Here is a 56,339-nt window from a genome sequence, read left to right as displayed (position 1 = left end):
CGGCGACCCCACGCCGTCCGGTGTGGTCGGGGACGTCCGGGAGGCACTGCTGCGGCACGCCGGCGGCCGGCTCACCGACGATGTGGCGCTGCTGATGTTGAGCAACGAGCGGGTACGGGTACCGGCACCGGCCACCGGGGGCGGACGGGCGGAGTCCCCCACTGGACGGGGCTCTTCACACCCCGTGTGAAGGGGAGTTCACTACGCTCAACTGGCGGAGTAGCCCTGTCGATAAAAGGCCGTGACACGGCCATGAGCCGGCCGCCCGGGGCGGGTTCCGGCTCACCGGGAGGCCGGTATGGAGCCCAACACCCTGCTCGATGCGATGCTCGACGAGGCCGGTATCTCCCATGCGGGGCTGGCCGCGCGGATCAACCACCTGGGGCGCCGGCGCGGGTTGGCGCTGCGCTACGAACACACCGCGGTGGCCCGGTGGCTCAAGGGCCAGCGGCCGCGCGGGCAGGTGCCGGACCTGATCTGCGAGGTGCTCACCGAGCGGCTGCACCGGCCGGTCGGGCTCGACGACATCGGGCTGAGCGGCCCGGGCCTGGCCCGGACCCGCGACACCCCGCTCTCCGGCTTCGTCGAACGGGCCACCGCGCTGTGGCGGTCCGACGAGCAGCAGCGGCCGCACATCGTCGACGCCCCGGCGCTCACCGGCACCTCGGCGGTCATCCCCGTATGGGAGTGGGAGAACCCGCCCGAGGACCAGGACGTCTCGCGCGACGGGCTGACCCGGGTCGGCATGGCCGACATCGAGATGCTGCGCGCCGCGCGGGCCCACTACGAGCAGATGTACCGGAAGGCGGGTGGTATCGCGACCAGAGCGCGCATCGTGGGATTCCTCAACACCGAGGCGGCGCCGCTGCTGCGGGGCAGCTACAGCGACGCGACGGGACGTCAGCTCCACCGGGCGACCGGCGGGCTGGTCGCGGTCGCCGGCATCTGCGCGTACGACTCGGACGCTCTCGGGCTGGCCCAGCGCTACTTCCATCAGGCGCTGCGGCTGGCCAAGGCCAGCGGGGACCGCGGCCTCGGCGCGTATGTCATCGCGCTGCTGGTCAACCAGTCCCTCTTCGTACGGGAGTACCGCCAGGCGGTCGCCTTCGCGGAGGCGGCGCTGCGGGCCGCCGGCCCGCAGCTCACCGCGGCGCTCGCCGCGGACCTCTATGCGATGCAGGCCAAGGCCTACGCACGGCTCGGCGACGGGTCCGGGGCACTGGCGTGCATCCGGCGCGCGGAGACGGCCGCGGAGCGCATCCGCCCCGGACTGGAGCCGGCCGAGACCGGCTATGTCCAGCCCGGCCTGGTGAACGTACAGGTGGCGGAGGCGCTGCTCAGCCTCGGGGACCTGCGGGCCGCCCGGGAACAGGCGGACGCGGCCGTCGACACCCCCGCACACGACCGCGGCCGGGTCCACCGGCTGGCCATGCTCACCCACATCGAGCTGCGCCAAGGTGATGCGGACCGGGCTGTGGCCAACGCCGCGCAGATGACCGAGCACGCTCGGGGCATGGAGTCGCAACGGCTGCGGGACCGGCTGCGGGCGGTGCGCGAGCACCTCGCGGCGACCGGGAGCTCCGCGACGGACGAGGCTGCCGATCTCATCGACGAGGTGTTGCGCGTTCCGCTGTGACCGGGCTCGTGTCACCTTGCCGGTTCACAAGCGGAAGGTGGCAGTTACGTGCGTTGGAACAACCTCAGCGAGAAGCCCGTCTATGCGAACCCGTGGTTCCGGGTCAATCTGGCCGATGTGGAGCTGCCCGACGGCCGCCGGCTGGAGCACTTCCTGATCCGGATGCGGCCGGTCGCGGTGGCCACCGTGGTCAACGAGGCCCAGGAGGTGCTGCTGCTGTGGCGGCACCGCTTCATCACCGACACCTGGGGGTGGGAGCTGGCCGCCGGGGTCGTCGAGGACGGTGAGGACCTCGCGGCCGCGGCCGCGCGCGAGATGGAGGAGGAGACCGGGTGGCGGCCCGGCCCGCTCCGGCACCTGATGACGGTGGAGCCGTCCAACGGCCTCACCGACGCCCGGCACCACATCTACTGGTCCGACGAGGCGGAGTACCTCGGCCTCCCGCAGGACGACTTCGAGTCGGACCGGCGGGAGTGGGTGCCGCTGAAGCTGGTGCCCGACATGGTGGCCCGGGGGGAGGTGCCGGCCGCCAACATGGCCGCCGCGCTGCTGATGCTGCATCACCTCCGGCTCGGCTGAACGGCTCCCGGGCCGTACCCGCCGCCCGGCGGGCACGGCCCGGGTCATCGGCCCAACGTCTGCCACACCCCCACCACCAGCGCGGCGAGCCCGGTCAGCGCGGCCAGCGAGGGCAGAGGCCAGCGGGTGCTCTCGATCCGTGTGACGCGGGCCTGCAACTCGTCCGCGTCCCGCTCGTTCTGCTCGGAACGCTGGGCCAGCAGCGCGAGTTGGCCGTCGACCCGGGCGGTGCGCACATCGAGCTGACGGCGCAGCTCGGCTAAGTCGGCGGTCACCGGGTCGGTTTGGGGGTGGGCGGTCACGTTCCGCTCCTCATTCCTTCGCTCATCGACGGGGTAAGGCGTACCTGTTCCAGTCAACTGCGCTGCGGCGACGGGCGGGAGCGTGTGCGGTGCGGAGAAAGGGGCCCGCACTTCACACCCCGTGTGAAGTGACGGGGGGTGACGAACGCCCGGGCCGCACACGGGGTGTGAACCGCGCGCCGGTGGCCGGGCGTCGCACACCCTTCCGCCGGGCCGCGCGGGGGAGTTGACTCAGTGGCCTCCCCCCCCCAGGGAACCGGCCGGCGGCGGGCGCCCGGCCCGGAGTCCGCCCGCCGGATCAACTCCCCCCGAGCGGCGGGCGGACGGACCCGGCCCGGCTCGCCCGGATGACGGATCCGCAGCTGTGGTCCGCGTTCGACTCCTGCGCCGTCACGCGAGCGGAGAGCGCCATCAACCAGTCGAGCTGGCAGCCCGCTTCGTCTGCGGAAACGCAGGGGAGCGGGGTCCGTATGCGCAAGGCGCGAGCGTATACGGACCCCGCTTGAGGAGCCGGGCCGCGGGGGCGGTCAGACGGTGGTCTTCACCGGCTCCTGGTCTTCGTTCTCGCCGCTTTCTCCGGCTTCGCGGGCACGGACGAACTCCAGGAAGGAGTGCAGCTCGCGCTTGACGATCGGGGCGAGGAGGTAGAGGCCGATGATGTTGATGACGGCCAGCATGAAGAGCACGGCGTCGGCCATGTCGATCAGGGTCTGCAGCGTGAGCAGGGAGCCCGCGACGGCGAACAGCGTGTAGAGGACCTTGAAGGTCAGCTCGCTGGTCCCGCTGCGGCCGAAGAGGTGCGTCCATGCCTTGAGGCAGTAGTAGCCCCAGGTCAGCATCGTGGAGACGGCGAACAGCAGCACCGCGAGGGTGAGGAGGTACGGGAACCAGGGCAGCACCGTGCCGAAGGCGTCGGAGGTGATGGTGACACCGCCGATGTCCCCGCCCTTGCGGGCCTCGTCCCAGCTGGCGGGGTTGGCGATGACGATGGTCAGCGCGGTCATCGTGCAGACGAAGACGGTGTCGATGAACGGCTCCAGCAGGGCGACCAGGCCCTCGCTGGCGGGGTGCTTGGTCTTGACCGCGGAGTGGGCGATCGGGGCGGAGCCGAGCCCCGCCTCGTTGGAGAACGCGGCTCGTTTGAAGCCGATGATCAGGGCGCCCAGGACACCGCCGGCGACGCCTTCGGGGTTGAAGGCGCCCTCGATGATCGTGGCGACGGCGTCGGGAACGGCGGTGACGTTCACCAGGATGACGGCCAGGCACGCGGCGATGTAGAGGGCGGCCATGGCCGGCACCAGCCTGCTGGTGACGTTGGCGATGGAGCGGATACCGCCGAGCAGGACGACGCCGACCAGCGCGGCGATGAGGAGGCCGAAGAACAGGGCACCGGCGGAGGAGCCCATGATCCCGGTCTCGCCGCCGGTGACGGAGACGAGCTGGGCATAGCTCTGGTTGACCTGGAACAGGTTGCCGCCGAAGAGGCCGAAGAAGAGCACCATGGCCGAGGCGAGAAGGGCGAGGATCTTGCCGAGTTTCTTGCCGTTGCTACCGAAGCGGTCGGCGAGGCCCTTGGGCAGGTAGTGCATCGGGCCGCCGGAGACGGTGCCGTCGGCGTGTACCTCGCGGTACTTCACACCGAGGGTGACCTCGACGAACTTGGTGGCCATGCCGAGCAGACCGCAGAGGATCATCCAGAACGTCGCGCCGGGGCCACCGATGGAGACCGCGACGGCGACACCCGCGATGTTGCCGAGTCCGACCGTGCCGGAGACGGCCGCTGTCAGCGCCTGGAAGTGGTTGACCTCACCGGCCGACCCCTTCTCGTCGTACTTGCCTCGCACCACGTCGACGGCGAGCCGGAACTTGCGGATCTGCACGAATCCGAACCAGCCAGTGAAGACGAGACCGGCGACCACGAGCCAGGCGACGATCAGGGGCAGTTCCGTCCCGGCGACGGGAACGGCGTAGAAGACGACTTCGCCGAGCCAGGTGGCTATGGGTTCGAAGAACGAGCTGACTGCTTTGTCGACAGAACTGGTGAATGCATCGAGAGACACGTTGGCTACCTCGGTGGCGCAGGACCGGCGCACGGAAGGCTGCGCCGGTCGATGTGCGGTCTTTGAGCGAACGCCGTTGTCCGATCGGCGACCCGCGGTGGCACGGTCCGCGGACCCGGACCGTGATCACTGGTCGTACTGCCGGTGCGTGCCGGCACTCCGCAAGGCGGCGAGGTGGGGGACCGCTTGCGGTATTGCGTAGTTTTAGCACGCCCTTTACCAATTCTTGGGTGACGCGCGTCACATAGCGGCGAGTGACTTTCGAAAAGCGTCAGCGCGCGGGACCGATCCGTTGTCCGGGTGTGTGACTCGGAAGACCGAAACCGCACTCGCAGGCACTCGTCCTCGATGCCGCGGATTCCTTGCCGGGGCCCGGCAGGTGGACGCTGTCTCGGGTCACGACCGTGATCGGCGAGTGAAGGAGGTGTGGCCTTGCGCGGAAGCCTCGCGGCGGCCCGGGCCGGGAAGGCTGGGAGGGGCCGCGGCTTCAGAGAGCGCCCTCTGTTCACCCTGTGGGCTCGATGACCTCCACCGGTACCCCGAGGTCGCGGATGGCCGCGATCTCACTCTCGGAAGTGGCGGAATCCGTGAGGACAGCCTCGTAGGCGCTGATCGTTCCGAACGCGTGGGTAGCGGTCTTGCCGAATTTGGAGTGGTCGGCGAGTAGGAGGGCGCGGTCGGAACAGGCGATCATGGATTCCTTGACGTCCGCGTACTCCCGCAAGGGGTGGAAGAGCCGCCCTCCGAGAATGGCGGTGGCGGACATCAGGGCGATGTCGGCCTGGATCCGGGACAGGGCGCGGGCCACCTCGGGGCCGGTGCACGAGTTGAACTCACCGCGGTACTCGCCGCCCAGCAAGGTGACTGTCGTGTCCGGTGCGGTCCCCAGGAGTTGGGCGATGCCGACGGAGTTGGTGATCACGGTGAGCTGCGCAATGCCCGTGAGGGAAGCAGCCAGGGGGTACAGGGTGGTGGAGTCGTCCATCACCACCGTGTTGCCGGGCTGGATCCATGCCGCCGCGAACTCGCAGATGGCGCGCTTGGCCGGGAGGTTCTCGCCCTCGCGGAAGCGGGTGGCGGTCTCCATGGTCAGGGCGGGAAAGGCGACGGCCCGGCCGCGCTTCTTGCGGAGCAGATGGCGGCCGGCCAGGTCGTCGAGGTCGCGGTGCATCGTCATCAGACTCACGTCGAAGTGGTCCGCCAGCTCGTCGATCCGGGTTTCGCCGTGTTCAACGACGTAGCGCAGGATGGTCTGGCGTCGCTGTTCGACGGTGGCCTGCGACGACCGTGCCTTGTTGGGCACGTGTGTCTCCCTTCCCGGCCCTGCCGACAGGGCGGTCAGTTCTCCTGCGGACGCACGACGGACTTGATCGCGGTCCGGTCGAGAGCACCCGCGGTGAGTGCTCGTTCGGTGTCCTCCAACCGGTGGCGGTGGGTCACCAACCGGTCGAGTTCGACCTCGGCGGAGGCAGCCAGCGAGACCGCCGTCGGCCAGGTGTTGGCGTAGCGGAATGTGCCGGTGACCTCGATCTCGAAGTTTTGCACATGCGCCAAAGGGAGCGGGATCGTGTCGCCGCCCATGCCGATCAGGACGACCTGCCCGGCGCGGCCCACCGCACGTATCGCCTCGTCCGCGGCTGCTGGGGATCCGGAGCATTCCAGAAGCACGTCGGGCTCGAATCCGGTCCCGGCGATTCGGGTGGTGCGAGCGTCCACGGTGTGTGTGGCGCCCAGTTCGCGGGCCAGGCCGAGGCGGTGCGGCGCGATGTCGGTGACCATGACCTCAGCGGCGCCGAAGGCGCGGGCGGTCTGTGCGGCAATCAGGCCGATGGGGCCGGCACCCGTGACCAGCACCCGCGATCCTGGGGAGATGCGGGCCTTGCGGCAGGCCGATATGCCGACGGACAACGGCTCCAGCAGAGCGGCGGCATCCGCGCTCAGACTGTCCGGGACGGGGTGGGCGAAGTCCTCGTCCACGGCCACGTATTCGCACAGCGCGCCGTCGACGGGCGGGGTGGCGTAGAAGGAGACCTTGGGGCAGAGGTTGTAGCGGCCCGTACGGCACTGGGGGCAGCGTGCGCACGGGATGCCGGGTTCGATGGACACGCGCCGGCCGACGGTGTGAAAGCCGGCGCCCGGTCCGCGGGCGACGACCGTGCCGCTGGGCTCGTGACCGAGCACCATGGGGCTGCGGACGACGAAGTCTCCGATCCGGCCGTGCTCGTAGTAATGGACGTCGGAGCCGCAGATGCCGACCGCTTCGACGCGGACGAGTACCTGGCCGGGTCCCGGAACCGGTACCGGCCGCTCCTCGATGACGAGGTCCTTGGGCGCGCGGAGCACAGCGACGCGCATGGTGGCTGGGATGTGCGAGGGCAGAGGATTCACAGTCGTCCTTCGGGCGCGGTCGGCAGGGGCGGTCGGAGCTGGAGGGTGGGGCAAGGTCTTGCGGGCTGGACGGCCCGGTCCGGGTTTCGGCCGCTCACTTGACGGCGCCCAGGGACAGCCCCTGGACGAGCTTGTCCTGGGCCGCGAAGCCGGCGGCGAGCACGGGGAGGGAGATCAGGGTGGCTGCGGCACAGACCTGGGCGAGGAACAGTCCTTCGCCGGTGACGAAGCCGGTGAGGAAGACGGGCGAGGTCACTGCCGCCACGCCCGTGAGGACACGGGCGAACAGCATCTCGTTCCAGCTGAAGATGAAACAGATGAGCGCGGTCGCGGCGATGCCCGGGGCCGCTACAGGCGCCACGATGCGGCGCAGGGTGGTGAGCAGACCAGCGCCGTCGATCTGGGCGGCCTCCAGGATCGAGATCGGCACTTCGGCGAGGAACGACCGCATCATCCACACGGCGATCGGCAGGTTCATGGACGTGTAGAGGATGACGAGCAGGCAGATGTTGTCCAGCAGACCGGTGTTCTTGGCGAACAGGTAGATGGGCAGCAGACCCGCCACCAGCGGCAGCATTTTGGTGGACAGGAAGAAGAACAGCACATCCCGCCACTTGCGTACCGGCTTGATTGCCAGGGCGTAGGCCGCCGGAACCGCCAGCAGGAGCACCAGCGTGGTGGAGCCGATGCTGGCGGTTGCCGAGTTGATCAGCGCGGGCAGCGGACTTTGCCCGGTGGCGCTGCCGAAGAACTCCCGGTACCCGGACAGCGTCAGGTGGGCCGCGATCGACGGGGGATTGGTCGCGGCGTCCGTCTCGGAGTGGAAGGAGGTGAGCACCATCCACGCCACCGGGAGGAAGAAGAAGAGCCCGGCGCCCCAGGCGGTCAGCCCCCAGGCTGCGTTCCCTCCCTTCCTCCGTCGCACCGACGAGGTCTGCGGCAGGCGGTGGCGCGGGCTCCCGGTGGGCGGCGGCGCGCTGGCGACGGTGTGGAGGTCGGCGGTCATCGTTGGGTCTCCTCGCGGAACAGCGACGACACCACGCGCAGGGCGAAGGTCGCGATGACGATCGTGGCGACGAGGACGACGACGGCATTGGCTGACGCCTGGCCGTACTCGTGCGCCTGGTAGAAGGTCTCGTAAATCGAATAGGGCAGGTTGGCGGTGCCGAGCCCACCGGACGTCAGGGTGAAGACGGCGTCGAAGTTCTGCACGATGTAGATGGACCCGAGCAGCGTGCCCAGCTCCAGGTAGCGGCGCAGGTGCGGCAGGGTGAGGTAGCGGAAGATCTGCCAGGGGCTCGCGCCGTCGACCCGGGCGGCCTCGATCGCGTCGGTGGGCTGGCTCTGCAGGCCGGCCAACAGGATCAGCATCATGAACGGCGTCCACTGCCAGATCAGGGACGCCTCCACCGCGATCTTGGGCATGGTGGAGATCCAGTCCGGCTGCGCCGGGTGGTCGGCCCCGAAGAGCTGGCCGACCCAGGTGAGAAGCCCGTTGAGCAGGCCGTAGTCGGGGTTGTAGAGGGCGTCCTTCCACAGCAGCGCCGCCGCCACCGGCACGAGCAGGAACGGGGCGATGAACAGCGTCCGCACGATGCCGCGGCCGAGGAACGTCCGGTTGAGCAGCAGCGCGACGGCCAGGCCGAGCACGAGGGACACCGCGACGATGGACGCGGTCATGACGACGGTTGCGCCGACTGCGGAGCGCAACTCGCTGTCGGTGAACACCCGCGCGTAGTTGGACAGCCCGGTGAAGTCACGGGACGTGGGATCGAGGGAGTTCCAGCTGAACGAGGAGATCACCAGCGTCACGACGAAAGGCAGCTGCGTGACGACGACCAGAAAGATCATTGCGGGAAGCAGTGGAGCGCGCCGCGCCCAGGCGCCCGCTCTGGCCAGTGGGGTGATCGGTTCGGGGCCGGGTGACCGGCTGCTTGCGGCCACCCGCGCGGTCGTGCTGGTGGCGCGGCTCATAAGACTCATGTCCGTCTCTCATTTGGGCTGAGGGGGGATCCGCAGGCTGTCCGGCCCGGTCGGGGGTCGGGCCGGACGTGCTGGGGTCAGCGGTACTTCTTGGCGACCTGTTCAGCGAGCTTCTGGCCCTTGTCGAGCGCAGCCGGGACCGTCGTGTGACCGGCCATGGCCGAGCTGACGCTCTGTGAGACCTGAGTGCCCAGGCTGGTGAACTCCGGGATGTCGACGAACTGGATGCCGGCGGTCGGCCGGGGCTGCACGCCCGGGGTGCGCGGGTCGGCCGTGTTGATGGCGTTCAGGGTCGGTTCGGCGAACGCGGACGCTGCTTTGAGGTAGTTGGCGTTCAGATACGTCGAGGTGCGCTTGCCCGCGGGGATACGGGACCAGCCGAGCTTGTCCCCGACCAGCTTCTCGTAGCCCTTGCTGGACGCCCAGGAGATGAACTTCCAGGCGTCGTCCTGATGCTTGCTCGCCTTCTCGATGCCCCAGGCCCAAGTGGCCAGCCAGCCCGAACTCTTGGTCTTCTGCACCGGCGCGGAAACATATCCGATCTTTCCGGCCACCTTGGACTGCTTGGGGTCTTCCAGGGCGCCGGCGCCGGAGGTGGCGTCGTACCACATGGCGACCTTGCTCTGACTCATGTCGTTGAGGCACTCGGTGAAGCCGGCGTGCGACGCGCCGGCCTCGCCGTGCTTGCGCACCAGGTCGACATAGAACTGCGTTGCCTCCTGGAACGGCTTCGCGTTCACCTGGGCCTGCCAGTCCTTGGTGAACCAGGTGCCGCCGAAGGTGTTGACGACCGTGGTCAGCGGCGCGAAGAGCTCGCCCCAGCCCGGCTGCCCGCGCAGGCAGATGCCACGCATCCCGGGCTTGGCACCGTCTGCCTTGGCAGCCAGGTCGGCCACCTGCTGCCAGGTCGGGTGGGCGGGCATGGTGAGGTGCTTGGCCGCGAAGACGTCCTTGCGGTACATGAGGAACGACGACTCGCCGTAGAACGGCTCGGCGTAGAGCTTGCCGTCGGCCGCGGTGAGCGACTCGGCCATGGGCTTGAGGACGTCTCCCTGGTCGAAGGCCCGGTCCTGGTCCGCGTGGGAGTCGAGCGGGGTGAGCCAGCCGTTCTTGGCGTAGAAGGGCACCTCGTAGTTGGTGAGCGTGGCCACGTCGTACTGGCCGGCCTGGTTGGAGAACTCCTGGCTGGCTTTGTCACGCAGGTCGTTCTCCGGGAGAACGGTGAAATTGACGTGGATGCCGGTCTGCCGGGTGAAGTTCTGCGCGGTGAGCTGCCGCAGGTCCTCCATCTGCGGGTTGTTCACCATCAGCACGCTGATCGAACGGCCACCGCCGCCGGCCGCGGTGCCGCCGGCACCCGCGCAACCGGTTGCCACCAACGCCATGCCGGTGAGAACGGCAACCGCGCACAGCGGCTTTGATCTGAATCTGATCACTGCTCCTCCTTGAGAGGTGGGACTGAGTGACGCGTGAACCGCGGGCCTGCCCGAGCAGTCGGGGCGGCCCGGGACCGCGGTGGACTCGCACGGCCCCGTTCAGGCGGGGCGCGGCGAGCAGTCAGCAGACACGGGGCCGGTTCGCGTGACGCTGTCCCGTTGCTGCGGCGGGGGCGGGTCCAGTGGCGCCTTCCAGGTCGGGGAGGGAAGGCGCCACTGGACTTCACCCCTCCAGGAACGGTCCGGAACAGCGGTTGCCGACCGAAGGGAGGACACGGGCCTGGAAGGGGCCGGGAGAACCCGTGTGCTCCAGGGGTGGTAGAGCGCCATGGGCTGTCGACGGCATTCTTACCAGAAGAGATGTGGATTGTTAACACATCTTGCGAGAATGAATGGCCGGATCTATCGTCGTGCCAACCCGATCGGGGCCCTCAGCACACCGGCGCCGACGGAGAACCCCCACTGCCGGTCACTGTTCCTGAGCGCAGAAGATCACTGCTGTCGGCGAGGCCCTGATGGAGCTCCTTGCCTTCCGACCCAGGGACAGCTCGCGACCGCCTGACCCGTACCGCGGGATGTGCCCGTAGCGCCCGCACCACCTTCCACTCGGATCGTCCGGCACGTTCCTGCCGGTGAAGGGACCCACCACCATGGCCACTGTCACGTTCGACAAGGCGACCCGGCGCTACCCCGGCTCCGACCGGGCAGCCGTCGACGCACTGGAGATCGACATCGCCGACGGCGAATTCCTCGTACTCGTCGGGCCCTCTGGCTGCGGCAAGTCCACCTCCCTGCGGATGCTCGCCGGGCTCGAAGACGTCAACGACGGGGCGATCCGCATCGGGGACCGCGAGGTGACGCATCTGCCGCCGAAGGACCGGGACATCGCCATGGTGTTCCAGAACTACGCGCTGTACCCGCACATGACCGTGGCCGACAACATGGGCTTCGCGCTCAAGATCGCCGGGGTGGACAAGGCAGAGATCCGCACCCGTGTCGAGGAGGCAGCCAAGATCCTCGACCTCACCGAGTACCTGAGCCGCAAGCCGAAGGCGCTCTCGGGAGGCCAGCGCCAGCGTGTGGCCATGGGCCGCGCCATCGTCCGGGAACCCCAGGTCTTCCTCATGGACGAACCGCTGTCGAACCTCGACGCCAAGCTGCGCGTCCAGACGCGCACGCAGATCGCGAGTCTGCAGCGGCGGCTCGGCACGACCACGGTGTACGTCACACACGATCAGGTCGAGGCGATGACGATGGGGGACCGGGTCGCCGTGCTCAAGGACGGTGTGCTCCAACAGGTGGACTCGCCGCGCCGCATGTACGACCGGCCCGCCAATCTCTTCGTGGCGGGGTTCATCGGGTCGCCGGCCATGAACCTGGTCGAGGTCCCGGTCACTGACGGCGGTGTGAAGTTCGGTAACAGCGTCGTGCCGGTCAACCGCGAGGCCCTCGCCGCCGGCAACGGCGACCGCACGGTGACCGTCGGGGTACGCCCCGAGCACTTCGACATCACGGACGGCGCCGCCGGCCCGCTCGCGGGGAACGCACCGGCCGGCGTCGCGGTCACCGCCAATGTGGTGGAGGAGCTCGGTGCGGACGGGTACGTCTACGGCACCGCTGAGATCGGCGGCGAGCAGCAGGACATCGTGGTCCGCGTCGGTGGCCGCCGGGTACCGCGCAAGGGCGACGTCCTGCACGTCGTCCCCCGGGCCGGCGAGACCCACGTCTTCTCCACGTCCACCGGTGAACGTCTCAGCGATTGACACCGTGCCGGCCGCCCGCCGCGGGCCCGGCGCAGGGGACGATCGCGCGATCGTGGACCGCGTGTCCGTCCCCTGCGCCGACCGGGGGCATGCGACGATCGCGCCACGAGCGGATCCACGAGCCGAGGCAGACCTGACCGCGGCCTTCGGACCAGCCGCTGCACGGCCGGCCGGTGCGTGTGCCCGTCGGCGGGCAACGCGCCCGGGTACGGCCGGAGTCCCGGGTCCCGGTGTGCTGCCGCAGTCCTGACGCCGGTCCCCTCGGCGCGGCCCACGGGGAAGGAACCGTCATGTGCCAGCTGATCCGAGCGCGGTGGCCGCACGCACTCGCGGCCGCCGTTGCGGTGCTGAGTCTCTTGGCGTCCGGCTGCACCGGGAGCGGCGCGATCGGTGGCACGCCCGGCGCGACGACCCTCACCGTGGCCATCGTCGCCAATCCGCAGATGCGGGATGTGGAAACCCTCACGCCGGCATTCGAGCGATCCCACCCGGGCGTCCGTGTGCACTACGTGACGCTGCCGGAGAACGAGGCGCGGCAGAAGATCACCGAGTCGGTTGCCACCGGTAGCCGTGAGTTCGATGTGGTCATGATCAGCAATTACGAGACGCCCATGTGGGCTCGGAACGGCTGGCTGACCGACCTGCAGCCGCTGGCCGACCGAACCCCTGGTTACGATCCTTCCGACTTCATCGGCCCGATCCGCAGGGCCCTCTCCTACCGCGGTCGCCTCTACTCGGTCCCGTTCTACGGCGAGTCGTCGTTCCTGATGTACCGCAAGGACCTCTTCGCCGCCCACCACCTGACCATGCCGCCGCACCCCACCTGGCGGCAGGTGGCGGCCTTCGCCAGCAGGCTCCACGACCCCCGGCACGGCAGGGCGGGGATCTGCCTGCGCGGCGCCCCCGGCTGGGGCCAGGTGCTCGCCCCTCTGAACACGGTGATCAACACCTTCGGCGGCCGCTGGTACGACATGCGGTGGAACGCCCAGCTCACATCACCCGCCGTACAACGGGCAGTCGGCTTCTACGTCGGCCTGGTGCGCCGCGACGGAGAGCCGGCGGCGGCCACCGCGGGCTTCACCGAATGCGCCACCCACTTCGCGCAGGGCAACGCCGCCATGTGGTACGACGCGACCTCGGCGGCCGGACTGCTGGAGGACCCGGCGAGCAGCAAAGTGGTCGGCAGGGTCGGCTACGCGGCCGCGCCGGTCGAGGTGACGGCGTCGTCGGGCTGGCTCTACTCCTGGTCGTTCGGTATCCCCACCGCCACCGTGCACAAGGACGCGGCCTGGCAGTTCATCGCCTGGGCCACCTCGCGGGACTACATCAAGCTGGTCGGGCGCAAGCTGGGCTGGTCCCGGCTGCTGCCCGGTAGCCGGGAGTCCACCTACACCATCCCGCAGTACCGCAAGGTCTCCCGCCCGTTCGGCGGACCGACTCTGGCAGCCATCCGCCGGGCCGACCCGGAGCACCCCACCGTGCAGCCCGTGCCGTACACCGGCGTGCAGTTCCTGGACATCCCCGAGTTCCAGGATTTGGGCACCAGGGTGAGCCAGCAGATCAACGCCGCGATCGCCGGGCAGCAGTCCGTACGGTCCGCGCTGGACCAGTCCCAGCAGTACGCGCAGACCGTCGGCCGTGGCTACCGGCAGCCGAGCCACCAGGAGGGACCCCATGGCCGGTAGCGCCACCCTGCCCGGCGGCACCGTAGCGGCGGCTGCGCCGACGGCCCCGGTGGCCTGGCGGCGCGGTTGGCCGCTCCTCCCCGCACTGCTCTACATGGTCATCGTCACGCAGGTGCCGTTCGTCTTCACGGTGCTCTACTCGTTCCAGGCCTGGAACCTGGTGAGGCCCGGGTCGCAGCGCTGGGTCGGCCTGGCCAACTACGCGAACGTCCTCACCGACAACGCCTTCCGCAGCGCCTTGCTCACCGAGATCGAAATGACCTTGCTCGCGGTGGCCGCCGCCATGGCGCTCGGTGTGCCTCTGGCGGTGCTGCTCGACCGCCGGTTCCCGGGCCGTGGCATCGCGCGCACCCTGCTGATCTCGCCGTTCCTGATCATGCCGACGGTGTCGGGACTGCTGTGGAAGACCACAATGCTCGACCCGGTCTACGGCATCGTCAGCTATGTCCTGTCGTGGTTCGGCGTGCCGGCCACCGACTTCGTCAGCCGGTTCCCGATGGCGTCGGTGGTGACCGTGCTGGTGTGGCAGTGGACGCCGTTCATGATGCTGATCGTGCTCGCCGGGCTGCAGAGCCAGTCGGACGACGTCCTGGAGGCCGCTCGGGTGGACGGCGCCGGCCCGTGGACGACGTTCCGGTGGATCACCCTGCCGCATCTACGCCGCTACCTCGAACTGGGCGTGCTGCTGGGGGCGATCTACCTGGTCAACACCTTCGACGTGATCTACATGATGACGCAGGGCGGGCCAGGCACGCGCACCACCAACCTGCCCTACTACGTCTATCAGCGGGCCTTCCTCGGCTTCGACGTCGGCCAGGCGTCCGCGTTGGGCGTGGTCACCGTCGCCGGCACGATCGTGGTTGCCGCGGTGGCCTTGCGCATGCTGTTCACCGTGTTCTCCGGCACGGAGAGGAGCGCCGGATGACCCCTCCCACACCTCGCCCGTCGCGCCGCCGTCGGCTCGGGCGCAGTGCCTGGGCCACCGGCGCGTGGCTGGCCGCGGTCGTGTTCTTCTTCCCGGTGCTGTGGATGGCACTCACGGCGTTCAAGCCGGAGTCCGCCGCCTACACCCGCACGCCCCAGCTCGTCTTCTCCCCGACATGGGCCCAGTTCCGCGCGGTGTTCGCCGGCGGCATCGGCCCGTACCTGGCCAACTCCGCGCTGGCCTCGGTCATGTCCACGGTTCTCGCGCTGATCCTGGCGGCCCCGGCGGCCTACGCCCTGTCCGTCCGGCCCGTGAAGAAGTGGCGCAACGCGCTGTTCTTCTTCATCTCCACCAAGATGCTCCCGGTCGTCGCCGCGATCATCCCCATCTACCTGGCCGTGCGCGACCTCGGTGCGCTGGACGGCATTGGCACACTGATCGTCTTGTACGCGGCCATGAACCTGCCCATCGCAGTGTGGATGCTGCGCTCCTTCTTCCTCGAAGTCCCCCGCGAGGTGCTGGAAGCCGCCCGGGTGGACGGTGCCACCACCCGCCAGGAACTGACCGCAGTGCTGCTCCCGATGGTCCTGCCGGGGATCACCGCGACCGCCCTGATCTGCCTGATCTTCTCGTGGAACGAATTCTTCCTCGCCCTCAACCTGACCTCGTTCCGAGCCGCGACCATCCCGGTGTTCCTCGTCGGCTTCATCACCAGCGAGGGCCTGTACTGGGCGAAGCTGTCCGCCGCCGCCACGCTGGCCTGCTTTCCGGTCCTGCTCGCAGGCTGGATCGCCCAGCGGCAACTCGTGCGCGGCCTGTCCATGGGGGCCGTCAAGTGAGGGCGCCGCCCGGCACCCTCGCGCAAGGGACGGCCCCGCCGCGCCGGCCGCCGTCATCGTGATCCGCCGCAGTCCCACAGCCCGGCGACGCCGCGCACCGGATGTCCCCCGGACCTCGCCGCCGCCCGCACCTTCAGGAGGCTCCCCATGCACACCCTCGTGGTCGGTGACCAATTCGTCCCCGCCGCCCTCTACCTCGACGCGTTGCGCGAGGTGTGCGGCGCGCGCTTCGGCCCGGTGCGGACCGTCGACTGGTCCGGTACCAAGGCCGACCAGCACTCGGCCCAGCAGACCATGGAACGGGAGGGCCCTGCAGCAGTGCCAGTGCCGGCCGAGATCGTGGCGGCGCTCGGCGACGCGGAAGTGCTCGCCGTGCACTTCGCTCCGGTCTCCCGGGCGGTACTGGAGGCCGCACCGAAGCTGCGGGCGGTGTGCGTGGCACGCACCGGGCTGGAGAACGTCGACCTGGCCGCCGCCACCGAGCGCGGCGTTGCCGTGGTACCGGTGTTCGGCCGCAACGCCTCGGCCGTCGCAGAACTGGCGCTGGGACTCATGCTCACCGAAGCCCGCGACATCGCCCGCGCGGACGCGTCGATCAAGGCTGGTGGGTGGCGCAAGGACTTCGGCGGTCCGGGGCACGAGGTCGGCGGCAGCACCGTCGGACTGGTCGGCATGGGACACGTAGGGCGTGAACTGGCCCGTCTCCTGCGGGGTTTCGGCGCACGCATCCTGGTGCACGACCCGTACCTACCCGACGCGGTGATCGCCGAGCACGGTGCGCTCCGGGCCGACCTGGACACCATCTTCCTGGAGTCCGACTTCGTGCACGTCCTCGCGCGGCTGACACCCGAGACCGAAAGGTTCATCGGACGCCGGCAGTTCGCGCTGATGAAACATACGGCCTTCTTCATCAACACGGCCCGCAGCCGGCTGGTCGACACCGACGCCCTGTACGAGGCGCTGGCCACGGGCAGCATCGCCGGAGCGGGCCTGGACGTGCACGACCAGGAACCGCTGCCCGCCGACAGCCCCTGGCGCGCACTGGACAATGTCACGCTCACCACCCACTACGCGGGCGACACCATGACCACGAACCTGCGCTCGGCGCACCTGGTCGCGCAAGCCATCGACGAGTTGGCACGCACCGGTCGATGCCTCGAAGCGGTCAACGCGCGCGCGTTGGAATGGGGGTAATCGGAGGTGCGGAAGCTGTTGCTCGGTCTGGACGCCGGCCAGACCGTGACCAAGGCGGTGCTGTTCGACGCCGCCGGACGGCAGGTGGCGAAGGGCAGCATCAAGGTTCCGCTGCACACCCCCCGTCCATGCTGGGTGGAACGCGACATGAACGAGGTGTGGCTGGCCGCGCAGCAGGCCATCCGGAGGTGCCTGGCCGACGGCGGGGTCACGACCGGCCGGGAGGTTGCGGCGGTCGGCCTTTCGGGCCACAACGACGGGTTGTACGCGGTCGACGAGCGGCATGAACCCGTACGGGCGGCCATCAGCGCCATGGACACCCGCGCCCACACGGTGCTCGACCGCTGGCGGGATACCCCCGTCTGGCCGCAGGCGCTGGCACGGTCCGGCCAGGTGCCGTTCGCCGCGTCTCCGGCGGCCGTGCTCGCCTGGTTGAAAGGCCACGAACCGACCGTGCTGGAGCGGTCCCGATGGCTGATGTTCTGCAAGGACTGGCTACGTCTCAAGCTGACCGGCGAGGTCGCCACCGACCCCACGGAGGCGAGTGCCTCATTCACCGATGTGCATACCCATGCCTACTCCCGGCAGCTGCTCGATCTGTACGGACTCGGTGAACTGGCCCGGAAGTTGCCGCCCGTTCTGCCCTGCGAAGCCGTGGCCGGGCGGGTCACCGCCGAGGCTGCCGCGGCGACCGGTCTCAGCTTCGGTACGCCGGTCGTCACAGGTGCGCATGACGTCGACGCGGCGGCGATCGGCATCGGCGGCATCACTCCCGGCGATCTTTGCTTGATCGCCGGGACGTTCAGCGTCAACCAGGTGGTCAGCGACCGCGTGGTGATCGATCCCCGCTGGCAGGTGCGCAACTTCGTCCGTCCGCAACAGTGGATGAGCATGTCCACGTCGCCTGCCTCGGTGGCCAACCTTGAGTGGTTCCTGCGCGTGGTCGGCGTGCCCACGGCGCCCGGCGAGAGCGTGCACGACGTGATTGCCGGAGAGGTCGGCGCCCACCTTGCCGGACGGTCGGAGGTGCTGTTCCACCCCTTCATCTACGGCTCCCCGCACAGCTGGCCCGCCTCCGGGACGTTCCTGGGCCTGCGCGGCTGGCATACCCGAGGCCACCTGCTGAGAGCGCTTCTGGAGGGCGTCGTACTGAACCACCGATGGCACGTCGACGCCCTGTCCTCGGCCCTTCCCGTCACCGGGGCGACGCGGCTGACCGGCGGCGCGGCACGCAGCGAGACCTGGGCGCAGATGTTCTCCGACGCCCTGAACCGCCCGATCGAGGTGCCCCATGTCGACGAGAGCGCGGCCCGTGGTGCCGCTCTGCTCGCCGGAACCGCCATCGGAATGTTCACCGGAATCGATGACGCCCGCGCCCTCCCCACGGGCGGCCGCTCCTACCAACCCGAGGCCGGCCGGGTCGCGGTACTGGGCGAGACCTACCAGGCATATCTGGCGGCCGTTGAGGCCCTTGGTCCTGTCTGGAGCCGGCTCGCCGGCGACTGAGCCCCGTGACGATCCGGTGCCCCTTCACTTTCGGAGGGTGAGCAAGGACCTGACATTCGCGGGCGAGCCCGGCTGCGGCCGGATGTCGATCCGGGGCCTCCGCGCCTACGGTCCCCGTGCACGCAACCGGGAAATTTAACAGAGTTTCCAGGCTCACATCACGCAATTTATGAAATATATTGCCCGAATGTCTTGCTTCTCCCCGCCCTCAGGCGTAAACCGGAGCTAATGAGCCTCTCACGGCGGTGAAACAACATGTATGCGGAAGAGCGTCAACAACTCATCGTGGAGCGGGCCCGGCACGACGGCCGGGTCGAGGTCACCACGCTGGCGGCTGAGCTCGACGTCACCGCCGAAACGATCCGGCGCGACCTGGCCGTGCTGGAGCGTCACGGTCAGCTCCGCCGGGTACACGGCGGAGCCATCCCGGTCGAGCGCTTCGGATTCGAGCCCGCACTCGCCCATCGCACGACCATGCTGGCCGAGGAGAAGGCACGCATCGCCACAGCGGCGCTCGCCGAGGTCCCCGAGACGGGCGCCATCCTGCTCGATGCCGGCACCACCACCGGACACCTGGCCGACCTGCTGCCCACCGACCACGAGCTGACCGTCGTCACCAACGGCCTGGCCATCGCAGTCCAACTGGCGCTCCGCCCCCACATCAACCTCTTCCTCGTCGGTGGCCACGTGCGCACGCGCACACAGGCGACGGTCGGCGACTGGACCCGTGCCCCCCTCGCCGCCACCTACGTAGACGTCGCTTTCATGGGCACCAACGGCATCTCGGTGGAACGGGGACTGACGACCCCCGACACCACGGAGGCAGCCGTCAAGCGGTGCATGATGGCCAGCGCCCGGCGCGTTGCCGTCCTCGCCGACCACACGAAGTTCTCCATCGACCACTTCGCCTGCTTCGGCCATCTGGACGAGGTTGACGTGGTCATCAGCGACTCGGGTCTGGATTCCACCCTCGCCGACGACCTGGCCGCTGCCGGCCCCCGGGTGGTGCGCGCATGAACATCGCACCGCTCACCGGCCAAGCTCGACGGTATACGGCAGTTCCCGAAGTGCGTTCGGGCCCCGCCGTAGTCCCTGACCATGGAAGTGACATCATGTCCGACACCGTGCCCGGCCCCAGGGTCACCAGCACGCAAGGCGTCACGCCACACGGCACGCTGCTGCCCGCCCTCACGTCGCGGTCCGCGCAGCACGCCGTACTGGTCCTGCCCGCGCAGGATGCCTGCGTTCGCAGTGCCCGACGCTTCGCCGCCGCCCTGCTCGCCTGGTGGGCCCTGTCTGCCGACGATCAGGACACCGCAGTGCTCATCGTGAGCGAACTGACGACCAACGCGGCGCAGCACGGTCACAGCGACATGACGATCCGCCTGACCCTCGACCCGGACATGCTGCACATTGCGGTGGCCGACCACGGGGATGTCGACCCGTCGACGTTGTCGCACCCTGACGACGACCCTGACGAGCACGGCCGCGGACTGCACATAGTGCACGCCCTCACGGCCCGGCTCGACATCCACCAGGGCAGCGCCGGACGGCAGGTCCACGCCAGCCTGCGGATCACCCCTCCGCAACTGGCCGCCGCAGGCGACACGAATCCCCGTCAGACTCTCGACGGAAGCGACCCGGTCAGGAATCCGCCGACCCGGCCGCGACGCCACACGTGCCAGAGCGGCACGGTCGCTCCCTGGACGCTGACCGCTCAGCCGGAGGCGGCCCTGGCTCACCGGCCGAAGGGCCGGCAACTTCCTGACGGACCTCGGGTACCTGTCTCCGCACTGCAAGAGCGCTCCCTGAAGAAGGGCTGAACGCCGACTGGGCGCAGCGCACCCGGCAGGACTCGCACCCGGCAGGACTCGAACCCGGCCAAGTGGTCGACGCTGCGGACTCCTCCCGTGCGCAGTTACGAGGGCGTTGGGCCAGGACGGCAAGAGCTCGACGAGGAGGGCCTCGGTGCGGGGCGGGAGGCTACGGGCGCCGCCGCTGTGCTCGTGATCGCGGGCAATGAGCGATGCTGCTGTTGATGCGAGCTTGGCCGCATTGCCTGTGGCGGGTGCGGAGCACGTCGAGGTCGGAGACGGCGGACGGCGCGAGGGTGAGCCGACCGGTGGGGTCGGTGCCGAGCCGCGGGGTTCCGTCGGGGGCGTTCCCCCCGCCAGGTTCGCAGGCGTTCGATGAGGGCGTCACGGACATCCCCGGTTACGCCGCGAGGCCATAGCCCGGAGGTCAGAACGCGCGGGTGCACTCCTTCACGATGGAGCCGGAGCATGACCAGCGCCTCGTGGATTCCCGGCCTCGCCCGGGATGGTCAGGCTGATGCGGTGGCCGGGGTTGAGGCGGATCGGGAGGCCGGTGGCGGCGAGGTGATGGCCGGTGGTTTGTTGCCACTGGTGCCAGGTGTTGGGGGTGTGGGTGGGGTGGGTGAAGGCCGGGATGTAGCGGCTGCCGTCGTCCTCGACGACGGTGTAGAGGCCGGTCTGCCCCTCCTGGGCGAACAGGATGAGCGTGGCGTCGCGGAAGGCCGCGAGGAGTTCCTGCTCGCTGCCGTAACCGGTGACGGCGCGCTGCAGGGCTTGGTCCAGGGCGGTGACAGGGGGCGGGAACTCCAACGCCCTCGGCGACGGGCGGTAGTTCGGGTTGTGCGTGAAGGAAACGAGCTGGCCGGAGCTGCCGACGGACCAGCCGCCGACGATGCCGTACGGGGGGACGGCGCCGTTGGGGTCGAAGTACGGGTCGATCGCGTACACGTAGCCGCCGCGCTGCTGCGCGGCCTGGGCGCGCAGAGCCTCGGTGACCGGGGGAACGGCGGGGGCGGGGTGGGACGGGGTGGTCACAGTGACTGGCTCCACTGCTCTTCGAAGACGATCTGCTCGGCGACAGTGGCCAGCGTCTCGCGGGGTGCGGGTTGGAATGTCTGGATGCGATCGGCGCCGGTGGGGCGAAGCTCGGGCCTGAGTCGGTTTTCCGCCGAGGAAGAGGGAAGACCCCGACAGCTCTGAAGGCCGCCCGGGTGCAGCGCCGATGCCAGCGCTGTACCCGTGAACTCGGCCTTGAACAGGTCCAGTTGGCGGCGTCGGTGTACTTCCTAGTACGGGTAGAACCCCGACCCGCTCTTCCGGCCCAGTCGGCCCGCGTCGACCATCCGTTGGAGCAGCGGGGGAGCGGCGTACAGGGGCTCCTTGTACTCCTCGTACATCGAGGCGGCGACCGAGGCCACGGTGTCCAGGCCGATCAGGTCGGACAGCTTCAACGGGCCCATCGGGTGGGCGCAGCCGAGCTCCATGCCGTTGTCGATGTCCTCGCGGCTGGCGATGCCCGACTCGAACATCCGGATCGCGGAGAGCAGGTACGGGATGAGCAGCGCGTTGACCACGAAGCCGGAGCGGTCCTGGGCGCGGATGGCGTGCTTGCCCAGGACGTCCTGGACGAGCTTCTCGGCGCGCTTGAGGGTCTCCTCGGCGGTGGTGAGGGCCGGGATCAGCTCCACCAGCTTCTGCACCGGGGCCGGGTTGAAGAAGTGGATGCCGATGACCTGGTCCGGGCGGGAGGTGGCGACCGCCAGCTTGACCAGGGGGATCGACGAGGTGTTGGAGGCCAGGATGGCGTCCGGCCGGGTGACCACCTGGTCCAGGACCTGGAAGATCTCGGTCTTGACCTGCTCGTTCTCCACGACGGCCTCGATCACCAGGTCGCGGTCGGCGAACTCACCCAGGTCGGTGGTGAAGCTGAGCCGGCCGAGCGTGGTATCGCGCTCCGCGGTGGTGATCTTGCCGCGTTCGGCGGCCTTGCCCAGGGAGTTGGTCAGGCGGGTGCGGCCCAGCTCCAGAGCCTCGCCGGTGGTCTCGGCGACCATGACGTCCAGCCCGGCGCGCGCGCACACCTCGGCGATCCCCGCGCCCATCTGGCCGCAGCCGACCACTCCGACGCGTGCAATGTCGGCGAATGAGTCCGTCACCTCGTGCCTTTCGCTGTTCTTCAGGACCGGCGGTACGCCGTAAGGGTCCGACGCCCGCCTCGGCCCCGACGTTACTCCGCGCGGTGCTCGGTTATGGCCGCCGGGGCGGGCATTCTGAGCCCTCAGGACGGGATGAAACAGACGATCTGGGGACTTTCCATGCGTCGGATCACACGAAGAGGGTTTGCGGTGGCCGCGCTCGGCGCAGCCACCTCACTGCTGGCCGCGGGCTCCGCGGCGCCCGCGGCACGTGCGCCGCGCCGCGAGATGCGCGGCATGTGGCTGGCGACGGTCGCCAACCTCGACTGGCCCTCCCGCGCGAAGCTCACCGCCGAGGAGCAGCAGCGCGAGCTGCGCGCCCACTTCGACACGGCCGTCAAGCGCCGACTCAATGCGGTCTTCTTCCAGGTGCGCCCCACCGCGGACGCCCTGTGGCCCTCCCCGTACGAGCCCTGGGCGCAGTACCTGACCGGGCAGCAGGGCCGCGACCCCGGCTGGGACCCGCTGGACTTCGCGGTCCGCGAGGCCCACCGGCGGGACCTGGAACTGCACGCCTGGTTCAACCCCTACCGGATCGCCAACCACACCGACCCGCAGCGGCTGGTCGCCGGCCACCCCGCCCGTCGGCACCCCGAGTGGGTGGTCGCCTACGGCGGCAAGCTCTACTACAACCCCGGGCTGCCGCAGGTCCGCGGCTTCGTCCAGGACGCGATGCTGGACGCGGTGGCGCGTTACCCCGTCGACGGGGTGCACTTCGACGACTACTTCTATCCGTATCCGGTTGCCGGCCGGCAGTTCGACGACGACGCGGCGTACGAGGAGTACGGCGGCGACTTCGCCACCCGGGCCGCCTGGCGTCGGAACAACATCGACCGGCTGGTCCACGAGATGGCGCAGCGGCTCGCCTCGGGCGGTCAGCAGGACGGGCGCACGGTGCGGTTCGGCGTCAGCCCGTTCGCGGTCTGGCGCAACCAGGCCACCGACCCGAAGGGCTCCCGCACCCGGGCCGGGGTGCAGACCTACGACGACCTGTACGCCGACACCCGCCGCTGGGTGCGCGAGGGCTGGATCGACTACATCGTGCCGCAGGTCTACTGGCCGATCGGCACGCAGGCCGCCGACTACGCCGAGCTGGTGCCCTGGTGGGCGCGGACGGTCGACGGCACCGGCGTCGACCTCTACATCGGCGAGGCGCTCTACAAGGAGGGCGACAGCACTCCCGCCGGCTGGAAGGACCCGGCCGAGCTCTCCCGCCACCTCACCCTCGCCCACCGCTACCCGCAGGTCGGCGGCCATGTCTACTTCTCGGCCAAGGAGGTGGCCAGGGACCGGGTGGGCGCCCTGGCCAGGGTGGTGCGCGACCACTACGGCCCCGCGGCGCGGCCGTAGCGGTCGCCGCGCGGCCGGCGTACGGGTCCGGTGCGGACGTGTTAGCGGCCGGGGTCGATATCGGCGGTCCTGGCGTGCCGCACGACCGAGTCGGGGCCGGGCGACATGATCGCCTCGTGCCCGTCCTCACCGCGGACGCGGTAGGGAGGGTCGCCGTTCGTCCCCAGTACTTCGATGATCTCGACTACCCGGTCGTGATGCCCGACGGTCCTGCCGTGCACCACCAGCCGGTCGCCCTTGGTCGCGTGCATCAGGGTCCTCCCCGCTTCGAGCGGCCATGCGACCCGTACGGCCGACTGCGCGGCGGCCGAGCGGTTGAACGGCCTACGGTTCCAACGGTGTGTGGGCCCGGCGCGGCCCGGCGGGCCGTACCTGCCATCGCGGCAAGTTTACGTCCGGAGGCGGGCGGCGCACCTCGGGCGGACCGGCCCGCACCGCCGGCGGTCCCGCCGTCCGGCCCGGTCCCGCCGGTCCCGCCGCTCCCGCCCGGTGCTCACCCCCGGGCCCGCTGGGTGACCGCGATGCAGGCCAGGACCGCCAGCGCCGCGGCGGGTGCGGCCGGGGGCAGCCGCTCGCCGAGCAGCAGGACCGACCACACCAGGGTCAGCAGCGGCTGGGCGAGCTGGAGCTGGCTCGCCCTGGAGACGCCGATGGCGGCCATCCCGCGGTACCAGACGACCAGCCCCAGGAACTGCGAGCCGAACGCCAGCCACAGCAGCCCGCCGACCGCGTGCCCGTTCAGGTGCAGCGGCTCGACGGAGAGCGCGACCGCCGCGCCCGCCACCGTCACCGGGAGCGCCAGCACCAGCGCCCAGCCGATCACTTGCCAGCCGGGCAGGTGGCGGGCCAGCCGGCCGCCCTCGGTGTAGCCCGCCGCGCACACCAGCAGCGCCGCGAACAGGAACAGGTCGCCACGCGAGGGCGCCCCGCCGCTCTGCTGCACCGCGAAGCCGATCACGACGGCGGCGCCGACCAGCGAGGCGGTCCAGAACGTACGGGAGGGCCGTGCGCCGGTCCGCAGTGCCGAGCAGGCGGCGGTGGTCAGCGGCAACAGCCCCACCACCACGGCCGCGTGCGAGGTGGTGGAGGTCTCCAGCGCGAGGGTGGTCAGCAGCGGAAAGCCCAGGACCACCCCGCCCGCGACGACCGCGAGGCCCGCCCAGTGGCGGCGCTCGGGGACCCGTACCCGGAAGACCGCGAGGGCGCCGCCGGCCAGCACGGTGGCCAGCACGCTGCGCAGCATCACCACGGTCCACGGCCCCATGCCCTCCAACGCCCAGGCCGTGGCGGGGAAGGTGAGCGAGAAGGCGGCGACACCGAGGGCGGCGAGCAGGACCCCACGGGCGGCCGGGGTGCCCCGGGCCCCGGCGGCGCTCGCGGGGCCGTTGGTGGCTGGGGACGGGGACGGGGCTGAGGACGTGGCCGGGATCGGTGCTGGGGCGGTGGAGGTGCCCTGACTGCCGGCGGCCGGGGTGCTGACCGCTACCGGGGCGGACGCGATAGCGCTATCGTTGGCTCTCATGCAAGAGCGTAGCAGTGTGGCCGAACTGGCCGCGATCCTCCGTCGTGAGCTGGACCGCTACTCTTCCGGTGAGAAGCTCCCGTCGAGTCGTGCCCTGGTGGAGCAGCACCGCGTCAGCCCGGTGACCGTCTCCCGAGCGCTCGCCGAGCTCGTCGCGGAGGGGCTGGTCGTCACCCGGCCCGGCGCCGGTGCCTTCCGGGCGGAGCCCCGCAGTGAGGCGGCCCGTCCGGTCGACACCTCCTGGCAGGAGATCGCGCTGAGCGCGGAGCCGGCCGGCGACCAGGTGCCGCGCAGTGTCGACGCCTCGGGCGTGGTGGCCACCCTCGCCACCCCCGCGCCCGGGGTCATCGAGCTCAACGGCGGCTATCTGCACGCCGATCTGCAGCCCGAGCGCGCCCTGGCTGCCGCGCTGGCGCGGGCCGGGCGCCGGCCGGGGGCCTGGGGACGGCCGGCGGTCGAGGGCGTCACGGAGCTGCGGGCCTGGTTCGCCCGCGAGATCGGCGGCCCCGGCGGTGCGCTCGCCGCCAGCGACGTCCTGGTCACCGCGGGCGGCCAGAACGCGCTGACCGCCGCGCTGCGCGCGCTGGCCGCCCCCGGTGCGCCGGTGCTCGTGGAGTCCCCGACCTATCCGGGCATGCTCGCGGTCGCCCGCGCCTCCGGGCTGCGGCCGGTGCCGGTCCCGATGGACGCCGAAGGAGTCCGTACCGATCTGCTCGCCGACGCGTTCCGGGCCACCGGGGCGCGGCTCTTCGTCTGCCAGCCGCTGTTCCAGAACCCCACCGGCGCGGTGCTCGCCGCCGAGCGGCGGCGCGAGGTGCTCCGGGTGGCCCGGGCGGCCGGGGCGTTCGTCATCGAGGACGACTTCGCCCGGCAGCTGGTGCACGCCGACGCCCCCGCGCCCCCGCCGACCCTGATGGCGGAAGACCGCCACGGCACGGTCGTCCACATCCGCTCGCTCACCAAGGCCACCTCGCCCAACCTGCGGGTGGGGGCGCTGGCCGCCCGCGGCCCGGTGCTCGACCGGCTGCGCGCCATCCAGGTCGTCGACACCTTCTTCGTGCCCGGGCCGCTCCAGGAGGCCGCCCTGGAGCTCGTCGGCTCGCCCGCGTGGGCCCGCCATCTACGGCTGATCGCGGGCGAGTTGACGGCCCGTCGGAACGCGTTGGCCGCCGCCCTGCACGGGCAGCTGCCCGCCCTCGTCGAGCGGGGGTACGGGGCCGGTCCGGGCAGCGGCCCGATCGTGCCGCCGGGCGGCTTCCACCTGTGGGTGCGGCTGCCGGACGGCACCGACGAGGCGGCGCTGACCGGGGCGGCGCTGCGGGCGGGCGTCGCGGTCGCGGCCGGTCGGCCGTACTTCTCCGCCGAGCCGCCGGCGGCGCACCTGCGGCTGAGCTTCGCCGCGGCGGCCGGCACCGCGGAGCTCACCGAGGGCGTCCGCAGGCTGCGTACGGCGTGTGCGCAGGCGGGGGTGTCGACGGGCTGAGCGGGGACCGAACGGCCGCGCGCCCGCTCCCGGTCGGGCCGAGTGCCCGTCCGGCCGGTGCCTGTCCGGCCGGTGTCCGTCCAGTCGGTGCCCGTCCGGCCGGTGCCTGTCCGGTCACTGCCCGTCTGCCCCGTGGTGCCGACGTCCCGTGGTTCCGGCGTCCGGTGGTTCCGGCGTCCGGTGGTTCCGGCGTCCGGTGGTTCCCACGGCCGTTCGACGTGGGCGCCGTCGGTCTGCGAACCTCCCGGCATGACCGCACACGCCCTCGACGGCTACCAGCTCTCCACCGACCCGGCCCGGCTGGACGCCGACCAGGTCCACCACTGGTTGTCCACCGACGCCTACTGGGCCCTGGACCGCCCCCGGGAGCTGCACGACCGTGCCGTCGCGGGCTCGCTCAACTTCGGCCTGTACGAGGCGGGTTCGGGCCGCCAGGTGGCCTACGCCCGGGTCGTCACCGACCACGCCACCTTCGCCTGGCTCTGCGATGTCTACGTCTGCCGGGACGACCGGGGCAAGGGCCTGGGCACCGCCCTGGTCTCGGCCGTCGCCGACCACATGGCGCCCTGCGGGCTGAACCGCCTCACCCTCGCCACCCAGGACGCCCACGGCGTCTACGCGAAGATCGGCTTCCGCCCGCTGGTGGCGCCGGAGCAGTGGATGACCCTCGGGCTGGTCGACCCCGGCCCGATCGGGATCTGACGGGGCTCCGGTGCGGGGCCGACCGGGTCCAGGCGCGGGCGTCGACCGGGTTCTGGCGCGATCGACCGCGCGGTGGGGATCAGATCGCGCGGTGGGGATCCGTCCGCGCGGTGGGAATCCGACCGTGGCCCCTGCCGTGCTCCGGCCTCGGCCCGTCTCGGTCCGCCTCGGTCCGCCTCGGCCCGTGTCGGTCCGGCCTCGGTCGACCGGGATTCCGGCCGGGCCCGGCCTTCCGCCGTACGGGCTCCGTGCGGGATTTGATCAAGATCTGATCCGAATGCGCACAATCCGGTCCGTCGGGGGCGGTACTGCTCTTACGATCGGCGAATGAGCGTTCGCCTGAAGCTGCTCGCCGCGGGCCGCAGCTCCGCGCTGCTGGAGACGCGGTTCGACGACGACCGCCCGCTCGATGCCGCCGGGTGGTACGAGGCCGAGCGGGCCGCCCCCGTGCTGTGCCGGCTGGCCGCCGCCGAGCTGCGCTACTGCTCGCCGTCCGCGCGCTGCCGGGAGACCGGGGAGGCGCTCGGGCTGCGGCCGTTGGCCCAGCCGGCGCTGCGGGACTGCGACATGGGGCGCTGGCGCGGGCGGACGCTGGGCGAGGTGACCGCCGCGGAACCGCGCGCGGTGGAGACCTGGCTCGCCGACCCGCGCTCCGCCCCGCACGGCGGGGAGTCCCTGCTCGCCTTCATCAGCCGCGTCGGCGGCTGGCTGGACACCCGGCCGGTCGAGGACGCCGACGGTCTGCTCGCGGTCGCCGAGCCCGGTGTGGTGCGGGCGGCCCTGGTCTACGCGCTCCAGGCGCCGCCGCACTCGTACTGGCGCATCGACGTCCGGCCGCTGTCGGTGAGCACGCTCAGGCGGCGCTCGGGCAGCTGGGACCTCCAGCTGGAGGCCTGAGCCCGGGCCCGGCCCGGCAGCGGTGCCGGACGCCGGCCGGAAGGCGGGACCACCCACCGCGCACCACCCGGAAAGCCCATTCCGCCCGCTCGGCTGTCCGGGGCATGCGCACCCTTCTGACCTGCGGGAACCGCGCGCAGGTCGACGTGGTTCGCGGGAGCCGGCCCGGGGAGGCGCGCCCCATCGAGGTGCGCGCCGCCGGGCCGGGCGGTTCTCTCGGGATATGCACATACGGCACATTCCTCTGTACGCGCTGGGCGCCGGAGCCCTCGCGGTCTCCGCCCTGCTCCTCGGCGACGGCAACGGTGCGGACGCCGCCACCGGGGCCGTGACCGATGCGGTGACCGACGCGGCCACCGGGGCGGCCGCCCCCACGGACGGCGCGCCCGCGGTGGCCGTCACGCCGGGCACGGTGGCACCGGGCGCGACCGTCACCGTCCAGGACGGGGGGCACTGCGGCGGCGGATCGGCCCGGGCGCGCTTCGGCGGCACGGACATCCCCGCACTGCGGCTGTCCCCGTCCGGTGGCGGTCTCGGCGGCACCGCGGTGGTGCCGCAGGGCACCGCGCCCGGCGTCTACGCGGTCACCGTCACCTGCGGCGGAGGAACGGCCACCGGGCAGAGCCGGGGGGCGTACGAGGGGTCGGCCGGCCGTCCGGCCACGACGGCGCGGACCGGCACGGTCCTCACCGGCACCCTGACCGTCTCCGGCGGCGCCACGGACGGTGCGGACCCGGCAGGCACCGACCCCGCGCTCTACCAGGGCGCCCCGGATCCGGCCGGCTCCTCGGGCGGTGCGGACGACGGGGAGTTCTCCGCGGGCAGCGCGGACGGGGCCCTCGCCGCGCCGGACGGCCCCGACGGGGCCCTCCCACAGAGCGGCTCCGACCCGGCCGGCGGCCCGGACGACGCCGACGGGGTCCTGCCCCAAGGCGGTTCCCGTACCGGACTCGGTGGGTCGGCCGGCGGCGGCCCGGCCACCACGGCGCTCGGCGCGGCGCTGCTGCTGGGCGCGGCCGGATCCGGTGTCCTCGCCCACCGTCGGCGTGCCCGCGGCGCTTCGGGCCCCCGGCGGTGAGCGCGTCCCCGCCACCCCGCCCGCGCACCGTCGCCCTGGCCGTCGGCCTGGTCACCGCCCTCATGGTCGCCGGGCTGCTCGCCCTGATAGCGGCCAGGCTGGAGCAGCGCGACGCCACCAGCGAGGTCGACGACGGCACCCACACCGTGCGGCGTACCGAGATCGCCCGGACCCTCAGCGGCCAGCTGACCCTCCCGTTCCGCAACGGGCCCGATGTGGTGCGCTGCTCCGGCGACCTCCGGCCGGTTCCGGCTGCCGAGGTGCGCTGCACGGCGCACTTCCCCTCCGGCCGGGACCGCCGGCTGACCGTCGAGGTCACCCGCGTCCAGCACAACAAGGTGACCTACCGCCGGCGCCCCGCCCCGCACTGACCCCCGGGCCCGCCGACGGGCTCCGGAGTCACGGGGTGAGGTCGAGTGCGGCCCGGCCCGACCCGTCCATCAGGAACGGCACCGAGCCGTGCGTGTGCGTGATCCGCCACTCGCCGTCGAGCCTGCGCAGCCCCACGGTCGAGCGGTACCACAGCTCCACCTCGAAGCCGTCGGTCTTCGTGCCGCGCATCCGGTCGATGCTGTGCGCGAAGGCGGCATCGCCGCCGACGGTGATCTCCAGCTCGGTCAGTGTCACCTCGATCGGTCCGTCCCAGGTCGCGTACCAGCCCTCCACGGCGCCGCGGTCCAGCACCTGCGGCCCGCGGTACTGCAGCGGGGGAGCGAGGCTGAAGTCCACGACGTCCGGTGCGCAGTGCGAGAGGAAGCGCGCGGCGTCCCGGTCCCGGGTCGCCGCCGCCCGGTCCTGGAGCACCTCCCGGATCCGCTGCTCGTCCGTCGTCCGCCCGGTGTCGGTGGTGGTCATGTCCGTTCCTCTCCTCGGCCGGCGCCGTGGCGGCGCTCGGAAGATCCGTGTCAAGGGGTGGACTGCGCCGGGCGCCGGAACTCATCGGCGGCCCCGGATCCCGCCCTGGCGCCCCCGCGCGCCCGGCTCGAATCCAGGTCTCCGGCAGCGCTTCCGGGGCGGCTGCGGCGGTTCGGTGCGCCGCATGCACGGGCCCGGCGGGGTCTGCGGAGCCTGGGGGGCCAGGGAGTCCGGGGAGTCCGGGAAGTCCGGGGAGTCCGGGGAGTCGCCTGGACCGCTGGTCCAGGCAGCCGCCCGCCCGTCCGACTGCCCGACCGTCCGACCGTCCGACCACCCGTCCGACCGGCCGAGCCGCCTGGACCGCCGGCCCGTCCCCGTGGCGACCACCGCACCGCCGTTGCCCGTCAACTCCCCTGGGAACGCCAGGCGTTGGCCGCCGCCACCCGGCTTCCCACCTGGAGCTTGGCGTAGGCGTGCTCCAGGTGCTTGTCGACCGTGCGCGGGCTGATCGCCAGCCGGTGCGCGATCTGTTGGTTCGTCAGGCCGCTGGTCAGCAGGGCGAGTACGGCCGACTCCCGGCGGGTGACGTGGACCTCGGCGGGAGTCGGCGGGGCGAGCCGGCCCAGGGCGTGGCTGAGCCGGGTGCGCAGCAGTGCGGCGGCCGCCACGTCGTCGTCGGAGAAGTCGCCGGCGCTGCGGCTGATGGCCAGGCAGACCCGGCGCGGGGTGCCCCCGGCGCAGCCGGCCGGGACCGACATCGCCAGCTGGTGCTCGGCGCCGAACGGCCGGTAGACCTCGGTGTAGGCGGCCAGTGCATGGAACTCGCTGCGGGTCTGCAGCGTCGAGCGCCGCATCGGGGTGCCGGGGCCGGTGGTGGTGTGCCGTACGAGGGAGTCGTGCACCGACTCGCGGGCGAAGGCGTCCCGGACCTCCTGGCTCAGCAGGTCTGCGGGCACCGTTAGCGGGCGGTCGGTGCTGCCGGCACGGGGCGCCCAGATGATGCTGTCGCCGGGCACGGCGGACAGCAGCAGCGGAAGCAGCGCCGGAACAAGGGTCTCCTCGTCGACGGCATCGATCAGAAGGTCCACGACGGCGAGAATGCGTCGCAGGCCGGCCTCCCCGGCCGCACTCATAGTCCCAGCGTACGAAGGGGGAGGGGGCAGTCAAGCGCGGGCGGTGGGCGAGGGACGGCGGGGGTGGGCGGGGGCGGGGGCCCGGGCCCGGGGTGACACCCGGCCGGCCGGGGGAAGACCGGCCGGGCGCGTCAGGCGGCTCAGCGCCCGACGGCATAGACGCGGTTGACGGGGCTCTCGGCGGCGAGCCGCCAGTGGTGGAGTCCGGCGTCGTCCGCGATCTCCCGCAGTGCCTCCTCACCCGCGTGGTTCCCCAGGGCCTGCGGACCGTGCTGGGCGAGCGCGGACGGCAGGCAGACGGCGACCGAGGAGGCGGTCAGCGCCCGGCCGACGGGGTTGACGTTCTCCTGGGCGTTCGCCGAGGCATTCGGCTCCACGATCATGCAGGTGCCGCCGTCGGCGAGGGCCTGCTCGGCGTGGTGCAGCGCACCGCCCGGGTCACCGATGTCGTGCAGGCAGTCAAAGAACGTGATCAGGTCGAAGTCCCCGCCGGGGAAGTCCTGGGCGGTGGCGACCTCGAAGCTCACCCGGTCCTCGAGTCCCTGCTCGGTCACCAGGTCGCGGGCCGCCTCGACGGACGGGCGGTGGAAGTCGAAGCCGTGGAAGTGTGACCGGGGGAAGGCCTGGGCCATCAGCGTCGTGGAGTAGCCGTATCCGCACCCGACGTCCGCGACCTCCGCGCCCCGTTCCAGCTTCTCCACCACACCGTCCAGCGCGGTCAGCCACTCCGGGACGAGCGCGGCCGCGTAGCCGGGGCGGAAGAACTTCGCGGTGCCGGCGAAGAGCGCCGGGCTGTGCTCCTCCCAGCCGACGCCCTCGCCGGTGCGGAAGGCGTCCATCAGGCTGTCCTCGGTGGCGAAGACCGCCTGCAGTATGCCGAAGAAGCCGGCGGCGTAGGTCGGGGACTCCGGGTCGGCCAGGACGGCGGCGTGCTCGTCGGGCAGCTCGTAGGTGTCGGTGTCCGGTGCGTAGGTGAGGTACTCCCCGGCCACCTGGGCGGCGAGCCACTCGCGCACATAGCGCTCCACCAGGCCGGTGCGGGCGGCGAGTTGGGCGGAGGTGAGCGGACCGGCTCCGGCCATGGCGGTGTAGAGCCCCAGCCGGTCGCCGAGCGAGGTGCACAGGCCGGCGACCGCCGCACCGCCGTCGGTGATCACCCGCTCCAGGAACTCCTGCACCCGGGCCTCGTCCACGGCGGCCCCGTGCGGGGCGCCGGCGGCTGTGGCCATGGCTTCCACCTCCTGGTCCTCCTCCAGTGCAGCAGGCCGGCCGCGTCGTCGCCATACGGGATTCGCCGTATGCGCAGGGGCGGGCGCGGGCCGACACTGGGGTGAGGAGGAGGTGCACCATGCGCAAGAAGATGGACTGCCGGGACTACCCGAGCGAGACGAAGTGCAGCCTCGTCATCTCCGGCGAGGAGGAGGAAGTGGTCCGCGCCGCTAGTGAGCACGCGGTGGCGGTACACGGCCACACGGACAGCCCGGAGCTGCGGGAGCAGATCAGGTCGTCGCTGAAGAACGAGATGCCGCAGCACGCCTGAGGCCTGAGGCCTGGCGCCTGAGGCCTGGCGCCTGATGTCTGACGTCTGACGCCCGCCGCCCGACGTCGTCGGCCGGCGCCGTGACGCGCGCTGCCCCGTTGCGGCCGCCGCGACCCGGCCCCCGGCCGTCGCGCGGCGCCCGGCCCCGCGCTCGCGCTCCACGAGGCGCCACCAGGATCCACGAGGAGCCACCAGAAGCCACCAGGAGCCCGCCACGAGAAGTCACCAGGCGTCACCAGGAGCCACCAGGAGTCAACGAGGAGCCACGAGGAGGACAGTCATGTACGCAGTGGTCCGGCGGTACGAGGGGGTCACCGACCCGGCCGAGGCCGGACGCCGGGTGAACGAGGGGTTCGTACCGCTCGTGCGCGGGGTCCCGGGCTTCGTGGCCTACTACTGGATCGACGCCGGGGACGGGGTGATGGTGGCGACCGGGATCTTCCGGGACCTGGCCGGCGCCGAGGAGTCGACCCGGAGGGCGGCGGACTTCGTACGGGACCGGCTCGCCCCCCTGCTTCCCCGTCCGCCCCAGGTCACGGTCGGCGAGGTGCTGGCCGAGGGGTAGCCGGCCGCCGGAGACGGCCGGCGCGTCCGGCCCGGTACCCGGTCCTGCGCACCCGCCGCAGGGGCTAAGGGAAGGTCATTGCATAAAACTGCAACGATCCGTATAGTCATGCCATCAAGGAGGAGGGTCCATGACCGTACGAGCAGCAGTGGCCGGTGCGAGCGGGTACGCGGGCGGTGAGGTGCTGCGCCTGCTTCTGGGGCACCCCGAGGTCGAGATCGGCACCCTGACCGCCCACTCCCACGCGGGCGAGCGCCTGGGGCCGCTGCAGCCGCACCTGCTCCCGCTCGCCGACCGGGAGCTCCGGCCGACCTCCGCCGAGGAGCTGGCCGGCCATGACGTGGTCTTCCTCGGGTTGCCGCACGGCCAGTCCGCCGCGGTCGCCGAGCAGCTCGGCCCGGACGTCCTGGTTGTCGACCTGGGCGCCGACTTCCGGCTCCGGAGCGCGGCGGACTGGACGGCGTTCTACGGCAGTGAGCACGCCGGGACCTGGCCCTACGGCCTCCCCGAACTGCCGGGTGCCCGCGCCGCGCTGGAGGGGTCCAAGCGCATTGCGGTGCCCGGTTGCTACCCCACCGCCGTCTCGCTCGCGCTCTTCCCCGCGTACGCCGCCGGGCTGGTCGAGAGCGAAGCGGTGATCGTCGCCGCGTCCGGCACCTCCGGCGCCGGCAAGGCGCCCAAGCCGCACCTGCTCGGCTCCGAGGTGATGGGCTCCATGTCCCCGTACGGCGTGGGCGGGGTGCACCGGCACACCCCCGAGATGGTGCAGAACCTCAGCGCCGCCGCCGGCGAGCCGGTCACGGTGTCCTTCACCCCGACCCTGGCGCCGATGCCGCGCGGCATCCTCGCCACCTGCTCGGCCCGGGCGAAGCCCGGTGTGGACGGCGCCGCGGTGCGGGCCGCGTACGAGAAGGCCTTCGCCGATGAGCCGTTCGTCCAGCTGCTGCCCGAGGGGCAGTGGCCCGGCACCGCCGCCGTGTACGGCTCCAACGCCGCGCAGATCCAGCTCGCCTACGACGCGGCGGCCGGCCGGGTGGTGGTGATCAGCGCCATCGACAACCTCACCAAGGGCACCGCCGGCGGCGCCGTGCAGTCCATGAACCTCGCCCTCGGCCTCGACGAGACCACCGGCCTGTCCACGGTCGGAACCGCCCCGTGAGCGGGACGCGGCGCCCGGCGGGAGCCGGGGGAGCAGGGGCGGCCGCCGGGTCGCGGACGACGACGCCCGCCGCGCCGCAGCGCGCGGGCGCCGGTGACAGCAGCCGCTGGTGCGGCGGAGCGAACAAGGAGACGCAGTGAGTGTGACGGCAGCCAAGGGATTCTCGGCGGCGGGGATCGCCGCCGGGATCAAGGAGAACGGCAACCCGGACCTCGCCCTCGTGGTGAACGACGGGCCGCGCCTGGCCGCCGCCGGCGTCTTCACCTCCAACCGCGTCAAGGCGGCGCCGGTGCTCTGGTCGGAGCAGGTGCTCAAGGACGGCGAACTGTCCGCCGTCGTCCTCAACTCCGGTGGTGCCAACGCCTGTACGGGCCCGCAGGGCTTCCAGGACACCCACGCCACCGCCGAGAAGGTCGCGGAGTCGCTGAACGCCGCGGGCCACGACCGGACCGGCGGACACGCCGCGGGCCTGGTCGCGGTCTGCTCGACGGGGCTGATCGGCATCCCGCTGCCGATGGACGCCCTGCTGCACGGCGTCGACAAGGCCGTCGCCCAACTCAGCCCGCACGGTGGTGAGAAGGCCGCGATCGCCATCAAGACCACCGACAGCGTGCACAAGACCGCCGTCGTCACCAGGGACGGCTGGACGGTCGGTGGCATGGCCAAGGGCGCGGGCATGCTCGCCCCCGGGCTGGCCACCATGCTCGTGGTGCTGACCACCGACGCCGACGTGCCGGCCGCCGAACTGGACACCGCGCTGCGCGCCGCGACCCGCACCACCTTCGACCGGGTCGACTCCGACGGCTGTATGTCCACCAACGACACGGTGCTGCTGCTCGCCTCCGGCGCCAGCGAAGTTGCCCCGGACCAGGCGGAGTTCGCCGACGCGGTGCGGGAGGTCTGCGACGACCTCGCCCGCCAGCTCATCGGCGACGCCGAGGGCGCCAGCAAGGACATCCGGATCGAGGTGATCAACGCGGCGAGCGAGGACGACGCCGTCGAGGTCGGCCGCTCCATCGCCCGCAACAACCTCCTCAAGTGCGCCCTGCACGGCGAGGACCCCAACTGGGGCCGGGTGCTCTCCGCCATCGGCACCACCGCCGCGGCCTTCGAGCCCGACCGGCTGAACGTCGCCATCAACGGCGTCTGGGTCTGCAAGAACGGCTCGGTCGGCGAGGACCGCGAGCTGGTCGACATGCGCTACCGGGAGGTACGGATCACCGCCGACCTCGCCGCAGGTACCGAGTCCGCGGTCATCTGGACCAACGACCTCACCGCCGACTACGTCCACGAGAACAGCGCCTACAGCTCATGACCACTCGCAAACACACCGCGCTCCCCAAGGCCCGCACGCTCATCGAGGCGTTGCCCTGGCTGACCCGCCACCATGGCAAGACGGTCGTCATCAAGTTCGGCGGCAACGCCATGGTCGACGAGGAGCTCAAGCGCGCCTTCGCCCAGGACGTCGTCTTCCTGCGGCACGCCGGCCTGCGCCCCGTCGTGGTGCACGGCGGCGGGCCGCAGATCAGCGCCCACCTGGACCTGCTGGGCCTCGCCTCCGAGTTCAAGGGCGGCCTGCGGGTCACCTCGCCCGAGGCGATGAACGTCGTACGGATGGTGCTCGCCGGCCAGGTGCAGCGCGAGCTGGTCGGGCTGCTCAACGAGCACGGCCCGCTCGCCGTCGGCATGACCGGCGAGGACGCCCATCTGATGACCGCCACCAAGCACTACGCCGACGTCGACGGCGAGCGGGTGGACATCGGCCGGGTCGGCGAGATCACCGCCGTCGACCCGGGGGCGGTCCGGGCGCTGCTGGACGACGGCCGGATCCCGGTGATCTCCTCCATCGCCCGCAGCAGCGACGAGGACGACGCCGCCGGCGGCGGATCCGGCGTCTTCAACGTCAACGCCGACACCGCGGCGGCCGCGCTGGCCGCGGCGCTGGACGCCGAGACGCTGATGGTGCTCACCGACGTCGAGGGCCTCTACGAGGACTGGCCGCACAGCGACGAGGTGATCTCCCGCCTGACCGCCTCCGAACTGGAGAAGCTGCTGCCCGACCTGGCCAGCGGCATGGTCCCCAAGATGCGCGGCTGTCTGCACGCGGTGCGCAACGGGGTGCACACCGCCCGGGTCATCGACGGGCGGGTCCAGCACTCCATCCTGCTGGAGATCTTCACCGACGAGGGCATCGGCACGATGGTCGTGCCGGACACCGACGAGGCAACCGACGCGACCGAGGGGGCGGAATGAGCCAGGACGCGCACACCCAGGGCCCAGTGACCAACGAGGGCCTCACCCGGCGCTGGCAGGGCGCCATGATGGACAACTTCGGCACCCCCCGCGTCCCCCTGGTCCGCGGTGAGGGCGCCCGGCTCTGGGACGCCGACGGCGCCGAGTACCTCGACTTCCTCGGCGGGATCGCGGTCAACGCCCTGGGCCACGCCCACCCGGCGGTGCTGCGCGCGGTCTCCGACCAGGTCGCCACCCTCGGCCATGTCTCGAACTTCTTCGTCGCCGAGCCCACTGTGACCCTGGCCGAGCGGCTGCTGGCGCTCGCCGGGCGCCCCGGCCGGGTGTACTTCTCCAACTCCGGCGCCGAGGCGAACGAGGCCGCCTTCAAGATCGGCCGGCTGACCGGCCGCACCCACATGGTCTCCACGAACGGTGGCTTCCACGGCCGCACCATGGGCGCCCTGGCGCTCACCGGCCAGCCCGCCAAGCAGGCCCCGTTCGCCCCGCTCCCGGGCGACGTCAGCTACGTCCCGTACGGGGACGCCGAGGCGCTCCGCGCGGCCGTCACCACCGACACCGCCTTCGTCATCCTGGAGCCCGTCCAGGGCGAGAACGGCGTGGTGGTCCCGCCGCCGGGCTACCTCCGGGCGGCCCGCGAGATCACCGCCGCCACCGGCACCCTGCTCGTCCTCGACGAGATCCAGACCGGCATCGGCCGCACCGGGCACTGGCTGGAGTCCCGGGCGCAGGGCGTCGAGGCGGACGTCATCACCCTCGCCAAGGGCCTCGGCGGCGGGCTGCCGATCGGCGCGACGCTGGCCTTCGGCCCGGCCGCCGAGCTGCTCACGCCCGGCTCGCACGGCTCGACGTTCAGCGGCAACCCGATCGTCTGCGCCGCCGCCCTCGCCGTCCTGGACACCATCGAGAAGGACGGCCTGCTGGACCACGTCAAGCGCGTCGGCGAGCGGCTGCGGACCGGGATCGAGGCCCTGGGGCACCCATTGGTCGGCCAGGTCCGCGGTGCGGGCCTCCTCCTGGGTATCGTCTTGACCGAGCCGCTCGCACCGCGGGTGCAGCAGGCGGCTCAGGACGCGGGTCTCCTGGTGAACGCGGTCGCGCCGGACGTCGTCCGGCTCGCCCCGCCGCTGATCGTCTCTGACGAGGAGGCGGAGGTGTTCCTCCACCGGCTCCCCGCCGTCCTGGACCAGGCCCGCCAAGGGGCCGACGGGGAACAACGATCCGGAGACTGACGAGACAGATGACCGAGCCGCAGGACACCGGGGTGCACAACGGGAGCCAGGCCGTACCGCAGACCCGCACCGCCCGCCACCGCCGGATCGTGGACATCCTCAACCGGCTGCCGGTCCGCTCCCAGAGCCAGCTCGCCAAGCTGCTCGCCGACGACGGCCTGTCCGTCACCCAGGCGACGCTCTCCCGCGACCTGGACGAGCTGGGCGCCGTGAAGATCCGCAACACCGGTGGTGAGCTGATCTACGCGGTGCCCAGCGAGGGCGGCGACCGCAAACCACGGGCACCGCTGGGGGAGTCGGCCAAGGAGGAGCGGATGCGCCGGCTCGCCGGCGAACTCCTCATCTCCGCCGAGGCCTCCGCCAACCTCGTCGTCCTGCGCACCCCACCGGGCGCCGCCCAGTTCCTGGCCTCGGCCATCGACCAGGCCGAGCTCCACGACATCCTCGGCACCATCGCCGGCGACGACACCCTGATGCTGATCAGCCGCGACCCCGGCGGTGGCCAGGCGCTCGCCGACCACCTGCTGCGGCTGGCGCAGAAGAACCACTGACGACGTCAAGGAGACGAAGCCCCGGTTCGGTGGAGGGGGCTTTCAAGGAGCCCACCGAACCGGGCTCCGCCTTCCCGGGGGCCGGTCAGGTCCGCTCGTCGTCCTCCGGCTCCTCACTGTCTGGAGCAACGGCCGGGACCAGGCCGTCCCCGTCGAGTTCAGGGGCCGTGTTGATCCGCAGGCACCCGTCTGTGCCGAACAACTCGATCAACTGCGACAGATGGGCTCGGGCGATACTGCGCACCTGGATCTCTCCGGGAGGGGAAGGCGTGGCGGTCGGGACAGTGGACGGGACGGGCGCCCCGGTGGGTCACCCGTCGTCCCCTCTTCGCAAGAGCGCCCACACCTGCTTCCCCCAGGGGAGCGACGCGGTGCCCCAGTCGTCCGCCAGATCCTCGACGAGCGCCAGGCCGCGCCCGCACTCGTCCTCGGCCCCCGGTGCTGCGCGCACCGGTCGCGCCTTGGAGAAGTCCACGAGCCGATGCGCACGAGAGCCGCGCCGGGACGGTCGATGACCACTCGGATGGACTCCCGCCGGGCGTGCTGCACGGCGTTGGTCACGAGCTCGGAGACGACCAGGGCACCCTCCTCGGCGAGGTCGTTCAAGCCCCAAGCGCTCAGCGCTGCGCGCACCAGGCGCCGTGCGGTCGCGGCGCTCTCGGGCTCGCGCGGCAGGGTCTCGCTGTAGCCGGGATGTCCGGTCGGGCGGGATGCGGTGGGCACGGTCATCAGGACCCCTCGTCGGTGAGCGGAAGGTGCGGCCTGCCCTCGATGGGGCGGGAACGGGCCACCCGGCGGGCCGCCGTGCTGTCCCCTCCGGTGGCGGCCTGTCACTCAGTGAACGACGGGCTGTGACGGCCCGTCAGGAAATTCGGGTCGCCGTGCAGCGCTGGCAACCGGAAATTTCGCGCCCGCTCCGGCACGGCGATCCCGCTCCCTCGCTACCTTGAAGGCGTGGAGGCGAACAGGCGCCTGGCGGACGCGCTGAGCGAAGCGGGACTGACACAGGTGGAGTTGGCGGAGGCCGTGAACGACTACCTCCGGTCCCTCGGCCGGGAGGGCACCGTGAGCGACCGCACGGTGCGCCATTGGCTGACCGGAAAGACCCGCTGGCCGCACCCTCGGCAGCGGGAAGCCTTGGAGGCAGTATTCGGATGTACCGCCGGGGAGTTGGGCTTCGCTCCTCCGGCGGGTACATGTGGCCCTCATAGGACGGAGGATCCCGTGCGTCGCAGGCATTTCCTCGCCGCCGCCACCGGAGCGACGGCCGCCGCCGTGCCCCTCGTCTCAGCCCGGCCGTACGCCGTCGGCACCTCCGAGGTGATCCGCCTCCGCAGCGGCCTGGACGCCCTGGCCGCCCTGGACGCCACCAAAGGCGGGCACGAGTCCCTGGAGCGAGCCGCCCTGGCCGGTGCCACAGAAGCCCTGGAACTCCAGAAGCGGGCGGCGTCCCAGCGCATCCGGCAGCGTCTCTTCAGCGTGGCCGCTGAATACACGACGGCTGCCGCCTGGTCGTTGCTGGACGCACACAGCGCCCACCAGGCCATGGGCCACCTGAACCGCGCCCTCTACCTTTCCGGCATGGCGCAGGACTCCGTCGCGGAACTGGACGTCTGGAATCTGCATGCCATGGCCGCAGGCCAACAGCAGGACCACGCACAGGCCGTGAGTGCGGCGCAGGCTGCCCTAGCGACACGCGTCGCACGGCGCGACCCGTTGTTCGCCTCACTGGCTCATGCGCGGGCAGCCATCGGGCAGTCCCGCATCCAGGACCGGCGGGGCGCCCTGCGATCACTGGGATATGCAGAAGACGCCCTGGCGAAGGCCCCGCAGGGCGTCCCCCGGCCAGCTTGGACGGACTTCTATGGCCCCGCCGAGCTGCTGGCCCTCACCGCGATCGTCCGGGACTGCATTGGGGACGCTGCTGGAGCCGAGGCCGCATCACACCGTGCTCTGGCGGAAATTCCCCAGCACTTCCGCCGGAACCGCGCTCTGGCCACGCTCCGACTCGCCCTCGCACAGCTCCACCAGCGTGACATCGCCCAGGCCTGCGGCACTGTGGAGAAGGTGTTCGTGCTGATGGACGGCAGCCCCCTCCCGGGCCGGATGCGTTCCCGTCTCGGAGACTTCCACCGTGATTTGATCACGCTTTCGCCGGACGGCAACGCCGCGCGGGAGTGGCAGGACCGTTACCGATCAGAATGGAGCCAGTCCTGATGACCTCTGCCCTGGAGTTGCGCCACTACAGCCACAGCGACCTGCCGGAGATCCGGCAGACGCTGCTCGACGTGCACGACGACGTCTACAAGGCTGAGATGGAGAAGGAGTTCAACCAGAGGTTCCCCTGGTTCGTCGACCACTGGGGCGGTCACCCCGCGTTCTCCTGTGTGATCGCGTACGACGGTGACGAGGTGGTGGGCTTCGCGTACGGAGCCCCCGGACGTGCGGGCCGCGAGTGGTGGCGTGCGCATCTGGACCCCGCACCGGAACGAAGCCGTACGTTCCACTTCTCGGAACTGATGGTGCGCGAGCGGTGGCGGAAGACGGGCGCGTCCGAGCGCCTGCATCGGGCGCTGATGGGCGCCGGGGACGCTGACCTCGCGGCGCTGCTGGTGGACGCGACGCACCCGAAGGTCCAGGCCCTGTACGAGTCCTGGGGGTACCGGAAGGTGGGCGAGGACCAGCCGTTCCCGGACTCTCCGGTGTTCGCGGTGATGTTGGTGGGGCTGCCGCTCCCGTGATCCAGGGGCGTCCGCGGACCTGCGCCAGACGCTTGCCCGCCTGTGTGCCGGCCCCTTCCCTGGGGAGCACCGCGCGGTGCTCCGGCGTGAGGGGACCGCAAGGGCTACCCGAGCCCGGCTGGCCCTCGGAGCTGCCGGCCGACTGCTGCGCCGACCCCCGCGAGTAGGCGGGGGTCCCGCGTTCGCGCGGAAAATGGCCCTGACCTGGGCTCGAAGCCCTTTTGCGCCGTCGGGATGACAGGATTTGAACCTGCGACCCCTTGGCCCTCAGGAGTGTGGGGCACATAGATTGTCTAGATATATCAGACGAATTCCGGGCACTTTGCGTGTCCTGATACCTCTGCCGTTAGGCATCGCGCAGGCTGTGTGGTCCCCAACCGGTCCCCACGGCCAAGATGGGGACGAGGCTCAAGGACGCCAGCCACCCTCTCTCGCTCCCGGGAGCCGGCGATAGTCCGGGCTCTCCGCCCGGCTGAACTCGAGAAGCGATGACGCCGCTCTGACTCGCACGCCTCCAAGGCCCGTCGCGCATTAGCCGCGGACGTGATCCCCTTGAAGCCCGATCTGCCGGACCCAGATCGATCTCCTGCTAGCACGATCCGGTGCAGGGTGGCATTGATCTGCCGGTCGCCGCCACGATTGAGTCGGCGGTGCTGCCGACTGCCCGGGAAGCGCTCGATGGGGCTGACCCCGCTCAGCGCGGCGAAGGGGCTCACTGCCCAGGCGTTCCGGATTGTCCCCGACCGTGATCAACAAAGTGACAGCTGTGTCTGGTCCACGACGACCCGTCATCGAGAAGACCTGGCCACCGCGGTCGAGGAAGGCGGCGGGGACGCGCGCCAACTCAAACAGCTCCTCGCCCGCGCCGTGGCGAACTGGGCGTTCCGCGTCCACCGCCGCAAGCCCCTCATCATCCCCGTCATCATCGACGCCTGAGCCATAGCCCGGCAGTACGGTCCCCGTTCCGGCTTCGGCTCAATGGACGGGCCTTCTGGGACCCAGAGCGCCAAACGCACGTAATGGCCGATCAGCCCCAACCTCACGAAGTGGTCGGCCGCTCGGCCACAGACACTGTCGAGAGCGCACTTCGTTGCGATCACTGCAGGCGTGGCACCCAATGACATTCCCCCGCCCATGACCGTCGTCTTCAGGTGGCCGAAGAGTGATGGACCAAGCGCTTCTCGTGCCCTGCGGTAGGCAACACTCCTGCGTCGCTGCGAGCAGCCTGGGTACTGCCATGACAAGCACGCGACGGCTGCGGAAGGTGCGGGCGTATGCAGGAGCCTTTGGTTGTACCGGCAGAGATACAGCGACTACAAGGCCACGCCGAACGCGCCTTCGTCGAGGTGCAGCGGGCCGACACGAAGGCAACGGCGTTGTGTGGAGTTGCCGGCGGATTGCTGGCTGCTGGAGTCGCTGTGCTGTCGAGTGCAGGCAGCCTGCCGTTGATCGGGGTGTTGTCTCTAGTACTGATGTGCCTGCTGCTACTGGCCGCGATGGGGGTCGCGCTGGTCGCAATGCGTCCTGCGGTTCCAAAGTCGGGACTGCAGGCCGAACTGATGGCCGAGGCGCTCGTACACCACAGGTTCGGTGTGAATGCGACCGCGAGTGGGGAGCTTGAACGGCATGTCGAGGCACGTCGGCTATGGGTGCTTACCTGGCTCGCGGACAGAAAGCTGCGCGCCGCCCGCCTGGCCGTAGATTTTGCCCTGGCAGCTCTATTGATGGCTGGAATATGTCTGTTGAGCTGCTTTCTGATTAATTGAGACCATCACGTCAGTGTGTGGGAGCCGCACAGCGGGGGGGGGACGCGTGTATCAGCCGCACGCCATGGTGATCGGTGACGGTTTATGGGCTCGCTTGAAAGCGTTGGCCCCGCAGCGCATCCGACCAGCTCGGAGTGTGCTGCTACGTCAGGGAGATCCAGCGACACACGTGATCGTGCTGGAATCCGGGTCAGCACTGATCACCCTGGCTGGAACCTGCGGAGAAAGGACACTTCTCGCCGTACGCGGCGCTGGCGAGCTGCTCGGAGAGCTGGCGGTCCTGGACTCTCAGCCGCGTACTGCCACGGTCATCGCCGCCGAGCCCTGTCACATCCGCATCATTCCGGCCGCGGTGTTCCTCGCGTTCGTCGACGAGCATGTCCTGCTGGCGCCCCTGCTGCGCCACGCCATCGCCCGGGTGCGAGAGTCGGAAGCCGTCCGACTCGAACTGGCTACCGCATCCGTGCCGTTGCGCCTGGCATCGGCTTTGTCGCGACTGGTCGACGCCGCATCCTCTTCGGCCTCGGATCTCGCCGTGCGTCTGACACAGACGGAGCTCTCTCAGATGATCGGCGCTTCGCGCAATGCGGTGGTTAACGCTCTCAAGCCGTGGCGCGAGCAAGACTGGGTCCAGACCACCTCCGGCGGCGGGCTCCTCGTCCGCGACATTCGTTCGATTCAGTCGCACGCGCGTGCGCAGGCGTGACGAGCCGCACTTCAGGCGTGCCCACTGCTGGGCAGCGGCTGCCGAACCGCTCAATCAGCATGGGCACTCCCCTGACCGCCTGCTGAAAGGACGGTGCCCAATGGATGCGCCGCTGCATGCAGAGCCCCTGGACGTGCCTGCTGAACTCGCCCTCGTGGCGATCGACATGGAGAAGTACAGCCAAATCCCCGAGGCGAGGATGGCCGCCGCGCGGTGCGACGTGGACGACATCGTGGCGACCGTGCTCGCCGAGTGCCAGCTGCCCGCCCCGCAGGATTTCCCCGGGGGCTACAAGGACAACGGCGATGGGTCGATTCTGCTGTTCCCACCCGCAGTGCTGGCCCGGCTCGTGGACCCGCTGCTGGGCCGGCTTAATGCAGCCCTCGTGCGTTACGAGCAGCAGCGGTTGGCCAGTAGCCCCGTACTGCGGCTGCGGGCCAGCGTGCACGTCGGCCCGCTGTCCCTGCCCGACCATCGCGGTATCGCCATCAACGACGCCACCCGACTGCTCGACAGCCAGGCGACCCGCCAAGCGCTGTCCGCCGCGAAGGACTGCGGCACCTTCCTCGCAGCCGCGCTCTCCGAGGTCGTCTACCAGCGCACCGTGCACGCAGGACGTACGCCGGATCTCGGCCCGCACCACTTCCTTGAGGCGGTGGCACGCGTCAGCGACAAGCCCGGCTTCGAGCAGTCCTGCCGGATTCATGTACCGGGCCTGTCCGGTCCAGCCGTACGCCCCTATGTCACGGACGCCGCATCGTCGGCTTCTGCTCCCTCCTCTACCGCGCAGCAGAGCGTTGCGTCGGCGGCGCCCGCTGCCAGCGGCGGCGGCACGTTCCAGTTCCACGCTCAGGTCAGCGACGCCACGATCGCCAACAGCATCGAAACCCTGCGAATCGACCGCCGCCAGCGGTGAGGCGTCCGGCCTTTCACCCTGCTGTCCTCCCTGCACTCACCCTGGAGCTCCAGTATGTCTGACGTACCGTTTGACCCCAATCACTCCGACCCCGCCCCACTGAACAGCGAGGGTGGTGAGAGCCAGTCCAACGGCTCCGGCGGATGGCTGCATCGCTTGCGTCCCGGAACTGGCTCTGCCGATCGGCCGAGCGCGAACCTTGACGACCCGTCCCCCTCTCCCGTTCCACCACAGCCGGGCGCTGTGCCGCCCGCACCGCGCGTGCACGAAACCGACGGTGCAGCGACACATGTGTACGGGGACCCTGAGGTTGTCGCCCACCACATCGAGCAGGTGATCCTCGAGACTCGAAAGCGGGACTTACTGGAGGGCGTGGAACAAAGCCGTGAGCGGCTGCTCGACCAGCCGTTCGTTCGGGGCCCGCACTGGGACCTGGTCTGGGAGCAGATCGTCAATCCCGTCACCGGTCGTCCTCGCCAGCCGGTCATCGTCATTGTGGCACCGCGTTCGTGCGGCTCCACCACCTTCGCTCTACGACTGCTGGCCGAGCACACTGCTGAAGAAACCACCGTGGTCCAGCTGGATGCGGACTGGGCAACTCCCCGCCAGGGGCGCCTGCCTCTGGAGAAGGCGCATGCGTACCAACTCGATCTCAAGCATCCGGACAACGACCAGGTATCCGCCGACTTCCTCAACGCTCTGTCGAAACACGCCTCCCACCTGCGCGACTGCCGCTCCTATCTCGCACTGACCGTCGCACAGGACCTGTGGAAGGACCACCGCCTCAGCGATCGTGACGGCATCCAAGTCGTTCATCTACAAGAAGCGCCCGATGCCCAGCGCGTGGTCGAGGCACACCTGACCGCCTACGGCTACGACCAACTCGTCATGTCACTCCGCTCCTTCTCCACGGCCACCACGTCCTTGCGCGGACTGACAGCAGTGGCCGCCGTGCGGGCCGCGCACACCGTCGTGATGGCCTGGAAGGAGCACACTCGCACCAGCTCCCAGCAGTCGTTCATCCAGGCCGAAGGCGAGGGCGAAGCCGAAAGCACCCTCGAAGACCGCATCATCGCGGCGTTGACCGACTGGCGCGGTGAACTCGACAGCCGGTTCGGCGAGATGAACAGCCTGCACACCCACGACAACCCTTCACTCACCGTGGAGGACCGTTGCCTGCTGCTGGCCCTGGCCGTGCAGCAGTCTGCGCCCATGCCCATCGTCGCGCGCAGTGCAGCCGCGCTTCTCGCGGCCATCGGAGACGTACACGACGCGGCCTACACAGCACCAGGACTCTCGCCGACCCTCAGTGCTCTGGCCGGACGGGGAACGCGTCGGCGCATTCAGGATATTGGGGGGCGAGTCGACCTGCAGGACACAGTGGTCTTCGACCGGCCCGCCTACGGACGTGCGGTGCTGGAGTACGTCTGGGACAACTACGACGCCATGCGCAAACCCTTGTTGACCTGGCTCGTCACAACAGCCCAGAACGCCGACCCGGAGGACCACGCCGTGGCGGCGCTGGCCGAACTCACCGTTCGGCACGGAACGGTGGACTACCTCACCGAGTTGGGCGAGCTCGTCGGCAGCAGCCAGCCTGAGGTGCTGGGTGCGGTCTTGGAAAAGGCCGTGCGCAACGAACACGTCGGCCGCCTGGCATGGGCAGCGCTCTACGGGTGGGCGGAACAGAAGAGTTACGCGCCCGCCGTCATTGCCCTGTGTCAACGGATCCTGGAGGACTCCTCGGTCGCCTCATCTCTGGCCAAGCGCGCGATGGTGCGCCTGCGCCGCGTCGCGCACAAGAACACCGACGCCGCGGGCCAAGTCCTGGCCGCCTTCGACGATCTCGCCCAACGCCCCACCGTGATAAAGCGACTGGTCAGTGAGGTCCAGGGCTGGCAACAGGGCAAAGTCTCCGCACGCAGCGGCTCACTGGCCTTCCTCGCGCTGATGACCGTTCGCCCTGACAGCGCGCCGTGGCTCGTGTGCACCCCTCCCCAGGACATCGACGTACAGCAAGCCCTCAACAGCCTGCTCTCCTCATCGGACACCGCTGCCCAGGTCATCTCGCGTCTGACGGACTGGGTCCGGTCGTGCGCCGGCGATCCCAGCGCCTACACGCAGTTGCGCGGCCAGCTCCTGCCTGCGCTACGCGGCCACAACATGTTCGAGGCCGGCATGAAGCTCATGAACGAGCTGCGTGGCCTCTCCACCGCTGACGGCGTCAGCGTGGCTGACGACTTCTACAACCACCTCGTCGACAGCCGTCTGCGCACGGTCTTCCCGCTCGAAGAGAACCTCACATGAGGTGGCCATGGCGCCGCGCAGTCCGTAGGAGTGCGTCTGTCCAGCCGCGTCTGCTACCAAGTGCCACAGACGGCATCGCGTTCGAGGCCGTGTACACGATCACCTGGCGACCACTCTGGCGTATGCCTCCCAATTTGGAGGAGACAGTGCGCGCCGCCGTGCACGCCACGGCCTCCGCTACAGCGGCACGTCTGACAGCCTCGGACGTGCCCGCCGCCCAGGACGCCGTTAACGCCGCCCTCGGCTGTCTGCCCCGCCGCGCCCCGAACTATTTCCTGTTGAACGTCTACGCAGCTCTAGGCCTACCCAGGACCGCCCAGGACCTGCTGGCACAGCGGGCAGAGGACGAACAGCGCATCCGCCGTCTGCGCTTCTTGAAGGACAACCTCTACGATCGCCCGGACCTCGTCGTCCTGAACCAACTTGAGCACCACGCCCCCAGCGCCTTGAGCGACGAGCATGTTGCCGAACTCCAGCGACTTGCCCGCCTGATCTACTCCTGCGACCGCTGGTGGCTCCCACTCCTGCAGCAATGGGAGCAGGTCGGCCAAGGGTTCACCGACATCGAGAAGCGACAGCAGGCCATGCTCGTGCTGTCCGACTCCCTGAAGGCTCTTAACGGCGGCAGTCTGCCCAGCAACATCGCGCCGATGGACATACCTGGATCCGACGAGACACCTCGAAGGGCGCATCCATGAAGCTCGTCCTATGGCGAGTACTGCTTGCTCCTCTCACCAGCGCCCGAGCCGTACTCCTTCAACGACGCAGCACAACGTCCCTGTCCTATGACGCTGCCTGGCGGCGGGCCCGCCTGGACCGTTGTCCCGACGAAATGGTCTATCGACTCCACGGCCACCAAGCCGCCAGCGCCTCCGATCAGACGTCCAGCGCCCGGACGCCCTCCGGCCCACCCAGGAGCGACGAGCCGACCGACCGGCGTCCGTGACAGGGCCGCACACAAGCACTTTAGCCCCGTTGCGGAGAGCTGTATGGCCCACTTGGACTGAGTCAACGTGGGCTTTGGTCGAGTTCAAGCGGACTGGTCCCCAACAGGTCCCCGAAAATGATCAAAAGGCCACTCCAGATTCTCTCTGAAATGGCCTCCGACCTGCGACTTCGCAAAGTCGGGACGACAGGATTTGAACCTGCGACCCCTTGACCCCCAGTCAAGTGCGCTACCAAGCTGCGCCACGTCCCGGTGCTCGAACCGACCGGAGAAGTCCCGGCCGGGGCGTGCAGAAGAAAAATACCCTGTCCGGGGCCCTGATTCCAAAGCGGGGCCCCCGGCCGGCGCATTCCGCCCTCCGGCGGGCGCCCGGCTTCCGTGGTTCGATGAGGGTATGGGCGAAATATCCGCCAGGGGCGGGATCCGGGTGCGCCGGGTGTACGAGCCGCCGGAGCCGGCGGACGGCGCGCGGGTACTGGTGGACCGGCTGTGGCCGCGCGGGATGGCCAAGGCCGATGCGCCGTTCGACGAGTGGTGCAAGGAGGCGGCGCCCTCCTCGGAGCTGCGGCGTTGGTACGGCCATGAGGCGGAGCGGTTCGCGGGCTTCGTGGAGCGCTACCGCCAGGAGCTGGCGGGGGACGCGGCACAGCGGGCGCTGGGGCGGCTGCGGGAGCTCGCGGCTGACGGGCCGCTGACGCTGCTGACGGCCACCAAGGAGGTGTCGGCGAGCCATGCGGCGGTGCTCGCCGAGGTGTTGGGTGAAGAGGCGTGAGCGGTGTACGGGGGCCGTCCCTGCGCGGTATGCGAGGTGCCCATGGGGTGTGTACGCGGTGTGCGACGCGCCGATGACCCGCCGCTGACCTGCGGAGATGCGGATGCGTTGACGAAACATACGGTGGAGTGCATACTTATACCCATCAGCGAATGCACCGTAAGGAGAAACCCGTGACCGAGCGCGTCGTACTCGCCTACTCGGGCGGCCTGGACACCTCTGTCTGTATCGGCTGGATCGCCGAGGAGACGGGCGCCGAGGTCATCGCCGTTGCCGTGGATGTCGGCCAGGGCGGCGAGGACCTGGACGTCATCCGCAAGCGTGCGCTTGCCTGCGGCGCGGTCGAGGCCGAGGTCGCGGACGCCAAGGACGAATTCGCCGACGAGTACTGCCTGCCGGCGATCAAGGCCAATGCGCTCTACATGGACCGCTACCCGCTGGTCTCCGCGCTGTCCCGGCCCACGATCGTCAAGCACCTGGTGGCCGCGGCCAAGAAGCACGGCGCGACCACGGTCGCCCACGGCTGCACCGGCAAGGGCAACGACCAGGTGCGGTTCGAGGCCGGCATCTCCTCCCTCGCCCCCGACCTGAAGTGCATCGCCCCGGTCCGCGACTACGCGATGACCCGGGACAAGGCGATCGCGTTCTGCGAGGAGAAGAACCTCCCGATCGCGACCACCAAGAAGTCGCCGTACTCGATCGACCAGAACGTCTTCGGGCGGGCCGTGGAGACCGGCTTCCTGGAGGACATCTGGAACGCGCCGATCGAGGACGTCTACGAGTACACCGAGAACCCCGCGACCCCGCGCGAGGCCGACGAGGTCGTCATCACCTTCAAGGAGGGCGTCCCGGTCGCCCTCGACGGCAAGCCCGTCACCGTGCTGCAGGCCATCCAGCAGCTCAACCAGCGGGCCGGCGCCCAGGGCATCGGCCGGATCGACATGGTCGAGGACCGGCTGGTCGGCATCAAGTCCCGCGAGGTCTACGAGGCGCCCGGCGCCATCGCGCTGATCACCGCGCACCAGGAGCTGGAGAACGTCACCGTCGAGCGCGAACTGGCCCGCTACAAGCGGCAGGTCGAGCAGCGCTGGGGCGAGCTGGTCTACGACGGCCTGTGGTTCTCGCCGCTCAAGCGGGCCCTGGACGGCTTCATCAACGAGGCCAACCAGGCGGTCAGCGGTGACATCCGGATGACCCTGCACGGCGGCCGCGCGGTGGTCACCGGCCGGCGGTCCGAGCAGTCGCTGTACGACTTCAACCTGGCGACGTACGACACCGGCGACACCTTCGACCAGTCGCTCTCCAAGGGCTTCATCGAGCTCTTCGGTATGTCGAGCAAGATCGCGGCCAAGCGCGACCTGGCCTGAGCCGGTCTCGTTCCTTCCGTAGCACCACCCGCCTTCCCGCCCCCGCGGCGGGAGGGCGGTGCCCCCGGGGCCACCAGGCCGTGGGGGCGGCGGCACATCGAGCAGCCTTGAGGAGCAGCAGTGAGCAGCAACAGCGGTGATGTCCGGCTCTGGGGCGGGCGGTTCGCCGACGGACCGGCCGAGGCGCTGGCCCTCCTGTCCGCGTCCGTCCACTTCGACTGGCGGCTCGCCCCGTACGACATCGCCGGCTCCCGTGCGCACGCCCGGGTACTGCACACGGCCGGGCTGCTCACCGAGGACGAGCTGACGCGGATGATCGCCGGGCTGGACCAGCTGGAGGCGGACGTCGCCGACGGCTCGTTCACCGGCACCATCGCCGACGAGGACGTGCACACCGCCCTGGAGCGCGGGCTGCTGGAGCGGCTCGGGCCGGACCTCGGCGGCAAGCTGCGGGCCGGCCGGTCGCGCAACGACCAGGTCGCCACGCTCTTCCGGATGTACCTGCGCGACCACGCCCGGATCATCGGCGGGCTGATCGCCGACCTCCAGGAGGCGCTGGTCGGCCTCGCCGAGGCCCACCCGGACGTCGCGATGCCGGGCCGGACGCACCTCCAGCACGCCCAGCCGGTGCTCTTCGCCCACCACGTCCTGGCGCACGTGCAGTCGCTGTCCCGGGACGCCGAGCGGCTGCGGCAGTGGGACGACCGGACCGCGGTCTCGCCCTACGGGTCCGGTGCGCTGGCCGGCTCCTCGCTCGGCCTGGACCCCGAGGCGGTCGCCGCGGACCTCGGCTTCGAGCACGGCTCGGCCGGCAACTCCATCGACGGCACGGCCTCCCGTGACTTCGTCGCGGAGTTCGCCTTCATCACGGCGATGATCGGGGTCAACCTCTCCCGGATCGCGGAGGAGGTGATCATCTGGAACACCAAGGAGTTCTCCTTCGTGACCCTGCACGACGCCTTCTCGACCGGCTCGTCGATCATGCCGCAGAAGAAGAACCCGGACATCGCGGAGCTGGCGCGCGGCAAGTCGGGGCGGCTGATCGGCAATCTGACCGGTCTGCTGGCGACGCTCAAGGCGCTGCCGCTGGCGTACAACCGGGACCTCCAGGAGGACAAGGAGCCGGTCTTCGACTCCTGCGACCAACTGGAGGTGCTGCTCCCGGCGTTCACCGGCATGATGGCCACCCTCACGGTCAACCGCGAGCGGATGGCGGAGCTGGCGCCGGCCGGCTTCTCGCTGGCCACCGACATCGCCGAGTGGCTGGTCAAGCAGGGCGTGCCGTTCCGGGTGGCGCACGAGGTCGCGGGCGAGTGCGTCAAGGAGTGCGAGGCGCACGGCATCGAGCTGGACCAGCTCACCGACGAGCAGTTCGCCAAGATCTCGCCGCACCTGACGCCCGAGGTGCGCGAGGTGCTCAACGTCCCCGGTGCGCTCGCCGCGCGCAGCGGCCGGGGCGGCACCGCGCCCTCGGCGGTCGCGGTCCAGCTCGCCGAGGTGCGGGCCGATCTGGTCCGGCAGCAGGAGTGGGTGGCGGCCAAGCAGCCGCGGTGATCGAGGCAGGCACGGCACGGCGGCCCGTACCCGGACAGACCGGGTGCGGGCCGCCGTCGTGTGGGGGGCGGTGCGCCAGGGTCGACCCTGTGTGAGACATTGATGTCTCATTCGGTTATTCTGTGTCTCATGGCCGTGGATCGTGAACACGTACTCAAGGAAGCCGCCGCGCTGCTCACCCGCCGCGCGACGGTGTCGATGGACGAGATCGCCCGCGCCGCGGGCATCAGCCGTGCCACCCTGCACCGGCACTTCGCCGGCCGGGACGCCCTCATCCGGGCCCTGGAGGAGCACGGGATCGCGCAGTGCGCGCAGGCGATGGACGCCGCGCGGCTGGACGAGGGCGACGCCCCCGGGGCGCTGCACCGGCTGATCGAGGAGGTCGAACCGATCGCGTCCATGCTGGCCTTCCTCTTCTGCGAGAACCAGCTCTTCGAGGGCGACGCGGTCAACGCCGGCTGGGCCACCCTCGATGCGCGGCTGACCGCGCTGTTCCGACGCGGCCAGGAAGAGGGCGACTTCCGGATCGATCTGAGCCCCGCCTGGCTCACCGAAGCGCTCTACGGCCTGATCGGCGCCGGCGCCTGGGCCGTGCACGAAGGACGGGTCGCCCGCAACGACCTCCACCACTCGATCGTCGAGCTGCTGCTCGGCGGCATCCGACGGAGCATGGAGAAATGACCGAGACCATAGCGTCAGGACGGGCCGGTTCGGCCCATGTGGACGACCAGCCCCGTCCCGGCCGCTGGCTCGCCCTCGCCGTCCTCGTCCTGGCCGTCCTGCTGGTCGGCGTGGACGCCACGGTCCTCGGCCTCGCCACCCCCTTCCTCAGTGAGGACCTGCGCCCCTCCGGCACCCAGCTGCTGTGGATCGGTGACATCTACTCCTTCGTCATCGCCGGCCTGCTGGTCTCCATGGGCAGCCTCGGCGACCGCATCGGCCGCAAGAAGCTGCTGCTGATCGGGTCGGTCGGCTTCGGCGCGATGTCGGTGCTCGCCGCGTACGCCACCAGCCCGGAGATGATGATCGCCGCCCGGGCGCTACAGGGCGTGGCCGGCGCCACGCTGATGCCGGCCACCCTGGCGCTGATCCGCAACCTCTTCCACGACCCCCGGGAACGCAGCCTGGCCATCGGCATCTGGGGCGCGATGGCCTCGGCCGGCATGGCCGTCGGGCCGGTGCTCGGCGGGTTCCTGCTGGGGCACTTCTGGTGGGGGTCGGTCTTCCTGATCAACCTGCCGGTGATGGCGGTGCTGGTCGCCGTCGGCGCCAAGGTGATCCCGGAGTCGCGCAACCCCGATCCCGGCCCCTGGGACATCCCCAGCGTCCTGCTCGCCCTGGTGGGCATCGTCAGCGTCGTCTACGCCGTCAAGGAAGCCGCGGTGGAGGGCTACCGCTGGGACATCGCGCTGGCGGCCGTCATCGGTGTGCTCGCGCTGCTCGTCTTCGTCCGCCGCCAGCTCACCCTGGACTCCCCGCTGCTGAACATGAAGCTCTTCCAGCACCGCGGCTTCTCCGGTGCGGTGCTCGCCGATCTGCTGACCATCCTCGGGCTGTCCGGACTGGTCTTCTTCCTCTCCCAGTTCCTCCAGATGGTGCAGCAGCGCTCGCCGCTCAACGCCGGCCTGGTCGAACTCCCCGCCGCCGTCGGTGCGGTGGGCGCCGGCCTGGCCGCCGGGTGGGTCGCCCGGCGGCTGTCCGTACGGATCGTGGTGGCCGGCGGCCTCGCCGTCGTCGGGCTCGCGCTGGTCGGCTGCACCACCCTGCACGGCGACACCGGGACCGCCGCGCTGTGCGTGATCCTCTTCGTGGTCGGCGTCGGCGCCGGCTTCTCCTTCACCGTCACCGCCGATGTGATCCTCTCCAGCGTGCCCAAGGAGGAGGCCGGTGCCGCCTCCGCGGTTTCCGAGACCGCCTACGAGCTCGGCGCGGCCCTCGGCATCGCCCTGCTCGGCACCATCGTCACCAGCTTCTACCGCGACTTCGCCGCCCCGCCCGGCGTGTCCGAGCACGCCGCCGACGCCGCCCGGGAATCGCTCGGCGGCGCGGTCGACACCGCCGGGGCGCTCCCCGCGGAGCAGGGCGCGGCGCTGCTGAAGGCCGCTCAGGACTCCTTCGTGGGCGGGGTGGACGTGGCCGCCGGAGTGGGCGCGGTGGTCCTGCTGTCCGCGGCGGTGGCGGCGTGGTTCCTGCTGCGCGGCCAGGAACTCGCCCACAGCCCCGCCACGCCCGCCGCCGAGCCGCCGGCCCGGTCCGTCGCCGGGGCGCCGCGCGGCTGATCCCCCGTCAACAGGCCGTGCGCCGTACCCGCTCCGCCGGACGGCGGGCCCGCGCCCCGTACCGGGCGTGTCCTGTGGATCACGGCGCCGCCCACCCGCAATGATCCACGGGACACGACGCCCTGGGGGCGACTGTCCCCCGCCCGTTCACGCCCGGTACGCGCCACGGTGACCGGCCGTCCCGCGCGGCTCGCTTGACTCTCCGGTCGTCCCCCTACGGACGGCCTGCACAGGAGAGTGACGCAGTGCGCGACATCGGACGACGGACCTTCTTCACCGCCGCGGGGGCCCTGGCCACCGCGAGCGCCATCGGCAGTAACGCCTACGCCACCGGCCATGCCCGCGACGCGACCACCGCCGACGAGTACATCGACGTCCAGCTCCTCAACATCACCGATCTGCACGGCTATCTACAGGGCGCCCCGGGCGCCCACTCCCGGATCACCGGCGCCGGCGGCAAGACCTACACCGTCGGCGGGGTGGCCTATATGGCCGCCCACCTGGAGCGGCTGCGCGACGGCCGCCGCAACTCCCTCTTCTTCGCCCCCGGTGACCTCTTCTCCGGCTGGGAGTTCGACGCCTCCTCCTTCGCCGACGAGCCCACCATCGAGGCCCTCAACGCCATGGGCCTGGACTTCGCGTCGGCCGGCAACCACGAGTTCGACAAGTCGGCCACCTACCTGACGTCGCACATGGTGGACGGCGACGCCTTCCCGCTCGTCGGCCGGGACGACGACTTCAAGGACTCCACCGGAAAGCGCTTCCGGGGCGCGGACTTCCCCTACTACAGCGCCAACATGGTGTGGAAGGACACCGGGAAGCGGGTGCTCGCGCCGTACAACATCGTGCAGGTCGACGCCGGCCGCGGACGCAAACTGCCGATCGGCTTCATCCACCTGACGGCCATCGGTACCGAGACCTTCCCCGGCTCCTACCAACCGGGCCTGCGCACCCTCGACGAGTTGGAGACCGCCAACCGCTGCGCCGCGGAGCTCAAATCACGCGGCGTCAACGCGATCGTGCTCAGCATGCACGACGGGGCGGTGGCCGGCAGCGACTTCTCCAGCGGTAAGAACCCCTCGGGACCGGCGTACGAACTGGCGCTGCGGGTCTCGCCGGACATCGACGCCATCGTCACCGGCCACTGGCACTGCGCCTTCACCATGATGCTGCCCGACCCCGACGGCAACCCCCGCCCGTTCGTGGAAGCCGGCTGCTACGGCCAGCTCATCAACGAGATCAGCCTGCGGCTCGACCCGGACACGGGTGCGGTGATCCGGGAGCTGACCCGCTCGGTCAACCACCCCAACACCCAGGACGTGACGCCCGACCCGGACCTGAAGTCCATCGCCACCTACTGGGCCGGCCGCGGCTCCCGGCGGGCCCGCTCCCACATCGGCACCCAGAGCGCCTCCTTCACCCGGAGCCGCAACGCGGTGGGGGAGTGCACCATGGGCAACCTGGTCGCCGACTGGGCGCTGTGGGCCGGCCGGCAGCCGCGCGGACCGATGGACGACCCCGCGGACCACCCCAACACCCCCGCGGAACTCGCCGTGATCGCGGTCTTCCCGCGCGTCGGCCAGGCGGTGATCGCCGGTGATCTGATCCGGGACGAGGAGACCGACGGCACCGTCACCTTCGGGCAGGCCTGGAACGCCGTGGGCTTCGGCGACCCGATCGTCACCGTCACCGTCACCGGCCGACAGATCCATGACGCGCTGGAGGAGCAGTGGGCGCCGGCCGCCGGCGGTGGCCTCGGCTTCTCCCCGCTCGCGGTCTCCCGCAACGTCCGCTACACCTTCGACGCCGCCGGCAAGGTCGGCGCGCGGATCGACCCGGCCGAGGTGTTCATCGACGGCAAGGCCCTGGACACCGGCCGCCGCTACCGCCTGGCCGCGCCCTCCTACACCCTCATCAACCAGGACGGCTTCAGCTCCTTCACCGGCTTCACCGCACCGGTCCGGCACACCCGGGACTTCGAGAGCTTCATCGCCTACGTCCGCAGTACCGAGCGGCTGGTGCCCGCCCCGCTGGGCCGGGTGCGGGCCAAGAACACCTCGGTGCCCGGCGCCCGCACCGGCACCGTCCCCCAGCGCCAGCAGATCCTCCACCCCGACGGGAGCCTGCTGCCCCGGGTCGAGGCGGCGCTGCGCGCGGCGCTGACTGGCGGCACCGAGGGCCAGCGCGCCCCCGGCGGCTTCCGGGTGCCCTGCTGACCCGCCCCCCTGCGGCCCGGCGCGCGAAGGGCCCCGTCCCTGGGCGGTTCTTGGGTTCTAGTGAACGTTGCAACACCCCAGCTCAAGGGGTGCGATGGACTTCACGATCCGAGCGGACCGGACGGCTCAGGGGCCTGTGAAGCT

54 protein-coding genes, 1 tRNA gene and 1 pseudogene (1 of these 56 running past the window's edge) are annotated in these 56,339 nt (G+C 70.8%); 38 read left to right on the top strand and 18 right to left on the bottom strand.

The window, feature by feature from the left end; all coding sequences use genetic code 11:
* The 3 genes from AB0G84_RS19055 to AB0G84_RS19045 all read left to right on the top strand — a co-directional run.
* Positions 1-190 carry the 3' end of a PP2C family protein-serine/threonine phosphatase gene (locus tag AB0G84_RS19055; protein WP_361321611.1) on the top strand. It extends 1,043 nt beyond the left edge of the window, so the window shows 190 of its 1,233 coding nt (coding positions 1,044-1,233); the start codon falls outside the window, past its left edge; its stop codon occupies positions 188-190.
* 108 nt (positions 191-298) lie between these two features.
* On the top strand, positions 299-1,636 hold the full coding sequence (locus tag AB0G84_RS19050) for a transcriptional regulator (protein WP_361321609.1): 1,338 nt from the start codon (positions 299-301) through the stop codon (positions 1,634-1,636).
* A gap of 48 nt (positions 1,637-1,684) precedes the next feature.
* The gene (locus AB0G84_RS19045; RefSeq protein ID WP_361321607.1) at positions 1,685-2,215 is read left to right on the top strand and encodes an NUDIX domain-containing protein; all 531 of its coding nucleotides are present in this window, start codon (positions 1,685-1,687) and stop codon (positions 2,213-2,215) included.
* 44 nt (positions 2,216-2,259) lie between these two features.
* On the opposite strand, the gene AB0G84_RS19040 is transcribed toward AB0G84_RS19045, so the two are convergent.
* From AB0G84_RS19040 to AB0G84_RS19010, 7 genes are all read right to left on the bottom strand, one after another.
* Positions 2,260-2,517, bottom strand: a complete 258-nt coding sequence (locus AB0G84_RS19040) for a hypothetical protein (RefSeq protein ID WP_361321605.1) — start codon at positions 2,515-2,517, stop codon at positions 2,260-2,262.
* Between the two features lie 527 nt (positions 2,518-3,044).
* On the bottom strand, positions 3,045-4,577 hold the full coding sequence (locus AB0G84_RS19035; protein WP_361321603.1) for an alanine/glycine:cation symporter family protein: 1,533 nt from the start codon (positions 4,575-4,577) through the stop codon (positions 3,045-3,047).
* A 505-nt stretch (positions 4,578-5,082) separates the two neighbouring features.
* The gene (locus tag AB0G84_RS19030) at positions 5,083-5,880 is read right to left on the bottom strand and encodes a DeoR/GlpR family DNA-binding transcription regulator (RefSeq protein WP_361321601.1); all 798 of its coding nucleotides are present in this window, start codon (positions 5,878-5,880) and stop codon (positions 5,083-5,085) included.
* Between the two features lie 35 nt (positions 5,881-5,915).
* Positions 5,916-6,932 (bottom strand): NAD(P)-dependent alcohol dehydrogenase, encoded by a 1,017-nt coding sequence (locus tag AB0G84_RS19025; RefSeq protein ID WP_361321599.1) that lies wholly within the window; start codon positions 6,930-6,932, stop codon positions 5,916-5,918.
* A 127-nt stretch (positions 6,933-7,059) separates the two neighbouring features.
* The gene (locus tag AB0G84_RS19020; RefSeq protein WP_361321597.1) at positions 7,060-7,971 is read right to left on the bottom strand and encodes a carbohydrate ABC transporter permease; all 912 of its coding nucleotides are present in this window, start codon (positions 7,969-7,971) and stop codon (positions 7,060-7,062) included.
* Entirely contained in the window at positions 7,968-8,948 is a 981-nt protein-coding gene (locus AB0G84_RS19015; protein WP_361321595.1) for a sugar ABC transporter permease, read from the bottom strand. Before AB0G84_RS19015 ends, AB0G84_RS19020 begins: the two co-directional genes overlap by 4 nt.
* Before the next feature lie 77 nt (positions 8,949-9,025).
* Entirely contained in the window at positions 9,026-10,333 is a 1,308-nt protein-coding gene (locus AB0G84_RS19010) for a sugar ABC transporter substrate-binding protein (protein ID WP_361322040.1), read from the bottom strand.
* A 701-nt stretch (positions 10,334-11,034) separates the two neighbouring features.
* On the opposite strand from AB0G84_RS19010, the gene ugpC reads away from it, so the two are divergent.
* The 8 genes from ugpC to AB0G84_RS18970 all read left to right on the top strand — a co-directional run bounded on the left by ugpC (position 11,035) and on the right by AB0G84_RS18970 (position 20,119).
* Positions 11,035-12,147, top strand: coding sequence for a sn-glycerol-3-phosphate ABC transporter ATP-binding protein UgpC (ugpC, locus tag AB0G84_RS19005; RefSeq protein ID WP_361321593.1), 1,113 nt, complete (start codon positions 11,035-11,037; stop codon positions 12,145-12,147).
* 290 nt (positions 12,148-12,437) lie between these two features.
* Positions 12,438-13,832: a sugar ABC transporter substrate-binding protein gene (locus AB0G84_RS19000; protein WP_361321591.1), complete on the top strand. Its 1,395-nt coding sequence runs from the start codon at positions 12,438-12,440 to the stop codon at positions 13,830-13,832.
* The gene (locus AB0G84_RS18995; protein WP_361321589.1) at positions 13,822-14,757 is read left to right on the top strand and encodes a sugar ABC transporter permease; all 936 of its coding nucleotides are present in this window, start codon (positions 13,822-13,824) and stop codon (positions 14,755-14,757) included. Before AB0G84_RS19000 ends, AB0G84_RS18995 begins: the two co-directional genes overlap by 11 nt.
* Entirely contained in the window at positions 14,754-15,596 is an 843-nt protein-coding gene (locus AB0G84_RS18990; RefSeq protein WP_361321587.1) for a carbohydrate ABC transporter permease, read from the top strand. Before AB0G84_RS18995 ends, AB0G84_RS18990 begins: the two co-directional genes overlap by 4 nt.
* A 147-nt stretch (positions 15,597-15,743) precedes the next feature.
* On the top strand, positions 15,744-16,790 hold the full coding sequence (locus AB0G84_RS18985; RefSeq protein WP_361321585.1) for a 2-hydroxyacid dehydrogenase: 1,047 nt from the start codon (positions 15,744-15,746) through the stop codon (positions 16,788-16,790).
* A 6-nt stretch (positions 16,791-16,796) separates the two neighbouring features.
* Positions 16,797-18,296 (top strand): FGGY-family carbohydrate kinase, encoded by a 1,500-nt coding sequence (locus tag AB0G84_RS18980; protein ID WP_361321583.1) that lies wholly within the window; start codon positions 16,797-16,799, stop codon positions 18,294-18,296.
* A gap of 255 nt (positions 18,297-18,551) precedes the next feature.
* Positions 18,552-19,313 carry a DeoR/GlpR family DNA-binding transcription regulator gene (locus AB0G84_RS18975; RefSeq protein ID WP_361321581.1) on the top strand — a complete coding sequence of 254 codons (762 nt, stop codon included), beginning with the start codon at positions 18,552-18,554 and terminating at the stop codon, positions 19,311-19,313.
* 95 nt (positions 19,314-19,408) lie between these two features.
* Positions 19,409-20,119, top strand: coding sequence for an ATP-binding protein (locus AB0G84_RS18970; protein WP_361321579.1), 711 nt, complete (start codon positions 19,409-19,411; stop codon positions 20,117-20,119).
* 441 nt (positions 20,120-20,560) lie between these two features.
* On the opposite strand, the gene AB0G84_RS18965 is transcribed toward AB0G84_RS18970, so the two are convergent.
* Positions 20,561-21,145 carry a type VII secretion system-associated protein gene (locus AB0G84_RS18965; protein WP_361321577.1) on the bottom strand — a complete coding sequence of 195 codons (585 nt, stop codon included), beginning with the start codon at positions 21,143-21,145 and terminating at the stop codon, positions 20,561-20,563.
* A gap of 251 nt (positions 21,146-21,396) precedes the next feature.
* Entirely contained in the window at positions 21,397-22,266 is an 870-nt protein-coding gene (locus AB0G84_RS18960; RefSeq protein WP_361321575.1) for a 3-hydroxybutyryl-CoA dehydrogenase, read from the bottom strand.
* 159 nt (positions 22,267-22,425) lie between these two features.
* Between AB0G84_RS18960 and AB0G84_RS18955 the strand changes: the two genes are divergently transcribed.
* Positions 22,426-23,655: a family 10 glycosylhydrolase gene (locus tag AB0G84_RS18955; RefSeq protein ID WP_361321573.1), complete on the top strand. Its 1,230-nt coding sequence runs from the start codon at positions 22,426-22,428 to the stop codon at positions 23,653-23,655.
* Between the two features lie 41 nt (positions 23,656-23,696).
* Here AB0G84_RS18955 and AB0G84_RS18950 read toward each other — a convergent pair whose 3' ends face one another.
* Together AB0G84_RS18950 and AB0G84_RS18945 are read right to left on the bottom strand one after the other, a co-directional pair.
* Entirely contained in the window at positions 23,697-23,906 is a 210-nt protein-coding gene (locus tag AB0G84_RS18950; RefSeq protein ID WP_361321571.1) for a DUF1918 domain-containing protein, read from the bottom strand.
* A gap of 242 nt (positions 23,907-24,148) precedes the next feature.
* Entirely contained in the window at positions 24,149-25,177 is a 1,029-nt protein-coding gene (locus tag AB0G84_RS18945) for an EamA family transporter (RefSeq protein WP_361321569.1), read from the bottom strand.
* Between AB0G84_RS18945 and AB0G84_RS18940 the strand changes: the two genes are divergently transcribed.
* From AB0G84_RS18940 to AB0G84_RS18920, 5 genes are all read left to right on the top strand, one after another.
* Positions 25,176-26,660 (top strand): PLP-dependent aminotransferase family protein, encoded by a 1,485-nt coding sequence (locus tag AB0G84_RS18940; RefSeq protein ID WP_361321567.1) that lies wholly within the window; start codon positions 25,176-25,178, stop codon positions 26,658-26,660. The two genes, AB0G84_RS18945 and AB0G84_RS18940, sit on opposite strands and share 2 nt — an antisense overlap.
* A 249-nt stretch (positions 26,661-26,909) precedes the next feature.
* Positions 26,910-27,362 carry a GNAT family N-acetyltransferase gene (locus AB0G84_RS18935; protein ID WP_361321565.1) on the top strand — a complete coding sequence of 151 codons (453 nt, stop codon included), beginning with the start codon at positions 26,910-26,912 and terminating at the stop codon, positions 27,360-27,362.
* Positions 27,363-27,689: 327 nt separating this feature from the next.
* Positions 27,690-28,259, top strand: a complete 570-nt coding sequence (locus AB0G84_RS18930) for a histidine phosphatase family protein (RefSeq protein WP_361321563.1) — start codon at positions 27,690-27,692, stop codon at positions 28,257-28,259.
* Between the two features lie 223 nt (positions 28,260-28,482).
* Positions 28,483-29,337: a hypothetical protein gene (locus AB0G84_RS18925; RefSeq protein ID WP_361321561.1), complete on the top strand. Its 855-nt coding sequence runs from the start codon at positions 28,483-28,485 to the stop codon at positions 29,335-29,337.
* On the top strand, positions 29,334-29,708 hold the full coding sequence (locus AB0G84_RS18920; RefSeq protein WP_361321559.1) for a DUF4333 domain-containing protein: 375 nt from the start codon (positions 29,334-29,336) through the stop codon (positions 29,706-29,708). Before AB0G84_RS18925 ends, AB0G84_RS18920 begins: the two co-directional genes overlap by 4 nt.
* Before the next feature lie 28 nt (positions 29,709-29,736).
* Here the strand turns inward: AB0G84_RS18920 and AB0G84_RS18915 are convergent, their stop codons facing one another.
* From AB0G84_RS18915 to AB0G84_RS18905, 3 genes are all read right to left on the bottom strand, one after another.
* Positions 29,737-30,192 (bottom strand): nuclear transport factor 2 family protein, encoded by a 456-nt coding sequence (locus AB0G84_RS18915; protein WP_361321557.1) that lies wholly within the window; start codon positions 30,190-30,192, stop codon positions 29,737-29,739.
* A gap of 404 nt (positions 30,193-30,596) precedes the next feature.
* Positions 30,597-31,325 carry a LuxR C-terminal-related transcriptional regulator gene (locus AB0G84_RS18910; protein ID WP_361321555.1) on the bottom strand — a complete coding sequence of 243 codons (729 nt, stop codon included), beginning with the start codon at positions 31,323-31,325 and terminating at the stop codon, positions 30,597-30,599.
* Positions 31,326-31,465: 140 nt separating this feature from the next.
* Positions 31,466-32,554 carry a class I SAM-dependent methyltransferase gene (locus AB0G84_RS18905; protein ID WP_361321553.1) on the bottom strand — a complete coding sequence of 363 codons (1,089 nt, stop codon included), beginning with the start codon at positions 32,552-32,554 and terminating at the stop codon, positions 31,466-31,468.
* Between the two features lie 119 nt (positions 32,555-32,673).
* On the opposite strand from AB0G84_RS18905, the gene AB0G84_RS18900 reads away from it, so the two are divergent.
* From AB0G84_RS18900 to AB0G84_RS18870, 7 genes are all read left to right on the top strand, one after another.
* Positions 32,674-32,865 carry a DUF1059 domain-containing protein gene (locus AB0G84_RS18900; protein ID WP_361321551.1) on the top strand — a complete coding sequence of 64 codons (192 nt, stop codon included), beginning with the start codon at positions 32,674-32,676 and terminating at the stop codon, positions 32,863-32,865.
* 280 nt (positions 32,866-33,145) lie between these two features.
* Positions 33,146-33,430, top strand: a complete 285-nt coding sequence (locus tag AB0G84_RS18895) for a hypothetical protein (RefSeq protein WP_361321549.1) — start codon at positions 33,146-33,148, stop codon at positions 33,428-33,430.
* Between the two features lie 130 nt (positions 33,431-33,560).
* A complete protein-coding gene (gene argC / locus AB0G84_RS18890) occupies positions 33,561-34,589 on the top strand; it encodes an N-acetyl-gamma-glutamyl-phosphate reductase (protein ID WP_361321546.1) in 1,029 nt (342 codons plus the stop codon).
* A 136-nt stretch (positions 34,590-34,725) separates the two neighbouring features.
* On the top strand, positions 34,726-35,904 hold the full coding sequence (argJ, locus tag AB0G84_RS18885) for a bifunctional glutamate N-acetyltransferase/amino-acid acetyltransferase ArgJ (RefSeq protein WP_361321544.1): 1,179 nt from the start codon (positions 34,726-34,728) through the stop codon (positions 35,902-35,904).
* Entirely contained in the window at positions 35,901-36,842 is a 942-nt protein-coding gene (gene argB / locus AB0G84_RS18880; protein WP_361321542.1) for an acetylglutamate kinase, read from the top strand. Before argJ ends, argB begins: the two co-directional genes overlap by 4 nt.
* Entirely contained in the window at positions 36,839-38,074 is a 1,236-nt protein-coding gene (locus AB0G84_RS18875; RefSeq protein WP_361321540.1) for an acetylornithine transaminase, read from the top strand. Before argB ends, AB0G84_RS18875 begins: the two co-directional genes overlap by 4 nt.
* 8 nt (positions 38,075-38,082) lie before the next feature.
* The gene (locus AB0G84_RS18870; RefSeq protein WP_361321538.1) at positions 38,083-38,625 is read left to right on the top strand and encodes an arginine repressor; all 543 of its coding nucleotides are present in this window, start codon (positions 38,083-38,085) and stop codon (positions 38,623-38,625) included.
* Positions 38,626-38,710: 85 nt separating this feature from the next.
* On the opposite strand, the gene AB0G84_RS18865 is transcribed toward AB0G84_RS18870, so the two are convergent.
* The gene (locus AB0G84_RS18865; RefSeq protein ID WP_361321536.1) at positions 38,711-38,869 is read right to left on the bottom strand and encodes a hypothetical protein; all 159 of its coding nucleotides are present in this window, start codon (positions 38,867-38,869) and stop codon (positions 38,711-38,713) included.
* A gap of 66 nt (positions 38,870-38,935) precedes the next feature.
* Positions 38,936-39,354, bottom strand: a pseudogene (locus tag AB0G84_RS18860) (ATP-binding protein).
* A gap of 495 nt (positions 39,355-39,849) precedes the next feature.
* Between AB0G84_RS18860 and AB0G84_RS18855 the strand changes: the two are divergent.
* Positions 39,850-40,842, top strand: a complete 993-nt coding sequence (locus tag AB0G84_RS18855) for a hypothetical protein (protein WP_361321534.1) — start codon at positions 39,850-39,852, stop codon at positions 40,840-40,842.
* Positions 40,842-41,366: a GNAT family N-acetyltransferase gene (locus AB0G84_RS18850; RefSeq protein ID WP_361321532.1), complete on the top strand. Its 525-nt coding sequence runs from the start codon at positions 40,842-40,844 to the stop codon at positions 41,364-41,366. The genes AB0G84_RS18855 and AB0G84_RS18850 overlap by 1 nt, the downstream gene beginning before the upstream one ends.
* A 302-nt stretch (positions 41,367-41,668) precedes the next feature.
* On the opposite strand, the gene AB0G84_RS18845 is transcribed toward AB0G84_RS18850, so the two are convergent.
* Complete coding sequence (locus AB0G84_RS18845) at positions 41,669-42,082, bottom strand: transposase (protein WP_361321530.1); 414 nt, start codon at positions 42,080-42,082, stop codon at positions 41,669-41,671.
* On the opposite strand from AB0G84_RS18845, the gene AB0G84_RS18840 reads away from it, so the two are divergent.
* The 6 genes from AB0G84_RS18840 to AB0G84_RS18815 all read left to right on the top strand — a co-directional run bounded on the left by AB0G84_RS18840 (position 42,045) and on the right by AB0G84_RS18815 (position 47,759).
* On the top strand, positions 42,045-42,302 hold the full coding sequence (locus AB0G84_RS18840; RefSeq protein ID WP_361322064.1) for a hypothetical protein: 258 nt from the start codon (positions 42,045-42,047) through the stop codon (positions 42,300-42,302). The genes AB0G84_RS18845 and AB0G84_RS18840 overlap by 38 nt on opposite strands.
* A gap of 338 nt (positions 42,303-42,640) precedes the next feature.
* Entirely contained in the window at positions 42,641-43,132 is a 492-nt protein-coding gene (locus AB0G84_RS18835) for a hypothetical protein (protein WP_361321528.1), read from the top strand.
* A gap of 64 nt (positions 43,133-43,196) precedes the next feature.
* Positions 43,197-43,838 carry a Crp/Fnr family transcriptional regulator gene (locus AB0G84_RS18830; RefSeq protein WP_361322038.1) on the top strand — a complete coding sequence of 214 codons (642 nt, stop codon included), beginning with the start codon at positions 43,197-43,199 and terminating at the stop codon, positions 43,836-43,838.
* A 100-nt stretch (positions 43,839-43,938) separates the two neighbouring features.
* Positions 43,939-44,754 (top strand): hypothetical protein, encoded by an 816-nt coding sequence (locus AB0G84_RS18825; protein ID WP_361321526.1) that lies wholly within the window; start codon positions 43,939-43,941, stop codon positions 44,752-44,754.
* 261 nt (positions 44,755-45,015) lie between these two features.
* Entirely contained in the window at positions 45,016-47,061 is a 2,046-nt protein-coding gene (locus tag AB0G84_RS18820) for a hypothetical protein (RefSeq protein WP_361321524.1), read from the top strand.
* 134 nt (positions 47,062-47,195) lie between these two features.
* Positions 47,196-47,759 (top strand): hypothetical protein, encoded by a 564-nt coding sequence (locus AB0G84_RS18815; RefSeq protein ID WP_361321522.1) that lies wholly within the window; start codon positions 47,196-47,198, stop codon positions 47,757-47,759.
* A gap of 426 nt (positions 47,760-48,185) precedes the next feature.
* Here AB0G84_RS18815 and AB0G84_RS18810 read toward each other — a convergent pair.
* Positions 48,186-48,259: transfer RNA gene (locus tag AB0G84_RS18810), tRNA-Pro, on the bottom strand.
* Between the two features lie 142 nt (positions 48,260-48,401).
* Here AB0G84_RS18810 and AB0G84_RS18805 point away from each other — a divergent pair.
* The 6 genes from AB0G84_RS18805 (at position 48,402) to AB0G84_RS18780 (ending at position 56,195) form a co-directional block, all read left to right on the top strand.
* The gene (locus AB0G84_RS18805; RefSeq protein WP_361321520.1) at positions 48,402-48,779 is read left to right on the top strand and encodes a DUF488 family protein; all 378 of its coding nucleotides are present in this window, start codon (positions 48,402-48,404) and stop codon (positions 48,777-48,779) included.
* Between the two features lie 173 nt (positions 48,780-48,952).
* The gene (locus tag AB0G84_RS18800) at positions 48,953-50,146 is read left to right on the top strand and encodes an argininosuccinate synthase (protein ID WP_361321518.1); all 1,194 of its coding nucleotides are present in this window, start codon (positions 48,953-48,955) and stop codon (positions 50,144-50,146) included.
* Between the two features lie 120 nt (positions 50,147-50,266).
* Positions 50,267-51,700: an argininosuccinate lyase gene (argH, locus tag AB0G84_RS18795; RefSeq protein ID WP_361321517.1), complete on the top strand. Its 1,434-nt coding sequence runs from the start codon at positions 50,267-50,269 to the stop codon at positions 51,698-51,700.
* Between the two features lie 129 nt (positions 51,701-51,829).
* A complete protein-coding gene (locus tag AB0G84_RS18790; RefSeq protein ID WP_361321516.1) occupies positions 51,830-52,381 on the top strand; it encodes a helix-turn-helix domain-containing protein in 552 nt (183 codons plus the stop codon).
* Positions 52,378-53,979, top strand: a complete 1,602-nt coding sequence (locus tag AB0G84_RS18785) for an MFS transporter (protein ID WP_361321514.1) — start codon at positions 52,378-52,380, stop codon at positions 53,977-53,979. Before AB0G84_RS18790 ends, AB0G84_RS18785 begins: the two co-directional genes overlap by 4 nt.
* A gap of 245 nt (positions 53,980-54,224) precedes the next feature.
* Positions 54,225-56,195, top strand: coding sequence for a bifunctional metallophosphatase/5'-nucleotidase (locus AB0G84_RS18780; protein WP_361321512.1), 1,971 nt, complete (start codon positions 54,225-54,227; stop codon positions 56,193-56,195).
* The last annotated feature ends 144 nt before the right edge of the window (positions 56,196-56,339 follow it).

It is taken from the genome of Streptomyces sp. NPDC020742 (genome assembly GCF_040641675.1).
Classification (GTDB): Bacteria; Actinomycetota; Actinomycetes; order Streptomycetales; family Streptomycetaceae; genus Streptomyces.
The sequence above is the reverse complement of the archived record's forward strand: the minus strand, read 5'-3'. Positions and strand labels throughout refer to the sequence as shown.

What these genes read in the sequence shown, in the direction of transcription:
- argB (WP_361321542.1), top strand. Translation starts at nt 35,901, where the DNA reads ATGACCACTCGCAAACACACCGCGCTCCCCAAGGCCCGCACGCTCATC.
- AB0G84_RS18990 (WP_361321587.1), top strand. Translation starts at nt 14,754, where the DNA reads ATGACCCCTCCCACACCTCGCCCGTCGCGCCGCCGTCGGCTCGGGCGC.
- AB0G84_RS18870 (WP_361321538.1), top strand. Translation starts at nt 38,083, where the DNA reads ATGACCGAGCCGCAGGACACCGGGGTGCACAACGGGAGCCAGGCCGTA.
- AB0G84_RS18875 (WP_361321540.1), top strand. Translation starts at nt 36,839, where the DNA reads ATGAGCCAGGACGCGCACACCCAGGGCCCAGTGACCAACGAGGGCCTC.
- ugpC (WP_361321593.1), top strand. Translation starts at nt 11,035, where the DNA reads ATGGCCACTGTCACGTTCGACAAGGCGACCCGGCGCTACCCCGGCTCC.
- AB0G84_RS18910 (WP_361321555.1), bottom strand. Translation starts at nt 31,325, where the DNA reads ATGAGTGCGGCCGGGGAGGCCGGCCTGCGACGCATTCTCGCCGTCGTG.
- AB0G84_RS18925 (WP_361321561.1), top strand. Translation starts at nt 28,483, where the DNA reads ATGCACATACGGCACATTCCTCTGTACGCGCTGGGCGCCGGAGCCCTC.
- AB0G84_RS18970 (WP_361321579.1), top strand. Translation starts at nt 19,409, where the DNA reads ATGTCCGACACCGTGCCCGGCCCCAGGGTCACCAGCACGCAAGGCGTC.
- AB0G84_RS19015 (WP_361321595.1), bottom strand. Translation starts at nt 8,948, where the DNA reads ATGAGTCTTATGAGCCGCGCCACCAGCACGACCGCGCGGGTGGCCGCA.
- AB0G84_RS19000 (WP_361321591.1), top strand. Translation starts at nt 12,438, where the DNA reads ATGTGCCAGCTGATCCGAGCGCGGTGGCCGCACGCACTCGCGGCCGCC.
- AB0G84_RS19010 (WP_361322040.1), bottom strand. Translation starts at nt 10,333, where the DNA reads ATGGCGTTGGTGGCAACCGGTTGCGCGGGTGCCGGCGGCACCGCGGCC.
- AB0G84_RS18930 (WP_361321563.1), top strand. Translation starts at nt 27,690, where the DNA reads ATGAGCGTTCGCCTGAAGCTGCTCGCCGCGGGCCGCAGCTCCGCGCTG.
- AB0G84_RS18985 (WP_361321585.1), top strand. Translation starts at nt 15,744, where the DNA reads ATGCACACCCTCGTGGTCGGTGACCAATTCGTCCCCGCCGCCCTCTAC.
- argC (WP_361321546.1), top strand. Translation starts at nt 33,561, where the DNA reads ATGACCGTACGAGCAGCAGTGGCCGGTGCGAGCGGGTACGCGGGCGGT.
- AB0G84_RS18790 (WP_361321516.1), top strand. Translation starts at nt 51,830, where the DNA reads ATGGCCGTGGATCGTGAACACGTACTCAAGGAAGCCGCCGCGCTGCTC.
- AB0G84_RS18805 (WP_361321520.1), top strand. Translation starts at nt 48,402, where the DNA reads ATGGGCGAAATATCCGCCAGGGGCGGGATCCGGGTGCGCCGGGTGTAC.
- AB0G84_RS19020 (WP_361321597.1), bottom strand. Translation starts at nt 7,971, where the DNA reads ATGACCGCCGACCTCCACACCGTCGCCAGCGCGCCGCCGCCCACCGGG.
- AB0G84_RS19025 (WP_361321599.1), bottom strand. Translation starts at nt 6,932, where the DNA reads ATGCGCGTCGCTGTGCTCCGCGCGCCCAAGGACCTCGTCATCGAGGAG.
- AB0G84_RS18940 (WP_361321567.1), top strand. Translation starts at nt 25,176, where the DNA reads ATGCAAGAGCGTAGCAGTGTGGCCGAACTGGCCGCGATCCTCCGTCGT.
- AB0G84_RS18785 (WP_361321514.1), top strand. Translation starts at nt 52,378, where the DNA reads ATGACCGAGACCATAGCGTCAGGACGGGCCGGTTCGGCCCATGTGGAC.
- AB0G84_RS18900 (WP_361321551.1), top strand. Translation starts at nt 32,674, where the DNA reads ATGCGCAAGAAGATGGACTGCCGGGACTACCCGAGCGAGACGAAGTGC.
- AB0G84_RS18915 (WP_361321557.1), bottom strand. Translation starts at nt 30,192, where the DNA reads ATGACCACCACCGACACCGGGCGGACGACGGACGAGCAGCGGATCCGG.
- AB0G84_RS18955 (WP_361321573.1), top strand. Translation starts at nt 22,426, where the DNA reads ATGCGTCGGATCACACGAAGAGGGTTTGCGGTGGCCGCGCTCGGCGCA.
- AB0G84_RS18975 (WP_361321581.1), top strand. Translation starts at nt 18,552, where the DNA reads ATGTATGCGGAAGAGCGTCAACAACTCATCGTGGAGCGGGCCCGGCAC.
- AB0G84_RS19050 (WP_361321609.1), top strand. Translation starts at nt 299, where the DNA reads ATGGAGCCCAACACCCTGCTCGATGCGATGCTCGACGAGGCCGGTATC.
- AB0G84_RS18945 (WP_361321569.1), bottom strand. Translation starts at nt 25,177, where the DNA reads ATGAGAGCCAACGATAGCGCTATCGCGTCCGCCCCGGTAGCGGTCAGC.
- AB0G84_RS18995 (WP_361321589.1), top strand. Translation starts at nt 13,822, where the DNA reads ATGGCCGGTAGCGCCACCCTGCCCGGCGGCACCGTAGCGGCGGCTGCG.
- AB0G84_RS18935 (WP_361321565.1), top strand. Translation starts at nt 26,910, where the DNA reads ATGACCGCACACGCCCTCGACGGCTACCAGCTCTCCACCGACCCGGCC.
- AB0G84_RS18830 (WP_361322038.1), top strand. Translation starts at nt 43,197, where the DNA reads ATGGTGATCGGTGACGGTTTATGGGCTCGCTTGAAAGCGTTGGCCCCG.
- AB0G84_RS18895 (WP_361321549.1), top strand. Translation starts at nt 33,146, where the DNA reads ATGTACGCAGTGGTCCGGCGGTACGAGGGGGTCACCGACCCGGCCGAG.
- AB0G84_RS18825 (WP_361321526.1), top strand. Translation starts at nt 43,939, where the DNA reads ATGGATGCGCCGCTGCATGCAGAGCCCCTGGACGTGCCTGCTGAACTC.
- AB0G84_RS18835 (WP_361321528.1), top strand. Translation starts at nt 42,641, where the DNA reads ATGCAGGAGCCTTTGGTTGTACCGGCAGAGATACAGCGACTACAAGGC.
- AB0G84_RS18850 (WP_361321532.1), top strand. Translation starts at nt 40,842, where the DNA reads ATGACCTCTGCCCTGGAGTTGCGCCACTACAGCCACAGCGACCTGCCG.
- AB0G84_RS18905 (WP_361321553.1), bottom strand. Translation starts at nt 32,554, where the DNA reads ATGGCCACAGCCGCCGGCGCCCCGCACGGGGCCGCCGTGGACGAGGCC.
- AB0G84_RS18840 (WP_361322064.1), top strand. Translation starts at nt 42,045, where the DNA reads ATGGGGCTGACCCCGCTCAGCGCGGCGAAGGGGCTCACTGCCCAGGCG.
- AB0G84_RS18950 (WP_361321571.1), bottom strand. Translation starts at nt 23,906, where the DNA reads ATGCACGCGACCAAGGGCGACCGGCTGGTGGTGCACGGCAGGACCGTC.